Source organism: Methanoregula sp., from assembly GCF_049690535.1.
Lineage (GTDB): Archaea > Halobacteriota > Methanomicrobia > Methanomicrobiales > Methanospirillaceae > Methanoregula.
This window is the reverse complement of sequence record NZ_JBAVMX010000031.1, coordinates 1-55,369: the sequence shown is the minus strand read 5'-3', so window position 1 is coordinate 55,369 and position 55,369 is coordinate 1. Positions and strand designations below refer to the sequence as shown.

The 55,369-nt window shown below is 53.1% G+C and carries 62 protein-coding genes and 1 tRNA gene (1 of these 63 cut by a window edge); 35 read left to right on the top strand and 28 right to left on the bottom strand.

What is annotated here, in order from left to right:
- On the bottom strand, nt 1-100 hold the 5' end (the start) of the coding sequence (locus tag WCE46_RS02535) for a hypothetical protein (protein WP_424732129.1). It extends 254 nt beyond the left edge of the window; the window shows 100 of its 354 coding nt (coding positions 1-100); its start codon is at nt 98-100; its stop codon lies off the left edge, out of view.
- A gap of 46 nt (nt 101-146) precedes the next feature.
- Complete coding sequence (locus WCE46_RS02530; protein WP_424732178.1) at nt 147-290, bottom strand: DUF2080 family transposase-associated protein; 144 nt, start codon at nt 288-290, stop codon at nt 147-149.
- Nucleotides 291-366: 76 nt separating this feature from the next.
- On the opposite strand from WCE46_RS02530, the gene WCE46_RS02525 reads away from it, so the two are divergent.
- The 7 genes from WCE46_RS02525 to WCE46_RS02495 all read left to right on the top strand — a co-directional run bounded on the left by WCE46_RS02525 (nt 367) and on the right by WCE46_RS02495 (nt 3,467).
- Nucleotides 367-900, top strand: coding sequence for a hypothetical protein (locus WCE46_RS02525; protein WP_424732128.1), 534 nt, complete (start codon nt 367-369; stop codon nt 898-900).
- A gap of 2 nt (nt 901-902) precedes the next feature.
- Nucleotides 903-1,133, top strand: coding sequence for a hypothetical protein (locus tag WCE46_RS02520; protein ID WP_424732127.1), 231 nt, complete (start codon nt 903-905; stop codon nt 1,131-1,133).
- Nucleotides 1,134-1,216: 83 nt separating this feature from the next.
- A complete protein-coding gene (locus tag WCE46_RS02515) occupies nt 1,217-1,441 on the top strand; it encodes a hypothetical protein (RefSeq protein WP_424732126.1) in 225 nt (74 codons plus the stop codon).
- 2 nt (nt 1,442-1,443) lie between these two features.
- Nucleotides 1,444-1,719: a hypothetical protein gene (locus tag WCE46_RS02510; RefSeq protein ID WP_424732125.1), complete on the top strand. Its 276-nt coding sequence runs from the start codon at nt 1,444-1,446 to the stop codon at nt 1,717-1,719.
- Nucleotide 1,720: 1 nt separating this feature from the next.
- The gene (locus tag WCE46_RS02505; protein ID WP_424732124.1) at nt 1,721-2,218 is read left to right on the top strand and encodes a hypothetical protein; all 498 of its coding nucleotides are present in this window, start codon (nt 1,721-1,723) and stop codon (nt 2,216-2,218) included.
- A 204-nt stretch (nt 2,219-2,422) separates the two neighbouring features.
- The gene (locus WCE46_RS02500) at nt 2,423-2,797 is read left to right on the top strand and encodes an ArsR family transcriptional regulator (protein ID WP_424732123.1); all 375 of its coding nucleotides are present in this window, start codon (nt 2,423-2,425) and stop codon (nt 2,795-2,797) included.
- Between the two features lie 277 nt (nt 2,798-3,074).
- The gene (locus WCE46_RS02495; protein WP_424732122.1) at nt 3,075-3,467 is read left to right on the top strand and encodes a hypothetical protein; all 393 of its coding nucleotides are present in this window, start codon (nt 3,075-3,077) and stop codon (nt 3,465-3,467) included.
- 157 nt (nt 3,468-3,624) lie between these two features.
- Here the strand turns inward: WCE46_RS02495 and WCE46_RS02490 are convergent, their stop codons facing one another.
- Nucleotides 3,625-3,960 (bottom strand): hypothetical protein, encoded by a 336-nt coding sequence (locus WCE46_RS02490; protein ID WP_424732121.1) that lies wholly within the window; start codon nt 3,958-3,960, stop codon nt 3,625-3,627.
- 169 nt (nt 3,961-4,129) lie between these two features.
- Between WCE46_RS02490 and WCE46_RS02485 the strand changes: the two genes are divergently transcribed.
- Together WCE46_RS02485 and WCE46_RS02480 are read left to right on the top strand one after the other, a co-directional pair.
- Nucleotides 4,130-4,294, top strand: a complete 165-nt coding sequence (locus tag WCE46_RS02485; protein WP_424732120.1) for a hypothetical protein — start codon at nt 4,130-4,132, stop codon at nt 4,292-4,294.
- Between the two features lie 178 nt (nt 4,295-4,472).
- Nucleotides 4,473-4,793, top strand: a complete 321-nt coding sequence (locus tag WCE46_RS02480) for a hypothetical protein (RefSeq protein WP_424732119.1) — start codon at nt 4,473-4,475, stop codon at nt 4,791-4,793.
- Nucleotides 4,794-4,831: 38 nt separating this feature from the next.
- Here the strand turns inward: WCE46_RS02480 and WCE46_RS02475 are convergent.
- From WCE46_RS02475 to WCE46_RS02465, 3 genes are all read right to left on the bottom strand, one after another.
- A tRNA-Leu gene (locus tag WCE46_RS02475) sits at nt 4,832-4,916 on the bottom strand.
- Between the two features lie 153 nt (nt 4,917-5,069).
- Nucleotides 5,070-6,884 carry a KUP/HAK/KT family potassium transporter gene (locus WCE46_RS02470; protein ID WP_424732118.1) on the bottom strand — a complete coding sequence of 605 codons (1,815 nt, stop codon included), beginning with the start codon at nt 6,882-6,884 and terminating at the stop codon, nt 5,070-5,072.
- A 98-nt stretch (nt 6,885-6,982) separates the two neighbouring features.
- Entirely contained in the window at nt 6,983-8,032 is a 1,050-nt protein-coding gene (locus WCE46_RS02465; RefSeq protein ID WP_424732117.1) for an AI-2E family transporter, read from the bottom strand.
- Between the two features lie 119 nt (nt 8,033-8,151).
- Between WCE46_RS02465 and WCE46_RS02460 the strand changes: the two genes are divergently transcribed.
- Complete coding sequence (locus WCE46_RS02460; RefSeq protein WP_424732116.1) at nt 8,152-9,678, top strand: TrkH family potassium uptake protein; 1,527 nt, start codon at nt 8,152-8,154, stop codon at nt 9,676-9,678.
- Between the two features lie 139 nt (nt 9,679-9,817).
- On the opposite strand, the gene WCE46_RS02455 is transcribed toward WCE46_RS02460, so the two are convergent.
- The 8 genes from WCE46_RS02455 to WCE46_RS02420 all read right to left on the bottom strand — a co-directional run bounded on the left by WCE46_RS02455 (nt 9,818) and on the right by WCE46_RS02420 (nt 20,448).
- Nucleotides 9,818-11,668, bottom strand: a complete 1,851-nt coding sequence (locus WCE46_RS02455) for an ASKHA domain-containing protein (RefSeq protein WP_424732115.1) — start codon at nt 11,666-11,668, stop codon at nt 9,818-9,820.
- An 80-nt stretch (nt 11,669-11,748) separates the two neighbouring features.
- Entirely contained in the window at nt 11,749-13,182 is a 1,434-nt protein-coding gene (acsC, locus tag WCE46_RS02450; RefSeq protein ID WP_424732114.1) for an acetyl-CoA decarbonylase/synthase complex subunit gamma, read from the bottom strand.
- A 15-nt stretch (nt 13,183-13,197) separates the two neighbouring features.
- Nucleotides 13,198-14,436 carry a CO dehydrogenase/acetyl-CoA synthase subunit delta gene (gene cdhD, locus WCE46_RS02445; RefSeq protein WP_424732113.1) on the bottom strand — a complete coding sequence of 413 codons (1,239 nt, stop codon included), beginning with the start codon at nt 14,434-14,436 and terminating at the stop codon, nt 13,198-13,200.
- Complete coding sequence (gene cdhC / locus WCE46_RS02440; protein ID WP_424732112.1) at nt 14,433-15,821, bottom strand: CO dehydrogenase/CO-methylating acetyl-CoA synthase complex subunit beta; 1,389 nt, start codon at nt 15,819-15,821, stop codon at nt 14,433-14,435. The genes cdhD and cdhC overlap by 4 nt, the downstream gene beginning before the upstream one ends.
- Nucleotides 15,814-16,371 (bottom strand): CO dehydrogenase/acetyl-CoA synthase complex subunit epsilon, encoded by a 558-nt coding sequence (gene cdhB / locus WCE46_RS02435; RefSeq protein WP_424732111.1) that lies wholly within the window; start codon nt 16,369-16,371, stop codon nt 15,814-15,816. The genes cdhC and cdhB overlap by 8 nt, the downstream gene beginning before the upstream one ends.
- A gap of 6 nt (nt 16,372-16,377) precedes the next feature.
- The gene (cdhA, locus tag WCE46_RS02430; protein WP_424732110.1) at nt 16,378-18,696 is read right to left on the bottom strand and encodes a CO dehydrogenase/acetyl-CoA synthase complex subunit alpha; all 2,319 of its coding nucleotides are present in this window, start codon (nt 18,694-18,696) and stop codon (nt 16,378-16,380) included.
- Nucleotides 18,697-18,859: 163 nt separating this feature from the next.
- Complete coding sequence (locus WCE46_RS02425; protein WP_424732109.1) at nt 18,860-19,633, bottom strand: AAA family ATPase; 774 nt, start codon at nt 19,631-19,633, stop codon at nt 18,860-18,862.
- Nucleotides 19,630-20,448: an ArsA-related P-loop ATPase gene (locus tag WCE46_RS02420; RefSeq protein WP_424732108.1), complete on the bottom strand. Its 819-nt coding sequence runs from the start codon at nt 20,446-20,448 to the stop codon at nt 19,630-19,632. Before WCE46_RS02420 ends, WCE46_RS02425 begins: the two co-directional genes overlap by 4 nt.
- A 740-nt stretch (nt 20,449-21,188) precedes the next feature.
- On the opposite strand from WCE46_RS02420, the gene WCE46_RS02415 reads away from it, so the two are divergent.
- Nucleotides 21,189-22,394 carry a TraB/GumN family protein gene (locus WCE46_RS02415; protein WP_424732107.1) on the top strand — a complete coding sequence of 402 codons (1,206 nt, stop codon included), beginning with the start codon at nt 21,189-21,191 and terminating at the stop codon, nt 22,392-22,394.
- A gap of 115 nt (nt 22,395-22,509) precedes the next feature.
- Here the strand turns inward: WCE46_RS02415 and WCE46_RS02410 are convergent, their stop codons facing one another.
- Nucleotides 22,510-22,773 (bottom strand): hypothetical protein, encoded by a 264-nt coding sequence (locus WCE46_RS02410; protein WP_424732106.1) that lies wholly within the window; start codon nt 22,771-22,773, stop codon nt 22,510-22,512.
- A gap of 367 nt (nt 22,774-23,140) precedes the next feature.
- Here WCE46_RS02410 and WCE46_RS02405 point away from each other — a divergent pair, with 367 nt between their 5' ends.
- Nucleotides 23,141-23,851 (top strand): hypothetical protein, encoded by a 711-nt coding sequence (locus WCE46_RS02405; protein WP_424732105.1) that lies wholly within the window; start codon nt 23,141-23,143, stop codon nt 23,849-23,851.
- A gap of 66 nt (nt 23,852-23,917) precedes the next feature.
- On the opposite strand, the gene WCE46_RS02400 is transcribed toward WCE46_RS02405, so the two are convergent.
- Complete coding sequence (locus WCE46_RS02400; protein WP_424732104.1) at nt 23,918-25,162, bottom strand: NAD(P)/FAD-dependent oxidoreductase; 1,245 nt, start codon at nt 25,160-25,162, stop codon at nt 23,918-23,920.
- 970 nt (nt 25,163-26,132) lie between these two features.
- Nucleotides 26,133-26,402 (bottom strand): DUF1922 domain-containing protein, encoded by a 270-nt coding sequence (locus tag WCE46_RS02395; RefSeq protein ID WP_424732103.1) that lies wholly within the window; start codon nt 26,400-26,402, stop codon nt 26,133-26,135.
- 118 nt (nt 26,403-26,520) lie between these two features.
- Here WCE46_RS02395 and WCE46_RS02390 point away from each other — a divergent pair, with 118 nt between their 5' ends.
- Entirely contained in the window at nt 26,521-27,273 is a 753-nt protein-coding gene (locus tag WCE46_RS02390; protein WP_424732102.1) for a coenzyme F420-0:L-glutamate ligase, read from the top strand.
- Nucleotides 27,274-27,313: 40 nt separating this feature from the next.
- Here the strand turns inward: WCE46_RS02390 and WCE46_RS02385 are convergent, their stop codons facing one another.
- Nucleotides 27,314-27,484, bottom strand: coding sequence for a preprotein translocase subunit Sec61beta (locus WCE46_RS02385; RefSeq protein ID WP_424732101.1), 171 nt, complete (start codon nt 27,482-27,484; stop codon nt 27,314-27,316).
- Nucleotides 27,485-27,532: 48 nt separating this feature from the next.
- Between WCE46_RS02385 and WCE46_RS02380 the strand changes: the two genes are divergently transcribed.
- The 7 genes from WCE46_RS02380 (at nt 27,533) to WCE46_RS02350 (ending at nt 34,775) form a co-directional block, all read left to right on the top strand.
- Nucleotides 27,533-28,570, top strand: a complete 1,038-nt coding sequence (locus WCE46_RS02380) for an amidohydrolase family protein (RefSeq protein WP_424732100.1) — start codon at nt 27,533-27,535, stop codon at nt 28,568-28,570.
- Nucleotides 28,571-28,608: 38 nt separating this feature from the next.
- Nucleotides 28,609-29,037 (top strand): universal stress protein, encoded by a 429-nt coding sequence (locus WCE46_RS02375; protein WP_424732177.1) that lies wholly within the window; start codon nt 28,609-28,611, stop codon nt 29,035-29,037.
- Between the two features lie 5 nt (nt 29,038-29,042).
- Entirely contained in the window at nt 29,043-29,891 is an 849-nt protein-coding gene (locus WCE46_RS02370) for a CBS domain-containing protein (RefSeq protein ID WP_424732099.1), read from the top strand.
- Nucleotides 29,892-30,023: 132 nt separating this feature from the next.
- Nucleotides 30,024-30,665 carry an archaeal proteasome endopeptidase complex subunit beta gene (gene psmB, locus WCE46_RS02365; RefSeq protein WP_424732098.1) on the top strand — a complete coding sequence of 214 codons (642 nt, stop codon included), beginning with the start codon at nt 30,024-30,026 and terminating at the stop codon, nt 30,663-30,665.
- Between the two features lie 24 nt (nt 30,666-30,689).
- Nucleotides 30,690-32,609: a beta-CASP ribonuclease aCPSF1 gene (locus tag WCE46_RS02360; RefSeq protein ID WP_424732097.1), complete on the top strand. Its 1,920-nt coding sequence runs from the start codon at nt 30,690-30,692 to the stop codon at nt 32,607-32,609.
- 4 nt (nt 32,610-32,613) lie between these two features.
- Nucleotides 32,614-33,711 (top strand): MFS transporter, encoded by a 1,098-nt coding sequence (locus WCE46_RS02355; RefSeq protein WP_424732096.1) that lies wholly within the window; start codon nt 32,614-32,616, stop codon nt 33,709-33,711.
- A gap of 68 nt (nt 33,712-33,779) precedes the next feature.
- The gene (locus WCE46_RS02350) at nt 33,780-34,775 is read left to right on the top strand and encodes a tetratricopeptide repeat protein (RefSeq protein WP_424732095.1); all 996 of its coding nucleotides are present in this window, start codon (nt 33,780-33,782) and stop codon (nt 34,773-34,775) included.
- A 96-nt stretch (nt 34,776-34,871) separates the two neighbouring features.
- Here WCE46_RS02350 and WCE46_RS02345 read toward each other — a convergent pair whose 3' ends face one another.
- The 4 genes from WCE46_RS02345 to WCE46_RS02330 form a co-directional block, all read right to left on the bottom strand.
- On the bottom strand, nt 34,872-36,056 hold the full coding sequence (locus WCE46_RS02345) for a M20/M25/M40 family metallo-hydrolase (protein WP_424732094.1): 1,185 nt from the start codon (nt 36,054-36,056) through the stop codon (nt 34,872-34,874).
- 6 nt (nt 36,057-36,062) lie between these two features.
- Nucleotides 36,063-36,572, bottom strand: coding sequence for a hypothetical protein (locus WCE46_RS02340; protein WP_424732093.1), 510 nt, complete (start codon nt 36,570-36,572; stop codon nt 36,063-36,065).
- Nucleotides 36,573-36,663: 91 nt separating this feature from the next.
- Entirely contained in the window at nt 36,664-37,548 is an 885-nt protein-coding gene (gene moaA / locus WCE46_RS02335) for a GTP 3',8-cyclase MoaA (RefSeq protein ID WP_424732092.1), read from the bottom strand.
- 9 nt (nt 37,549-37,557) lie between these two features.
- Nucleotides 37,558-38,139 (bottom strand): RlmE family RNA methyltransferase, encoded by a 582-nt coding sequence (locus WCE46_RS02330; RefSeq protein ID WP_424732091.1) that lies wholly within the window; start codon nt 38,137-38,139, stop codon nt 37,558-37,560.
- Between the two features lie 97 nt (nt 38,140-38,236).
- Here WCE46_RS02330 and WCE46_RS02325 point away from each other — a divergent pair, with 97 nt between their 5' ends.
- Nucleotides 38,237-38,980 (top strand): DNA polymerase sliding clamp, encoded by a 744-nt coding sequence (locus WCE46_RS02325; protein WP_424732090.1) that lies wholly within the window; start codon nt 38,237-38,239, stop codon nt 38,978-38,980.
- The gene (priL, locus tag WCE46_RS02320) at nt 38,981-40,066 is read left to right on the top strand and encodes a DNA primase regulatory subunit PriL (RefSeq protein WP_424732089.1); all 1,086 of its coding nucleotides are present in this window, start codon (nt 38,981-38,983) and stop codon (nt 40,064-40,066) included.
- Nucleotides 40,067-40,386: 320 nt separating this feature from the next.
- Here priL and WCE46_RS02315 read toward each other — a convergent pair whose 3' ends face one another.
- Nucleotides 40,387-40,572 (bottom strand): hypothetical protein, encoded by a 186-nt coding sequence (locus WCE46_RS02315; RefSeq protein ID WP_424732088.1) that lies wholly within the window; start codon nt 40,570-40,572, stop codon nt 40,387-40,389.
- 79 nt (nt 40,573-40,651) lie between these two features.
- On the opposite strand from WCE46_RS02315, the gene WCE46_RS02310 reads away from it, so the two are divergent.
- The 9 genes from WCE46_RS02310 (at nt 40,652) to WCE46_RS02270 (ending at nt 46,233) form a co-directional block, all read left to right on the top strand.
- The gene (locus WCE46_RS02310; RefSeq protein WP_424732087.1) at nt 40,652-41,203 is read left to right on the top strand and encodes an HDIG domain-containing metalloprotein; all 552 of its coding nucleotides are present in this window, start codon (nt 40,652-40,654) and stop codon (nt 41,201-41,203) included.
- A gap of 59 nt (nt 41,204-41,262) precedes the next feature.
- Nucleotides 41,263-41,820 carry a thiamine-phosphate synthase family protein gene (locus WCE46_RS02305; RefSeq protein ID WP_424732086.1) on the top strand — a complete coding sequence of 186 codons (558 nt, stop codon included), beginning with the start codon at nt 41,263-41,265 and terminating at the stop codon, nt 41,818-41,820.
- A gap of 10 nt (nt 41,821-41,830) precedes the next feature.
- Nucleotides 41,831-42,022, top strand: coding sequence for a 30S ribosomal protein S17e (locus tag WCE46_RS02300; protein WP_424732085.1), 192 nt, complete (start codon nt 41,831-41,833; stop codon nt 42,020-42,022).
- A gap of 8 nt (nt 42,023-42,030) precedes the next feature.
- Nucleotides 42,031-42,978 carry a 4-hydroxy-tetrahydrodipicolinate synthase gene (gene dapA, locus WCE46_RS02295; RefSeq protein WP_424732084.1) on the top strand — a complete coding sequence of 316 codons (948 nt, stop codon included), beginning with the start codon at nt 42,031-42,033 and terminating at the stop codon, nt 42,976-42,978.
- Between the two features lie 7 nt (nt 42,979-42,985).
- Nucleotides 42,986-43,753: a 4-hydroxy-tetrahydrodipicolinate reductase gene (gene dapB, locus WCE46_RS02290; RefSeq protein ID WP_424732083.1), complete on the top strand. Its 768-nt coding sequence runs from the start codon at nt 42,986-42,988 to the stop codon at nt 43,751-43,753.
- Nucleotides 43,754-43,833: 80 nt separating this feature from the next.
- Nucleotides 43,834-44,007 (top strand): 4Fe-4S binding protein, encoded by a 174-nt coding sequence (locus WCE46_RS02285; protein ID WP_424732176.1) that lies wholly within the window; start codon nt 43,834-43,836, stop codon nt 44,005-44,007.
- Between the two features lie 261 nt (nt 44,008-44,268).
- Entirely contained in the window at nt 44,269-45,285 is a 1,017-nt protein-coding gene (asd, locus tag WCE46_RS02280; protein ID WP_424732082.1) for an aspartate-semialdehyde dehydrogenase, read from the top strand.
- Between the two features lie 5 nt (nt 45,286-45,290).
- Nucleotides 45,291-45,596, top strand: coding sequence for a DNA-binding protein Alba (albA, locus tag WCE46_RS02275; RefSeq protein ID WP_424732175.1), 306 nt, complete (start codon nt 45,291-45,293; stop codon nt 45,594-45,596).
- Between the two features lie 112 nt (nt 45,597-45,708).
- Entirely contained in the window at nt 45,709-46,233 is a 525-nt protein-coding gene (locus tag WCE46_RS02270) for a hypothetical protein (RefSeq protein ID WP_424732081.1), read from the top strand.
- Between the two features lie 326 nt (nt 46,234-46,559).
- Here WCE46_RS02270 and WCE46_RS02265 read toward each other — a convergent pair whose 3' ends face one another.
- The 4 genes from WCE46_RS02265 to WCE46_RS02250 all read right to left on the bottom strand — a co-directional run bounded on the left by WCE46_RS02265 (nt 46,560) and on the right by WCE46_RS02250 (nt 50,472).
- Complete coding sequence (locus tag WCE46_RS02265; RefSeq protein WP_424732080.1) at nt 46,560-47,693, bottom strand: DUF373 family protein; 1,134 nt, start codon at nt 47,691-47,693, stop codon at nt 46,560-46,562.
- 68 nt (nt 47,694-47,761) lie between these two features.
- Nucleotides 47,762-48,622, bottom strand: coding sequence for a coiled-coil protein (locus WCE46_RS02260; protein ID WP_424732079.1), 861 nt, complete (start codon nt 48,620-48,622; stop codon nt 47,762-47,764).
- Between the two features lie 493 nt (nt 48,623-49,115).
- Nucleotides 49,116-50,282 (bottom strand): cell division protein FtsZ, encoded by a 1,167-nt coding sequence (gene ftsZ, locus WCE46_RS02255; RefSeq protein ID WP_424732078.1) that lies wholly within the window; start codon nt 50,280-50,282, stop codon nt 49,116-49,118.
- A 10-nt stretch (nt 50,283-50,292) separates the two neighbouring features.
- Nucleotides 50,293-50,472 carry a ribbon-helix-helix domain-containing protein gene (locus WCE46_RS02250; RefSeq protein WP_424732077.1) on the bottom strand — a complete coding sequence of 60 codons (180 nt, stop codon included), beginning with the start codon at nt 50,470-50,472 and terminating at the stop codon, nt 50,293-50,295.
- 195 nt (nt 50,473-50,667) lie between these two features.
- Between WCE46_RS02250 and WCE46_RS02245 the strand changes: the two genes are divergently transcribed.
- The 3 genes from WCE46_RS02245 (at nt 50,668) to WCE46_RS02235 (ending at nt 53,646) form a co-directional block, all read left to right on the top strand.
- Nucleotides 50,668-51,666, top strand: a complete 999-nt coding sequence (locus WCE46_RS02245) for a pyridoxal phosphate-dependent aminotransferase (protein WP_424732076.1) — start codon at nt 50,668-50,670, stop codon at nt 51,664-51,666.
- On the top strand, nt 51,654-52,265 hold the full coding sequence (locus WCE46_RS02240; protein WP_424732075.1) for an NTP transferase domain-containing protein: 612 nt from the start codon (nt 51,654-51,656) through the stop codon (nt 52,263-52,265). The genes WCE46_RS02245 and WCE46_RS02240 overlap by 13 nt, the downstream gene beginning before the upstream one ends.
- Nucleotides 52,266-52,410: 145 nt before the next feature.
- Nucleotides 52,411-53,646: a TIGR00300 family protein gene (locus WCE46_RS02235; protein ID WP_424732074.1), complete on the top strand. Its 1,236-nt coding sequence runs from the start codon at nt 52,411-52,413 to the stop codon at nt 53,644-53,646.
- Between the two features lie 31 nt (nt 53,647-53,677).
- Here the strand turns inward: WCE46_RS02235 and WCE46_RS02230 are convergent, their stop codons facing one another.
- A complete protein-coding gene (locus WCE46_RS02230; RefSeq protein WP_424732073.1) occupies nt 53,678-54,664 on the bottom strand; it encodes an archaeosine biosynthesis radical SAM protein RaSEA in 987 nt (328 codons plus the stop codon).
- A gap of 80 nt (nt 54,665-54,744) precedes the next feature.
- On the opposite strand from WCE46_RS02230, the gene WCE46_RS02225 reads away from it, so the two are divergent.
- A partial coding sequence (locus tag WCE46_RS02225) for a site-specific integrase (RefSeq protein WP_424732072.1) occupies nt 54,745-55,369 on the top strand: 625 nt, incomplete at its 3' end.

Below are 55,369 nucleotides of genomic sequence, written 5' to 3'. Positions count from 1 at the left end.
ATTTGAAATGTTGGAGTGTTTTTTTAACCGGGGCTCTTTTAGATGAGGTGGATTTACTGACCTTCGTTCCTTTACTAGAACCAGTGATATTTTTCATCATAGCAGATGGATCAAACACGCAGTAAAAAAGGGTTGTGTAAAAAAAATTATTCTTTTTCGTCTTCGGGTTCGAGGAGGATCGCAAGCACTTTTTTATTTCTCCAGGTGTTGGGGAGGTAAATGCTTGTGCTATTTCCGCTTTTCATGGCGGTCTTATTGGCAGTCGCATATCCTTCCGTCTCGATCTTCATCTTTGCCACGCACATACATTGTATTGACAAAGTATATATAGTCACACCATATACATTGTATATGGTGAAAAGAACCATGAACACGATGGAAACATCAGAACAGAATGGCAGCCCCCTCCCGCGCCTGGAAGCAAAGGGAACAGGAACTGCCACTCAAGTATCGCGTTCGGACCTCAAAATATCAACGGGATCGCCGTTTATGCACTGCGGGAAGATCGAGATGCTGCAGCAGGACCTGCGGATCTCCTACGACTCGTTCGGGGCATCTCATGAGGTATTCATTTCAAGTGAAGACCTCGGTCCCCTGGTCCGGGACCGGTTCGCCCCTCCCGCACGGGTGATGGAGATCCGCAGCGCTGCAGGGGGTGCCCAGGAGCGCATCAAGATTGGGTACGCTGCACGATCCGTAAGTGGGAAGGCCCTGAAGATCTCCACGACCACGAGCGGCGGGGAGCTGATGGCTCCCTGGTCCAGTTTCCTGAAAGTCGTCAACAGGAAAGCGCGTTCCGTGCCGGTCTCGCGCATTGCTGCAGGAGCACCTCAGGTACAGGTCCCGCAGCGCCCCGGACCATCTCACGATATCCGGGAAGGCCTCACAGGGGGGTTCTGATTATGGAGCAGGACGCACGCACAAAAGACGATCTCGTCTTGGTATCGCAGGTCGAGTGCATCGATCAGCCGGACTGCAAACTATGCCCGGACTTTATCCGGTGCACAACCGAGTTCCAGAACGATATCAACCGAGATCTGAACAACGCGGTTTTCGGGGGATATGTAACATATCACCAGGAAGACTTCATTGGTCATGAGGACTTCCTGCCAGGATTGGTTCCGATGCAGTAACGAATGTGTGGATATTATCGGCGATGATCTACATGGTCAAATTGTCCATACAGGGAACTAAAACCCCATGGAGTGATAAAAACATGTCAGAAAAGGAAATATCGGGCAAAACAAGAATGGTAAAGATCGAAGTCGAACTCCCGGAAAAATGGGTTAAAATGATCACAGCCAACTTGGAGTGGGAAGGCAAGGTGCCGGTCGATCTGTCTGGGTATGTCCGAGATGCCGTGCGGAGTTGGCTCCAATGCGATCTCGAAAATATGAGCGGCGAACCGCTCGAAGAGGGTAAAGAACCCGTGGAGGCCTGATTATGTCACGAGAGAAAATGGCAGAACTGAAAATCAAGGTGCCGGAACGCTGGACGAACTTCATTGATGAGTATTACGAGGTCACCGGCATTAACCGAGAGATGGATATGATGAGCTCGATGGAGTCAATCATTACGGGGCTCATGATCGAGGGCGGCCAGATCTCTCTCAACGATCGTGTCCGTCTCGTGGATAAATACAAACTCGCGGATATATACAAGATCGATCCGTGGGTCCGGGACACGGTCGCGGAACAGACTGTGGCAGCAGGTGAGTGAGATGATGGATATCGACATCACCATAAAAGGCGGCGAAGAACTCTATGAGCTCCACCCCAAGAAGTACGATAAAATTGAGGACAAGATCAGTGAAATGATCCTGGATAGTTTCCCGGAAGTGGGTGGTACATCCATCGCTAAGGAAAGGTTGGGGGTGACCCCGGCCCGGCAAAAGGATCTGCGGAAAGAAATCACCGATGTAAAAATCATTGTTGAAGGCGGGGATCATCTTCTTGACGTCGATATGAACGCATATTACGAAATGGTGGATAAAATAAAAGCCTTGGTTAAGGCCACGTTCCCTAAGGTGCGATATTGCGATGTTGGGGCGTGGGGTCCGGGGTACTACGGCGGCGACCAGATCAGAAAGGCAGTTGCCGATGTTCTCAAGGAGAAAAAATTCATAGATGAACTAGCGTCAGCAGTCCGCGATATTCCTGTGGGGGCCGTGGGGCAGGTAGCAGATCCCATCGTCACGGAGGGATCGGTCCATGTCTGAAATCGAAATCCCGGTGTTATGGCCCGGGGATCTCATTGAGGCGAATCGGCACCAGGACCCGGTGTTCTGCGAGTTCCTGGAAGAGACCGGTCGTTTGGTCGTTGTCACGCGCCAAACTCAATAAATCCTCTTTTTTTCTCATTTTTACAATCCAAAATGATCTCTTGTAAATATCATTTGTAAAATAAATAGAGATGAGAATGCATGCGAACTGAAGAGGTTATGTATTTCACCGAGAAGGAAGAAGAATTTTCAAACCTTCTCATAGAGATTGGAATAAAGAAGAACGTGGCAAAAGTCCTGGTGTTTTTAGGAAATATTCCCGAAGCGACCTCGCGTGCGATCGAACGGGGAACCGACCTGCGCCAGCCCGAAGTGAGTATCGCCATGAGCTACTTAATGGACCAGGGCTGGATATCCAGCCGCGAGAGCAAGGCCGAGAGTAAAGGACGCCCGGTCAAAATTTACGAACTTGTAAAGCCCATCAACGATATCATGGACAGCATCGAAAAAGAGAAGAAGAATGAGGCGACCAACCAGCTCGCCATGATACAGAAATTACGAGACTATATTGTCTGATGTCAGTACCGTACACTTTTTTCTAATTCCGATGCCCTGTTTGCTCCTTTCATTTCAAATGTAAGGGTAGAAGGTGACAATGTGTCCTTGTGGCTTCGGATGAGGTTGGACCACCATTGCCGAGTGTATCCGATCATTTCTGCAATATCGTTGACCGGTACGACCGGCCCGATCGGGAAATTCCGGGAGGCCCTTCAAAATCACATGTGTGTCTCGGCATATCCACGGACTGCCGGCAGGATCATAATAATATTCAATGGTTCGATAATGGCTGTTCATGGCGAAAAGAGCGAAGGCTACACCGAAGATCCTACCGGCAACCATGTCTCCCCTCGGAGTAACACAAGAACAGATCGCGTGGGTCCGCTCGTTCGGGCTTACCGGTACTGATGAGGCCCTGGAATCACTCGAGGCGCGTGATGAGATCGTAATCGTCGACAAAAAAGATAAGCCCCCGGTCCCGTTCACGCGGGAAGAGATCGAGAGGGAGGGGGAAACGTTCGCCCGTCTCGTCAACATGTGGGTGGCAGCAGGCATTGCAGTAATCGTCGATAAAATAGGTGACCAACTGGTCCGACAAGATCCGGTCTGCCAGCGATGTAAAAGGACCATCCCCTGGGATGCGAACTACTGCCCATATTGTGCGCATCCTGTGAATATGAATGGGTAATTTTCCGACTTTTCCGACGCTATAAAAAAGGGAGTTTTCGGACTTTCTGGATGCTTAAAAAAAGGAGTATCGTGGGTTTTGTGGGGTCACAAAAAAGGACCGGGATGCTGCGATATCCCGGCGATCAAAAGGCAATAAATAACGTGTCAGAATATAATCAGAATGATACCATGAGGAAAATTACTCTTTTCTCTCTCCTGATCGTTGGTATCGCGATTATGTTGGTAGCCGGGTGCACCAGCACATCCAGTAATGCTGCTACGTCGACAAACCCGGCAACGACACCGGCCCAACAGCCTGCAGCAACAATGACAGCTACATCAACAACCGCCGCGCCGGTAACTGCTACTCCTGCTGCCGTTGTGACCGCTACGCCTGCGAACGCCACCACCGCAACGACCGCGACCGCTTCAACAGCCGACCCGATCCTGCACCGGTGGATCCGACAGTACATGCAGCCATCAACCGGGTCTATGATCGGATATGAGTTCAAGTTTTACCCGGACGGGACTGTGGATTATCGAGAGGGATACACCCAAGAAATTTCTGGTAATATCGCCATCAAAACCGTTACTTATGAGGCGTCGGGATCGTGGTCTTCGCTCGGGAATATGGTATACCAGGCAAAGATATTACCAGTCGGTACTGCGGGTGGTGCTCCGATGATCCGGGATTACACCATCGTACCGGCGCATGAAAACAAGGATTATCCTGGTGTTGTAATCGCCACGCATATCGAGAGCTCTTACGAGCTCAACGAATTAACAGCCGGTCAAGTGCTGAGCTCGGATGTCATGTACTTCCCCGAGCAGGCAAAGATCGATTAATCCCCTTTTTTACTTTCGCCATCCCGGACTCATCCAACGTAGACGACAGAGCCTCACCATCGCGTTCTGTGGCAATCTCCCGTGCCCGTTGGGTGAATGTGTAGGTCAAATACGTATAAGGTATTGACTTGAGGGCGCCCCTGGAAAGGTATATCGCCCGGGCTGGATAGTGAAGATCATGAAAACCGCGAAAAAAGTTAAAACGGTTCGCATAAAGCCGAGCGAACGCGGAGAACATCAGATAGAAAAAGTTGATAAATATTTGGCGGCGGGGTATCCGGTTGATGTCGTCTATACTGATGAAGATGGAAATGAGACGGAGAGGTCTCATTTTAACCCCGGTCCGTCATCTAAAATTATTATCATCGATCTGGATCAGGACGGTAATGAGATGGAGCAAACTCCTCTGGATTTGGTACCACAGTTCGGGAAATTGACAATTATTCAAAAAGATCTAAACGGTAAAGAAATATTTCGATTTGAGCGAAAAGTTGGATGAAAAGAAGGCCGTCTTAAGAGAGACAAACTTTTGAAAAGTGCGAGGAGCCGGATTCGAACCGGCGAACCCCTGCGGGAATGGACCCTAAATCCATCGCCTTTGACCTAGCTCGGCGATCCTCGCTCGTTGTATCTGTTGTAGCATCAGGTGCCTAAACCTTGTCCCAGACCCTAAATCCGGCGCCTTTGACCTGGCTTGACTACCCTCGCTTACAGTCTTTATTTGTCCGGCAGAATTAAGAGTATATCGTCAAAAATGAGATTTAAGTTAAATCCCCTATAACTCCACCCGGGTCACGACGCCGTGGATCTTGTCTGACGGCAGCCGGTAGAACTGAACGACCGAAGGAGTAAGGTGTTTGATCGCGCCGAAGATCTTCCATGCTACATGGTTAGTGACGATATCCTCCATCCCGTAAAAGATGGTCTTCTCTTCTATGTCCGCTTCTTTAAGGATGGTTGAGATATCGACAATCTCCATGTACCCCAAATAGATCTCAAAGATAGAGAGCCCCTTTGTCAGTTCCCGGGTTACGCCCCATGTCACTCCGAATGGCTGCTCTGTACGAATGATTGAGATAATGATGTTCTCCTCGTACACAATGTTGTTTGTGAACATTGTGCGGGGGATATACTGTGGGATCTGCCGGAAGTCCCTGGCAAAGTACAGCGCGGAACCTGAGATCTTGTTCACCGATTTGTAGAGATCGTTAAATTTTGGGAGAAATTCATCGAGGGGTACCGGTTTTAAGGAAGTCGCGAGGCGCTTCTGGCCGTTTACATAGATAAGGATAATCCCCAAAGGAATGGCCGCTATCAGGAGAGACCAGTAGCCCCCCTGTGGGATCTTGTGAAGATTCGAGATAAGGAAACTCCCGGTCACGATAAAAACAAATCCTGCGATCAGGCTCTTGAGGACTTCGCCACGAAGAACCAGGATCCAGATAATCAGGATGCTCGTGATAGTCATCGTCCCGCAGACCGCAAGCCCGTATGCGTGGGTCAGGCTGTTGGAGCTTTTAAACACAAGAATAATCAGCAGGACGGCAAAGAGCAGCATCCAGTTCACGCTGTCAATATAGATCTGGGAACGGAGGTGGGGAGAAGTATATTCAATCCGCAACAGTGGCAGAACACGGGTCGTAATGCCCTGGTACACAATGGAAAATATACCGGAGATCATTGCCTGTGAGGCAATCACCGTTGCAGCGATGCTCAGTATGAGGAAGGGGATATAGAGAAGTTGTGCCTCGGAGTTGATCATCTGGAAGAGTACGTTCTGGGCGTCCGGATGGGTGATCAGGAACGCACCCTGCCCGAAATAGTTGATCGCAAGGGCGATAAAAACGAGATACCATGCCTGAACTATCGGTTTTCGTCCGAGGTGCCCCATATCAGCATAGAGTGCTTCTCCTCCTGTGGCGCACAGGATCACGGAAGAGAGGATCAAAAATCCTGCAAGGCCGTTATGTAAAAGATAGTTGATCGCGTACATCGGATTTATTGCAAATAGTACCTGAGGCGCACCGCTGAGGGCAATAACACCGGATATCGCAAGAACGGCAAACCAGATTACCATCACCGGGCCAAATGCCCATGCCACCTTTTCTGTGCCCCGTGCCTGGAATGCAAAAAGACAGATGGCGATAACAGAAGCTGCGAGCATCAGGAGAACCTGTGCGGTGTTCTCAAAACCCGGAACCAGGAGCACTCCTTCTACTGCAGAGAGGATACTGATTGCAGGTGTAATAACACCATCGCCGATAAACAGCGAGATGCCGATAATGGAGATAAGTGAAACAAATGCAATCTGGTTGCTGGATTTCAGCATCGGGAGAAGGATCTCCTTGAGCACGATCGTCCCGCCTTCACCTTTTTTACCCAGGTGCATGGCGAGGAACGTGTACTGGACGGTTACAAGGATCGTGAGCGTCCAGAAAATAAGGGACAGGATCCCCATCACATTCTGCGGGGTGGGGGGAATTAAAAAGAAGATGGCAGTGAACGTATAGATGGGGCTGGTCCCGATATCACCGAACACAAGACCCATCGACTTGACGATCGCGGGCATTACAAAATAATCCCTGAACATTTCTGCTTTAACGGTGGGAACATAAAGGGTATATTGCTTTCTCTTCAGTGCTTCCTGCCCGGATTACTCTGGAAGGGAGGGTGGTAAAGAAATTCCGGTTACGGGCCGGTTTCCCATGCATCATCATTCCCTGCGGTTCCCCGACTTCCCTTACGATCATCGGTCCAGATCCGGTAACTCTTCATGAGGAGCACAATGATCAGCGGTCCAATCACAAAACCGGCAATTCCCATCGTAAGAATACCCCCGATAATACCGACAAACATAATCAGGGGGTGGATTTTGACCCGCCTGCCTACGAGCACCGGGCGCACGAAGATCTCTGGTAATGCAGAGACGACAATGTATCCCAGGATGAACAGGATAAGGACCCCGCGCAAGTCTCCCAGCGCGAGAGCGTAAGCACCGATGATGATAAATGCGACCGAGGACCCCAGAATGGGTATGGCCTCGCAGAGAGCAGCCAGAAATGAATAAAAAAGAATATTCCCGTACCCGAGCAGGTAAAAGACCGGGATAGCAATAAAAAACGTTAAAACTGCGATGGCTATCTGAACGATATAGATGACATAGAGTGTATCGATAGTGACCGGTGCGAGCTGGTCCCAATACCGTTTTACCGGCTGCGGCAGGTGCCGGTATATCCGGTCCCTGAGCGCCGTTCCTTTGAGAAGCAGCAGAAAGAACGCGGTAAAAAAGACGAATCCTTTAAAAACGTTCAGAAGGAGATTATTGGCAATCATTGTCCAGTAATCGACAAAGAGTGCATTTCCTTTATCAAGCCACAGATTAAGCGTATCCTTGCTGATCGAAACCCCGAATGCACCCGGATGCGTTGCAGGGTTTTCTAGCCACAGACGGATCGTTCCAAATATCTGGTTTGAAAGGAGCCCGACATTGGCCTCGAGAATCATTACAGTAACATACACAGCTCCGGCTAGGAGAATCATAAGGCAGACGGTAATAATAACCGAGGAGAGGGCCGGCCGGGTGTACCGTAAAAGCCGGTGGTGGAGCGGCAGCAGTATCACTGCAAGCGATGCAGCAATAATGACCATATCGAGGACCGACCAGAACAGGACAAGGGCCACGATTGAAAGGAACAGTACGATGAAGAACGGATAGAGATCCTTGTCCATGCGGGTCATATCTGATCAGATGATTTGCGGGGATTAAAGTAAATAGGTACCGTGAGGCGGAACGTCCGGCCCCTGTGTGACAGCACAACCCATAACAACCCGGGAACGCCAAATATCTGCACGATCAGATGAAGCGGCTCGACCATCTCGCAATGATTGTACACGACGTGGGACGGATCTGCCGGTTCCTCGGATTTGTGTCGCTTGTCCCATTTGTGGTACTGGTGATCTTCCAGGAATGGGACATGGTGCTGCCCATGGCAAGCGCCCCTCTGGCATTTCTCGTTTTAGGGTACCTTTTCACAAGGGTACCGGCCCGTGACTTTGATCCCCCCGTTTCTATAGCACTTGTCGCGGTTGCAGTCGCGTGGTTTTTGATTGCCCTTATCGGGGCGCTTCCCTTTGTCCTTGGTCTTGGAATGTCATACACCGACAGCGTATTCGAAGCAATGTCGGGCTGGACGAGCACCGGCTTTACCATGATCCCAGCGCTTGACCTGACCCCAAAGACACTCCTTTTCTGGCGTTCGTTCATGCAGTGGATCGGCGGTATCGGTATTATCGCGTTTGGGATCTCGATGCGCAGGAAAACCCAGATCTCGCTCTTCCAGATCTTCCGGTCCGAAGGAAAACCCGGGGATCTCATGCCAAATCTCGTATCGACAGGCTGGAGAATGTGGAAGATTTACATCTTTCTGACGTGTCTTTTTACCGGTCTTGTGATGCTCGCCGGTATTCCTCTCTGGGATGCGCTCAACCTGGTCATGGTCGCTATCGCGACCGGGGGATTTACCCTTCATTCTGCAGGCCTTGCTTATTACAACAATCCACTGCTTGAAGTTCTCCTTATACCCGTGATGCTTGCCGGGGCGATACCATTCAAACTATACTTCTTTATGTACCGGGGGAAGATGGATGCACTGTTCCGCGACAAGACCATCCGGCTTCTCCTTTTGATTGCGCTTGTCGGTTCGGCCCTTATTTCGCTTGAACTGTATATCTTCAACGGCCTCGCCCCGCTTACTGCTCTGCGGGAAGGTGTTTTTGTCTCCGTATCCGGTCTCTGCACCTGCGGTCTCCAGAATGCGGACCCTCATCTTTGGGCAGCCATCCCACTTGCCATGCTCTCGCTTCTGGTATTTATCGGTGGTGCGATGGGGAGCATGGCCGGAGGGATAAAGGTCAACCGGATTGCGCTTGCGTACGAAGGGGTGAAATGGTGGTTCCGGCGGTTCTTTGTGAGCAGCCGGGTGATCGTGCCATTCCGCTACGAAGGGCGGATGCTTTCCCGTGAGATGTCGGAGATGGAGATATCAAAAAACATGATGGTGATCGCGCTCTATGTCTTTACGATATTTACTGCGACCATCCTTTGCCTCCATTTGTATATCACTACGTTCCGTCTTGACGAAGTGCTGTTCGAGTGCATTTCAGCACTCTCCAATTCCGGAATAACGGTCGGGTTTATCACAGCGACAAGTCCCGTTGCCATCAAATGGATCTTCATTGTCCTGATGTGGCTGGGGAGGCTTGAGATCGTTCCGGTGATCATCATGGTCATGGGCATCGCAAAGGGTATGCGGGATGAGTTGTTCACAGAGCCCCCGGTTCAGGCTGTACCCTCCTATTTGCTGGACCACGATGAACCTGCGTGAACCGGACCGGGATGGCATTTTCTTTTGGAGGAAGATTGTTTCCCGACGCACTTTTTACCGTGGGTAGTGTTTGCAACCCGGGCCTGAAACCACGTTAGCGCCGTGTACGTTTACCGGAAATATCCGATCTGATTTGCTGTCAGGCCCGCGGGGGGAAGAGGTCCTGTTTTCCCGGGATGTAAAGGGCTGCCGCATATTCTTCGGCAAATGCAGTGTCCACCAAGAGGTCGATGTAGACCATGTGCCGGGCCATCTCCTCGGCAGCAGCCCGGTATTTCGTGGAGACAAGCGTTGCGTATGCCCCCGAGAGCGAGCCGTTACCAATGGTGTGGACCGCGGCAGTCGTAAACCCGGGGATAATGCCGAAACGGACGGCATTGCTGATATCGGTATAGGCGCCAAACGCGCCGGCAAGGTACAGGTGTCGGATATCCGAAACCCTGCATTTGTATCTTGTTAAGAGCACTGATATCGCCCCGCAGGCAGCGGCTTTGGAGTCCATGAGATAATCGATATCCCGCTGGGTGATCACGATATCCCGTCCGGTCCAGGTCTCCGGGGCCTCAACAAGTACGTACTCTAACCCTTCCGGTCCCGTACGGACTTTGGGGTGGAGGGAATTGAGTTTCCCGGCAAAATCGAGCGCGCCGGTATGCACCATCGCCACAGCCAGATCGATGATCCCGGAGCCGCAGATGCCCCGGGCCGGGGCAGAACCGATGGTGCTCCAGCGGATCTCACCGGTTGACAAATCGACATGCACATGGTCGATCGCGCCTTTCATCGCCCGCATCCCGGCCATGATGCCGGCACCTTCGAAAGCGGGACCAGAAGCACAGGACACAGAGGCGGTCCAGTGCCGGGTGCCAAGGACGATCTCACCATTTGTCCCGAGATCGATCATGAGGGAGACTTCATCGGATGAATGTATCCCTGCCGCGATCAGGTCGCCGATCGCATCCCCTCCGACAAACCTGCTGACATTGGGAAGGCAGTACACCCCAGCGCCGGGGTGCACGGCAAGCCCGATCTCCTGAGCGGTCTTCTGAATCGGTACCCGGGAGACCGGGGCATTTGCAAGGTCCAGGTACCGGGGATCGATGCCGCAGATCAGGTGGTTCATCACCGTGTTTCCTGCGATGCAGACATCAAAGATGTCCGTGCTGCTGATCCCTGCGGTCCGGACAAGGGAGTCGATCACCTCGTTTGCGCTTGCGACAGCCGCTTTCTGGAGCGTGGCAAGTCCCCCTGGTGATCCGGCATACCCGATCCGGGTGAGCAGTTCCTCGCCGTACGTGATCTGGCGGTTCAGCGCGGAGCCGGTGGCAAGGATCGCACCGGTATCGAGGCGGGCAAGGCATCCGACAACCGTCGTGGTGCCGAGATCGATGGCGACACCGTACAGCGGACATGCACCTGTTGCCGGGGTGATGGCAAGTACCTCCGGGGGGGATCGGACGGTCGAAAGTATGGCAGCCTGAGGGGTTTCTGCGGCAAGCAGTTCGTGGTACTGTTCGTCCGTCATGCGGGGCCGGAGGCCGGAATACCCCGAAAACTTGATCGACTGTGAGGCAAACGGCAGGCCGTCAGAGGGGGAGACCTCTGCGAGATAACGCACGACCGCAGGTCCGATCTCTTCAGGTGCCACCGGCTGTGTGATCAGGATCTGGGGAGAGTCGATCCGGCTCTCCACCGGGATCGTAAACACGGCATCCGCGGAGAGCGTTACCTGGCAGGCAAGGTAATATCCATCATTCCACTCCTTCTGCGTGAGCCGGCAGCTCGTCCCGGTCTCCAGGGACACCGTGCAGGTTCCCGAGGTTAAGATTACCCGGCATTTCCCGCAGGTACCTTTACCTCCGCAGATCCCCTCGATTGCAACCCCGGCCATGCGCAGAGCAGTAAAGAGCAATGTACCGGCAGGCACGGTGAGTACACGGTTCATCGGCTGGAAGATAACCCGAACCTCACTCGTGTCTGGTTGCTGCATTGACATGTGTCCCCTTATTAATTCGGCACAACCGGTTGAAGGTTGATGCGGCATACGTTTCGGGCCTTAAAAGGAAGAAGTCACCGGTTCTTTGGGGGCCAGTGTGCCTTAAGAAAGGCCGGGATACCGGACGAATCCTTCGGGCCGACCAGCACGTGCCAGCCGCTTGCTTCTTCGGTCTCACCGCTCAGGCGGGCGGCGAGTCCCGGGATGATAAGGTACCGGTGATCGACCAGGTCGGTAATTTTGTTCTCTTTGAGGGCCGCCGCCATGGACTCCGCGTTCAGGTACCGGCCGGCGACCGCGCTCTCCACGCTGTTTCCCCCGGTGTCCACGACAATTAAAAAGCAGTCGATACCCGCCGACTTGATATCGCTCTCAACCGTGAAATAGGTGAGCGCGTAGTTTGTTGTAATAAGTACCGGTGCGTCTTTTTTGGGCGATCCGAATGTCCTGACGCCGGTATCGACAGATACCGGTTTTCTCGGGTCGGTGTAGATGTTGAAACGCCAGATCAGCTGGGGCAGGAGCACCCATCCTTCGAGGCTGTGGAGGATCAGGAAGTCTGCATACCGGGAGAGCAGCATCGAGGCGGCACAGGCCTCCTTCCATTGGATCAGCTCGTGCGAGATCTCGGGCGAAAGCCACGCGGTGATCGGGGCGCCGAGCAGCGGGTAGCCAAGGAGTTCGTCGTGACCGGTAAAGACCGCCCGGCGGATCTGCGAGAAGGTATGGATCGTGCCGGAAAGACCGGGTTCGACTGCCGTTCCCGGGTCGAGCACGAGATCGACAACCCCGTACTCCATGAGGGTTTTTACAAGCGACCGCAGGAGCGCGATGTCGTGGGGGGCAGAAACCACAAGCGGGCATCCGTAGCGGAGGGCAAGTTCTGCCATCTCCTTCCAGTTATCCTTTGTCGCCGCGTAGAGAAGCGGGCGGCGCTCCCGGATATGGGCGAGGCCGGCAGCCATGATGGCGGCATCGTAGGTACAGAGAACGAGCGGCAGATTGGTCAGGGTAGCAACAGCAGTGACCGCAGATGCGAATGCAGCCGGGTCGTGCCGGGTCGAGCGGATCGCAATTGCGTCAAGCCGTAATTCGCGCCCGATGTAGTTGTAGGTAAAATCCGCAATAGCCCTGACCCGTGCGGTGAGCTCGTCTTCGGGCAGATCATCTGAAACATCGATGGCGATGGGTGTGGGATTGTTGTAAGTGAACTCGTGCCGGTACAGGACATACTTCCCGCCCAGTTTCATGGCCCGGTCGCCCGTCCCGACCTGGACCGACCTGACCGGGGGCGCCATGAGGTCTTCGAGTTTTGAAAAATTAACCCGGTACTCCTCTTTTGTGACTGGCGGGCAGTTGTCAACGGCCAGTTCACCGTTAACAACCCTCGTCGCAAATGCCATGCAGTTGGCCTCTCCGCACTCCTTGCAGTTGGTCTTGGGGAGAAGTTTGTACACGTCGATGGGGCTGATCTCTTTTATGGTCTTTTTGGGTTCGCGCTCTGACATTCTCATACCCCGTATCTAGATCTTCATCGTCGCCCAGTGGGCAACACCGTCCGGCACCGGCGCATCTTTTTCCGCAAACATCCGGATCGAGTCCTTGCAGGTCCGGATGGCGGCCGGGTGCATCATCATGAAAATATCAACCCCGGCGAGGAGGAGCGTGAGTGCATTGATCGTCTCCCAGAGCGGGCCGCGAAGCCCCCGCGAGCCGTATTTTTTGTCCATCTTCATCCATGCCTCACGTGCAGCCCAGGCATTCGTGGACGCGGATATTGTCGGCTGCTGGAGTTCGGTATCCCCCATCAGCGCGGCGTGCCGGGCCCGCTCGTGGATGGTAAACGAGTACTCAAGCCCGTACCCGAGTGCGACCGTCGTTAAGTCCATCACAATATCTTCCGGCGGAAGATACTCGTAGAGCCGACGGTTGAGCTCTTTTGCCTTGTTAAGTTCGAGGCCGGTAAAGCCGAGCACCGCGTGGCCGTGCTCCTTTGCCGCCCGTGCGACTACGTCGAGCGTCTTTGTCTCGGTCATGCCAAGCGTGACCGAGTTTAAGAGCACCCGCTCGCCATCGGCAACCTCTGCGACCTTACTAAAGACTGCCGCGTCCTTGCGCGGATCCCCGCAGCCGCCGATGATCAGCGGGACATCAACTGCCTGCAGCACCTCTTCGACTGTCCGGGCTGCTGCGGCAGGTGTGGCATCGCTGATGAGCGGATCGGTGGACATGAGGTGGACGGTGATCATATCGGCGCCGTACTTTTTCACGTTCATCCGTGCCCATTCGGCCGGATCGTTCATCACGTCTTTGACATTTTCCATGAGCACTTTTGAGAGCGGTACCGCCATGTCAAAAACGTCGAGCGCAAAGACCGGCGGGTGGGCGGCAGGATGGTCGGCGCTGACAAACGGCGGGTACGTGGAGCCCCCGATCACAAGGGACCTGCTCCGGCTGCCGCCCTCGCTTTTTGTCGCGCCAAGGCGGACTTCATGGATGCGGCCCACGAACTCTTCGCTTTGCGGGACAAATGTCTCGGTAAAGAGGGTCGTGGGTTTTATGCGTACCTGGGCTGGTGATCCCACCGGGGCGGCGCCGGTCCCGGTGGGGATCCAGAGTTCGAGGTCGCCGATCTCCATCGAAAAATTTTCAAGTTCTACCCGCTTTTTGCCGGACAACAGCGCAAGGAGTCCCGGGATGGCATCCTGCACCTGCGCAGTTCTTACAGACTTTTTCTCATCGTGTGGATCAGGATCGGTCATTTTTTATCCGCTCCCGTTTTTTTTGGCTGAATCGGCTCGATTACCACCCGGTCTGCGGTGATCCGGGCGTTCTTGAAGATGATCTTGAAACCACCCGAGGTGATCGGGAAGTCCCCTCCGGAGAAGACCTGCACGGCAGCGTTTGTCCCGTTCACCGGTACGTCCTCTTCTGCCTTCCACCGCTCTGTTACCGGGTGCGCATGAGAAGAGAGGAAGTCCCTGAGTTCGCTCACGGTACTGACTTCTTTTTCCGTGGCAATCGCAGAAAAGAGTGCTGCCGGGATGAACTCCTGCATCTGCTCCTTTAAGTCAGACGGCATCCACACGACCCGGGCATAGCCCCCGTCTGCCGCAAGGAACCGGGGAGACCGCATGTACTCAAGCGAGATCCCGTGGAACCCGTCCACCTGGCGGCCACCGGCGGTCGAATCCGCCATCGTGGAGAACGGCAGGCCGTTTACTGTCACATCATTGTATCCCCGCATCACGATCCCGAAGCCTTCCACCTCGGGAATGTAGAACGCGATCCCCTCGAAGCATCCGCAGGAGGTGTGCGGGCAGGTAAATGCGCTGTACAGGAAAACCCGGTGCACGGTACCGAGCGATCGTTTCTTTGCGCTCTCGTTTATCCCGGTATACTCTCCTTTCACCGGATCGAGGCACTCTCCTTTTTCTATGGGAAAGATCGGGCCCTTGGGATCGATCCGGGCAGCCGCCCTCCCGTCAAACCAGCTGATCGCTCCGCAGTTTGCGTACCGCTGGGGTGTGATAACACAGACATGGCTGGGCGCAAACGACTGGCAGAGGGCGCACCCGTAGAAGACATCGACATCATCGTCAGTCAGGCCCCTGGCGCGGGCGTCCCGTGCCTCATATATCGCTTTTGCCTCAGTGTACCGGGCCAGGATCTTCTCTTTGTCCGTAAAGAAGGTGACCTGCATCTTTTCAATAAGGGGCAGTTCATTTTTCAGAAGCGAGAAAATGACCTTTCCCACGTAGGCAAGTGTCGTAAAGCCATGGGAGTAGGCTTTTTTTGAGACCCTCACCCAGATGTCGTAGCGCTGGTTGAGGTGCATGAACCCTTCGATGTAATTGGAATACTCGTGGATACGGCGTTCAATCACGCCCTCGATATCCTCTTCCAGTTCGGGTCCGGCAATTTCTATGAGAATACCCAGCGGGTACTTCTTTCCCTCTTCCATTTCCGGGAGATCCGGGCCGATGACCGTTATCGCCCCGTCGTGAACCTCTTCGGGTTTCCTGACCCGGACAAGTTCAAACTTTTCCTCTATTGACGGGCCGCCCAGCTCCACGTACATGTCGTTTTTCCGGATCCGCTCACCGACATGGACGAGCCCGACATCCACCGGGATATCCTCAAACATCTGTCTCTCCCCCCGATTTGGAATCTGCCGTGATGGCTTCGAGAGTATCCTGCCATTCTTTGACGGAAATGTTTGCAAACGACCAGTTAGCGTTGGGCTGGAAGGTGTTGTCGAGCACGATCGTCGTTGTATGGGGGGCAAAGTGCTTGAGCCCGGAGAGGAGCGTCCATGCCATGGGATAGGGCAGGCCGGCAATGATCGCGAGATCACAGGGCCCCTTCCCGTCCGGCCCGTTCCATGAGGGATCGGCAATACGGTGGCCGGCCTCGACAGCAGGCATAATGGAGGCGCTGGTGTACCCCCGGGCCTTCAAAGCACGGTTGGCATGACCCGTGGCAATCACCGGGATTGCCTTTACCCGGGCCAGGTCGATCAGGTAGTCGATCAGTTTCCTCCCACCGATATCGATCGTGACGGCGTTATGCCCGATAAGGAGCACCGGGTGCTGCGCCCGGCTGATGACCGCGAGAACCATTGCAGGCTTTGTAATGACGGATGCCTTTTTCGGACCGGCAATTTCTGCGGTCTGCCAAGGGTCTGTGGCAGTCATGGGGTATCAGCGCTCCTTTCGTGGGGATGGCTTATCCCGGGTGAGCAACGTGGGATCCGGGATCGGGCGCTCTTTCCAGTCAGACTGTGCGAGGATCCGGGTGATCTCCCCTTTTAAGGTGACGGGGATATCCGCGGTCGTGCGGACATAATGGGGAATGTCGTCAGGGATCGTCCCGAGGTTGCGCTGGGAAAGGTCGATATAATGCGTCAGTTTCATCGCCCGGCCCCGGGTCGTATCGTTGGGCCGCATACAGAGTTTTGCGACGAGCACCATCGCCTCTTCCTTGGTCTCTGCCGCGACAAAGAGATGCTCCGGTGCCGGGCCTGCGTATACGTCCTCGCCCGTCCGTTGGTCGTGCACGTACCAGTCCGCATCATGATCGGCCCGACCAAGAAGCATCCGCCGGTACTTGGTCCCGTGCGGGCCGACAACCACCGGTATCCCGAGGCGCCAGAACCCTGCGGCAATTGCCGCCGCCTTCTGGGACATCGCGCCCCACGAAACGCCGACCGCACCGACACGGTTGTGGACATAGTCCGCAATCTCGGCATAGTTCCCGCGAAGGTTGCGACGCGCAAAGATGCTTGCGATCTTGATGGTCGCCCCGGCGATATGGGCGTTTGAGACGCAGGAGCCGACGTTCACGATCCCGCCGGCAGCAAAATCTCCCGGGAACTGCTCGTACGGGGTCTTGCCCTCCTCGTCCCGGTACATCCCGATCGACATCGCGGCGCAGCCCGAAGTGCAGACGATATACCGGCGTTTTGCAAATTCCACGCTCATCTCCGCGACTTCTTTTCCCCCGTTTGCGAAATTGGCGCAGCCGACAAACCCGACAACACCCGGGATCTCGCCGAGCACGATCGGTCCCCCGACATTGCGGATCTCGATATCCTGAATCGCACCTCTGCCGGTGCGGATCGTAAATTTTTCGTTTTTTATTCTTTCAGCTGAGGCTGCGACAATCAGCGAATGCACCGGGATCTCCTTTGTGCAGGCCTGTTCGCACCTGGCGCAACCTACGCAGGCCTCGTACAGGCCGGCAAGCAGTGACATATCTCCTGCACCGGCCGCTTTCATTCCCTGCGGGATTTTGAGATCATTCGGGCATGCCCTCTGGCAGAGACGGCACTGTGTGCAGGCCGATGCCTGTTCGCGGATCGTTGCCGGGTCAGTTTGGATACGTGCATTTTTCCGGGCCGGGGCAACGGTCCGGGCGACCCGGACTGCCACCTCGCCGGCTTTCTCCGGATCAAGGATCAGGACACCAGCCAGCCTGCCGCTCGACAGATCTGCGACAATTGCATCTGCCGGGTCACACGTCCGGTCGGACAGGCCCAGGCAGTTCTTCTCCGAAGTTGCGATAAACGGCGCATGGATTGCTCTTGCTTCTGCAAGTGCATCAGTACGGATGCACTGCTCATCGACGACAATCACGTCCGGTATCCCGCTCCTGATGTATCGGAGCTGCCAGGACATGGGGCCGATGATCTTTGCCCGGGGTGAATACCGGGTCGCGTCGATCGAGGTGCAACAGATGCCAGTCACCTCTACCTGATCCGACAGGTGTTCTTTATGCAGGTAATCGATGATGGCGACCGACGGCGGCACGTTGTGGCCGATAACAAGAATGACCGGCTTTGTTGTGTCGACGGTGCCCATGCCGAGTGCGGCAAGCGGGGCATCCGGGTCGGCTTTCGGGTACCCGAGGGCCGATATCTGTGCTAAGTCGGCGACCTCCATGCCCACCTGGTCGATCATGCCGGCATGGAGCACCTTGCTCTCGAAGTCGAGAGGATTGCCTTCCTGGCCGGTATGTGTCACTGCGAGGAGAGCAGTGATCTGGCTCTCGCAGTAGTCAAGGACCGTCTCAAGGTCCGCAAGAATTTCCGGTTTTTCACCGCAGACAAGCCGGATGACCGGGGCCTCAACCCCGATTGCGTTACCGCCGGGATTGATGGGGCAGTCACGCCCGGCTTTTTTTATCGCATAGGTAACGAGTTCGCGTGCATGGCTGGTGTGGGTGGCGGCACCGATGCATGCAGAAAGGAGGACGATGCGGGACTGCTGGGCCGGCATCGTGATCCCGCAGGCACCCTTTTTTGTACCGGTCAGATCGCACTTTCCATACGTGCACAGGCAGCAGAGATCGCAGAACGGCATATAGAACGGCTGGTACCGGGAAAGGAGTGTCCGGTCCCAGGAACGGAGTGCGGTAAGCGAAGGATAGGGGGTGGGGCCCTCCGGCTCGGCCCAGTCTGCTGCCGACAGTTTCCCGATGGAGATGGAGAGATCCTTGATACGGCCGAGACCGGACTCCATTTCCTTTATCGTAAGCGATATCTTTTTTTCTGTCAATGGCAGCACAACCGGGGATTTCTATCCTCTGGAATACAGGAATGCAGGTTTATATTTATCTTACCGGTTTTTAACCGAATCGCATTGACTGTCGGGGCACCGGCAGAAGGATGCGCTTCCTGCATGATCAGCGCGCCTCCCCGTTTCCGGCATTTTCCATAAGTGCACAGACGGAACGGTACGCCGGGGAACTCTTCGGGATGTCGAGTAGAGATCGGCCGGCAATCACCGATTCCTGCACAAGCGGGTCAAAGACGATCTTTCCCAGGTACTGCTGCCCGGTCTCTTTTCGCGCAGTCTCTTCAAGATCGGCAGGAAACAGGCAACCCCCGACAACAAAGAAACGATCAAAACCGATCCCGACCTCCCGGGTGATCCGGTCTGCCCGTTTTACATGCTCAAATGACTTGTGGGAAGGGCCCATGACATCGAAAATATCGCTGACACGTGCGGTGATCTTGCGGTTGAGGTGTTCGAGGCCCGCCGGGGAATCGATCAGCACGTACCGGTAATTTTTCGTGAGCGATTCGAGCGCACCTTTGAGTGCCGCATCAGGCATGCAATAGCAGCCTTCGATCCACTTCGTCCCGACGGCAATAAGATCGAAGTTACTCCCTTCATAGAGACCATCCTCAAGGACCCGGGTCTCGATCCGTTCTTTCGGGGCGATCCCTGTCATGGTCCCGCCCTTTTTTATAAAGGTGTCAGTAACCAGTTCGGCGATGGTCTTTACGCCTTCACGTTCGAGATCGACCCCCACCATCTCTGCAAGGTTCTGGTCGGGATCGACATCGACAAGAAGAAGAGGAGTATCATTTTGCTCAATAAAAAATTTCGTCTGCAGCGCAACAAAACTCGTCTTGCCGGTCCCGCCCCGGCCCATCGTTACCAGCGTTTTCATGAGTGTATCTCCGTTTCAGCCCGGGCCTCTGGTCTTTTTGGTATCCCCGGATCGATCCGGGAAAGGATATTACCGATGGCGCAGAGAGCAACCGAACCTTCAAGCGCGGAAATTGCATCTCCGGCAATGCCGGCACGGGCCACGGCAGGATCGAATGGGATCATGCCCATCACAGCCAGATCATGTGCTCTCGCAAAATCCACGATTACCCGTTCCTGTCCTGCATCCACGATCCTGTTTCCTACCAGCGCGACCCGGGGAATACCTGCGTCCTGTGCCATCCGTGCGATCGTTCCCGCAATCGTGAGTGACTGCCTGTTTGTGTCGCTGACGACGAGCATCATGTCGACGCTCTCCGCAGTCCCCCGTCCGATATGTTCGACCCCCGCCTCCATGTCAAGTACCACTGCCTCGTTTCGATCGATGATAAGGTGGTGAAGCAGGGCGCGGATAACGCTGTTTGCCGGGCAGGTACAGCCTGCACCCATTGACACTACCGTGCCCATGACCAGCAGGTGCACCCCGACCGGGGTTGTGATCGCATACTTTAAAACAACGTCATCCACGTGAAAATTCAGGGTATACACTCCGGGATATCCGGTACCGGTCTTTGCGGTAATGAGCGCCTCGTTCTTTGAAACAGGAACAATCGTGTCTGCATCACGAGAGGAAAGCCCGAGAAGGGAACCGAGGTTGGGCGCAGAATCGGCATCGATGGCAATGGTCGTATATCCGGCCCGGGCCAGAAGGAATGCAAGACCCCCGGCTACCAGCGTTTTACCGGCCCCCCCCTTCCCGGCTACTGCGATCTTCATGCAGCCCCCATTATCCCGGGTATATACGTGAATCCGGCATAATAAACCGGCCACCGTAACAATGCTGGCGGGGTTGTACCCTGTCTCCCCGGTGCGTACCTATTTGTGGGGGTTGGCGCTAATCCTATGTCTAGAGATGATAGTGCAATGAAGATACTATGTCCCATGTTTCTCCTTCTGGCCATGGCTGTTGTTGCAATCCTCGTTACAGGCTGTACTTCAAACAATCAGCCGGTTGCGGTGGTGACCACCGAACCTACGGTCACCGCTACACCGACAGAAGTGCCGACTGTGCTCGCATGCGGAATTCAGACCTGCAACGGACTCGCTGTCACGTGCGGCCCAAATGTGGTCACAGCCTGTCCAAATACACTTAACCCTAGCAACCAGTGCCTTCAGTATGCCACTTGCCAGGTTGTAAGCGGTTCATGTCAGCTCACCACTGAGTCGAGATATGGCAAGTGTGTTAACTGTGTTGAGGCGTGCCAGACCTCGTTCCCCAATAACCCCAACCAGGTTCTGGACTGCTCGCAGAGTTGCTGACCATAGCGTTTGTTGAGGGATTCCGGACCGGGCGGGGACCCGGGTCTTTTGGGACTCTCTTATTTTGCCCTATTTTCGTTTTATTGCAGCATTATTGCAGCAGATTGTTATCGTAGTGACCGGTGCATCCCCGACATTTCTTTACCCAACCCATTAATGAGGATAAAAGACCAATAATCTAAGAATTACGGTGACTGATGGCGGACTTAAAGATCGTCGGGACGGCACATGTCTCCCAGAAAAGTGTAGATGAAGTTCGGGCAGCAATTGATGAATTTAAGCCTGATGTGGTGGCCATCGAACTTGATCCCGCCCGGTTCTCGGCCTTAAAAAAACAGGCCCGTGATCCAACCGTCGACGATGTCCTTGAAGTAAAGAATTTTAATTCACTTCTTGTCCAGTGGCTGCTCTCCTACCTCCAGCGTAAGATCGGTGTCGATGTTGGTGTCGAGCCGGGTGCTGAGATGAAAGCTGCCATTGAGGAAGCTGAGAACCGGGGCATCCCCATCGCGCTCGTGGATCGCGATATTCGTCTTACCCTCCTGCGGTTTTGGAAGTCTATGGGGATCATTGAAAAGATCAAGATGGTCTTTGCTCTGATTTACTCAGTTGCAGAAGTGGACAACGGTGAAGAACTCGATATCGAATCTCTCAAAGAGCAGGATGTCATCGATGCGGTCATGGAGGAATTCCGCAAATTTTCGCCCAACGGTGCTCATGCCCTGATTGACGAGCGGGATGCATATATCGCCCACCAGCTCGTCCTTTTAAAGGTACAGCGGCCTGAGGGTCGCATTCTTGCCATTGTTGGAGCAGGTCACCGACAGGGCATCACGAACTACGTCGAAAACCCGCAAACGCTCCCGCCGTTTGATTCTCTCGTTAAAGAACCAAGATCGTTCCCCTGGGCAAAAATATTCGGGTTCGCGGTCACGGGACTTTTTGCATTCCTGCTCGCGGCTATTGCATTCTCCGGAGTCGGATGGATGGTGCTCTTATATGCGCTCCTCTTCTGGGTGATCATCCACGGAGTGCTTGCTGCAGTGTTTACCCTTATCGCCGGAGGCCACCCGTATTCTGCCCTTGCCTGTTTTGGTGTGGCATGGATGACCTCCTTAAACCCGTTGCTCCATGCCGGGTGGTTTGCCGCTTATGTTGAGGCAAAGGTACGAAGACCGCCGGTTTCGGATTTCCGGAAAATTTACGAGGCAGAATCGATCCGTGAGATGACGCACATCCCTCTTTTCAAGGTTGTGCTGGTAGCCGCGCTTGCAAATCTCGGAAGCCTACTTGGGACGATCCTGTATTTCATCTTTGTATTCCCGCTGCTCCACATCGACCCGGCTGTGGTGATCTCGACCGGTGTCCATAACATGTGGACATGGGCAACCGGGTTGATCTGATTCCCCGGTTTTACCAGGTTTCCCATGCGATGGAACCCGGCCGCGATTTTATCTGGTATCCTGTTTTACGAAAAATGCTCTGGCAGGCAAATCCTGAAAGGATCTTGAATAGGGACTACTCCTTCTGTTGACTAGAGTCCCCGCATTCCCTGATTTCCTGATCGATCCAGTCCTGCACGATCAGTTTCATCTGCTGTTGCGTCATTCCCGAACGGCACCGGACCCTGATCTCGACTTCAAGCAGATCGAGAAGCGGCTGGACTGTTTTAAAATATGCATCAGGCCCGGCAAATCCGCCGGATTTTTCGATATGCATCATTACCAGATCGTTTAGGTGAATAAATTCCCCGGTTATGTCAATGATCTGTTCGAGAGTCATTCCGGTGAAAACTTCCGGGGAACATTCCATTCCGGATTTTTCCGGCTGATTATTATGTAAAGTGCATGACGGTTCTTTTGATCCTGCGTTTCCTGTGTCTGTTGGTGTTGGGATCCCGGAATTGCCGTCCATAATACGTCCCCTGTTGTGCGCCTGCACCTGTACCAGAGAGCCTCGTTTCTGCCGCAATAAAAAGGTTGTCCTCTATACCTCAATCTTTTTACATCATCCTCTTTCCGGATGGTATCTCTCTTCCTTTGACAAGACTTGATGTGCTTCAAGAAACATACACCGGATATCGTATTTTCGCGAGGGGAAATGGTATGAAACAATTGAGGAAATTACAAATGAACGTGGAGTATGACCCATGAGCAGTACGGCACTCCTGGTGATCGAAGGGCTCTGGTGGACGCCGGAGCAGAAGCCCAAACGTCCCTCAGTGTTGGCCTTTCTGGAAGGTCTTGAGAGTTATCGTGGGGATTTTAACCTTTACTACTCGAATTTCTACGAAAAAATTGGTTTTAAACGGGCGCTTTCGGATGACCTCACCAATACCCGTGAAGACCGGCTCTTTCTGTACGTGGCGGCGCACGGGACCGGCAAACGGATTGGCGGGCTCAAGGCCAAGACCGGCATGAAGATCCCGGCGATGTTCAAGGCCGTCAGGAACGCGGCGAACTACTCCAATATTGAGGGAGTCGTTATCGGTTCGTGCAGCGTGGGTAACAACATCGATGATTTTTTATCCACAACAAAAAACTCGCGTATCGCTTGGATCTTCGGGTATACCTGCGAGATCGGCTGGATGGCCTCAACGCTCATCGATCTCTCTCTCTTTGAGCACCTTATGAAACTTAAAAAAAGCGATCTTGCGGACCGGGAGAAGATTGTAAACGCATTTGTCAAGGCTTTGAGCCGGTTCAACGGTGACTTTGTTCTCTGCAAGGGCAAAGGTGAAAGAGCCGGTATTGCGCTCAAAAATTCGTTGACGATTGTGATTCAGCCGCGCAGGCCGGGCGGTAAGGCGCAGGATGAGACCCGGTACGTGCTGGAAAAACTGGGGTGGGTCAAAGAATAATCGGGGCGCCAGGGGTTAGGGATCCAATGGATTTCACATCGGGATTTTGGGATCTGTTCCGGATCCTTATACCTCCGGTTTTTTTACAGTCCGTTCACGAATCCCCTGCGCGGCAAGAAAACCCGTGGAGATCGCTGCCTGGAGGTTGAAACCCCCGGTGTCCCCATCGATATCGAGCACCTCCCCGGCAAAGAAAAGTCCGGGCACCAGTTTTGATTCCATTGTCTTTGCATTCACCTCCTCAAGTGCGACGCCACCCCGGGTCGCCATCGCGACAGAGAGATCCCCAAGAGCAGAAACTTCCAGCGGACATTCTGTTAAAAGGCTGATCAGCCGGGTGCGCCCGCTGGCGGTAAGGTGAGATCCAGTACTCTCCGCAGGAATTTCGGCAAGCACCGGGAGCAGGCGGGCCAGCCGCTCGGGAACCCCGAGGCCGGAGATAATGGTTTTTATCGATTTCTTCGAGGCTTTAGAGAGCGAGTCCATAAATTCCCGCGCAAACGTTTCGCGTTGTACCGGCCCGGCAAACGAGAGCCGGATCTCATCACCGGTCCGGATCTCGCGGGAACGGTCGAGGATCCCGGGCCCGGAGAGGCCGGTATGTGTCAAGAGCACGTCTCCCTGCCTGTCAACGATCTTTCGCTTCTCCCGCCAGACCGAGAACGGCAGCCCGGCAAACGACATGCCGGCAAGGTCAGCGAACGGGAAATTTTTGATCTGGAGCGGTGTGAGTGCCGGCCCGATCTCCTGTATCGTGTGCCCAAGGGACGCGGCAAGCCGGCAGCCATCACCAGTCGATCCGGTCTTCGGATAGGATGCCCCGCCTGCAGCTATAACCAGGTTTTTTGCAACACATGTATGAGCGGCCGTCTGCAGGACAAAACCTGAATCTGTGTTTTTCACCTGTAATACCGGCTCCCCGCACCGCAGGAGAACGCCCCGGTCCCGGCATTCCCGGGTAAGAACATCGCAGACATCCATGGCGTTACGGCTCACCGGGAAGACCTTACCACCATCCGTTACCTCCATTTTGATGCGACGCTCCTCAAAAAACCGGATGAGCGCGACGTTTGTAAACGATAAAAGTGCGGGTTTGAGGAACTGCCCGTGTGCGCCGTACCGGGAGAAAAAAGTACGGATCTCCCCATCATGAGTGATGTTGCACTGGCCTGTGCCCGAGAGCTGAAGTTTTATTCCGGGCTGCGGGTTTTTCTCCATCAGGAGAACACGGATACCCGGCCCTGTTGCATGGATCGCACAGAAAAGACCGGCCGGGCCGGCGCCAATGACTGCAATGTCATACTGTTCCACGGGTCACCTTTTCCGGAGTATCTCTTTTGATCGCACATGAACATTACAGTCCGGTGCTTGGATTACGATCACACCATCCGGACTCAATAAAAAAGTCAGGGACTATCAGTGACACTTTTTTTGGAATCCTCAATCGGGGACCCAAACTTTTCCGGGAATATCCGGCCGGGCCTGCTCATCCGGATTCTGTGATGGGGGCTGATGCCCCCAAACCCCCACGGACGAGGAGTTCCGCCGCCCCTTCAGGGACGCCCCCGCGGCGGATCGAGTGAATACATTCCCGTGAAATACCGCTCCACCGCAAATCCCATTCAACCGTCAGGGGGCATCATCGCAACCGGGGGATTCCCGTGAGGCGGGGGCGTGAGCCCCCGAGAGCACGTTCTGCCAGAAAAATTATGACAGCGACGGCAAAAATCGCCAAAACCCCTGCATCCTTCCTTATGATACCTTTCCGGGCCTGACAGGAGCACAGGGGGGCAGATCCCCGACGTTTTCCCGAAAAAACCTGATCGCGTTTCCCCATTCAGGAACCCCCTTTATTTTTCAGCCATATTGTCATTCCAGTTCATTCCAGCGTTCCGTATGACCATTTTATCCTCCCCCTTTTCACGGTCAAAGGAACGCGGCTAAATTGCACGTTTTTTTTCTGATAAAAACGTCCCGTTTCCAAAAATACCTGTTTAAAGAGAAAATCATGCAGAGGATTGGCACCATTTCCACTGGAGCCTTCCGGCATCAGATCCGGCCCGGAAACTCTCCGTCGGAGAATGGATCATGGGAGGGGGCATGTCCGGCCCCCGCCTCCCTTTATAAAGGGGATTCTGCCCGAAGAGTGGCATAGCAAACTACCAGGTGTACGGGTTCGTATAATCATCCGCCCGGACTTTAAACAATCCTGCCAATTCCGATTCCACCGGACCCGTTATTCATGAATAGCACAACCTTATGAACCGGTAAAAGCGTCATTTTAGTGACATTTTTTCCCGAACCACTCAGCGTAATGCCGTCGTAGTTCCTCGGATTCCTCAGGAGTAAAATCCTTTTTTTTATGGGTGTGCAGGTGTTTTTCCATCTGCCGTATGATGTGCTCGGCATCATGGTAATCCTCCACTTCAAGGTACGCAGGAACTTTTGCCACTTCATAAGCATGGCCGCAGACCGGACAGAGTTTCCATTTCTGGAACCGGTCAACATAGGTAAATGTTCTGCACCCCGGACAACGGAGGATATGGTACATAATTATGTGGTGATTCGTGCATCCCTCATAAAAATATATCGGTGTCCGAATCTTTACTCTACAATAAAAAGCCAAACGAAATCCCTATATCGTGCGATCACCTCATAGAACTGGTACTATGGAAAATATTGTCGTCACTGGCGTACAGGGACTTCCCCTTATCAGGGCCGGTGATAATATTGCCGCGATGATCTGCGAACGGGTTGCGGTGGAGAATGGCGACATCGTTTCCCTTGCGTCGACCGTGTACTCGAAATCAAAGGGATATACAAAACCTCTCACGGAAATTACCCCTTCAGAGCGTGCATTGCGGCTCGCAAAACTAAATGGTGAGGACCCCCGTTTTGTACAGGCTGTACTTGACGCCTCGCAGGACATTATCATGGAGCACCCGTTCATTCTCTCGGAACTCCCGTTCGGCCATATCGGAGTACGGGCAGGTGTTGACCAGAGCAATATCGATGACGGCATGGTGATATTCCTGCCTCCCGATCCGATGAAAGCAGCAGCGGATGTCAGGAACGAAATCAAAACGATCACCGGGAAAAATGTAGGTGTGATCATTACCGATACCTGCGGACGATCCTTCCGGCGCGGGCAGACCGGGAATGCCATCGGCTGGAGCGGGTTTACCGCGATCCGTGATTTCCGGGGCGACACCGATCTCTTTGGTCATGAGCTCAAGATCACGGAAGAAGCGGTTGTCGATGAGATTGCAGGGTTTGCAAACTTCGTTATGGGCGAGAGTAACAATGGAGTCCCGGCAGTCCTCTTCCGTAACTGCCCGTCATGGACCGGTCACGACAGCCTGTATTTCACAAAAGACGAGGATATTACCCGCCGGCTCCTCAAAAAGACCTGCCCTTCATGAGCGAAAAAAGGTTATTCCGGTCAGGAATAACTGGCCGGATTTATGCATGTGTTGAATAGAGAAGATTGAAGACCATGACGATGATACCGATGACCGCGGCAACAACCATGACCGTTATAGGACTTATATGAACTGCCCGCCGATCCTCGCTCTCGTAATAGTTGACGAGACCTGCCGATGAAAGTAACCTTCCGCCTTGTTTCTTTGCCATGCGAATATATTTCATTTTTCGATATATAAAGGAGAGTCACGACATACCATGAAAACCCCGCATATTGTGTCCGGTCAGGCATTAATTGGTGAGGAACTCGAGGTTCGCCCGGTAGATATCGTGATCGATCAGGGACGGATCACCGCGATCGAGGAAAATCCCTTGGCCCCCCAACTCTGGATCTGCCCGGCGTTCTTTGATGCCCATACCCACCTCGCGGATACGGTGGCAATGGACTGTGGGAGTACCGGGGATCTGGTCAGTATGGTAACACCTCCGGACGGGCTTAAGCACCGGCTCCTCGCTGCCGCGTCCCGCCAGGATTTGGTTGCCGCGATGCGGGCTGCAATTACCGATATGATGGGTTCTGGAACGTACGGGTGTGCAGATTTTCGGGAGGGTGGCAGGCCCGGCGTTCGTGCTTTTAGAGACGCGGTGGCCGGTCTTGATTTTTTACCTGTCATATTCGGCCGGGACGACGGCGAATCTGAAGCAGATGGTCTTGGAATCAGCAGTTGCCGTGACGTAGCCGGGGTGGAACAGAAAGTCAGTGCGGCACGAAAGGCAGGTAAACTGATCGCGTTTCATGCAGGTGAGCAGGATAAGGAAGATGTGGATGCCGCGCTCGCGTTTGAACCGGATCTCCTCATCCACATGACGCATGCGACAAAAAAACAGATCCGTGAATGTGCAGACAGGGAAATTCCAATAGTGGTCTGCCCCCGCTCCAACTGGGTGCTGGGCGTAACAACATCTGCCCGGTATCCTCCCGTTCATATGATGCTCGATCTCGGGTGTACAGTGTTTCTCGGCACGGACAATGCAATGTTTGTCCCGCCGGATATGTTTTCAGAGATGGCGTTTGCCGAAATGGTATACCGGCTCGATCCAAAAACTGTCCTCCGTTCAGCGATTGGGGGATCACGGTTCGCCGGTTCCCCGTTCTTTATCCGGGAAGGGGCACGCGCAGCCTTTTTTACGCTGGATCCATCCCATTCTGCGCTTGCTTTCAGCCGCGATCCCGCAGCTTCCATTGTAAAACGTGCTCAACTGGGCTCAATCGGGAATAACGTTTTTAATTTGTAAACTCAATAAAAATGGCATGTTTGTTTTGGGTGATGCCAGTGTTTACTAACATACTCGTTGCAATCGATGGTTCAGAAGCAAGTGATCGTGCGATCGAACGGGCTGTCGATGAGGCAAAGGTATGGAATGCCCGGCTTCATGCTGTCTATGTGGTAGAGACCGGCCTCTTTACGTCTCTTCCATCAGATAACACCGTAGAGATCATGTACCGCGTCCTTGAGAACGAAGGAAATGCGGTTCTTGAGAAGGCCAAAAAAACCGCGGCAAAAAGCGGGGTCTCCCTTGTCACCCATATGAAACAGGGCCATGCGGGGACTGAAATCATAACGCTTGCAGAGCACGAGAAGGTGGACCTCATTGTTTCGGGTTCCCACGGAAAAAGCCAGACCGATCGTCTCCTTATCGGGAGTGTAAGCGCCTATATTATCGCACACAGCACGGTCACGACCATGGTGGTGAGATCATAACGGAAATGCTCGTAAAAGACTACATGACCGCGGATGTCGTCCACGTGGACATCCCCGGCAATCGTGACGATGTCCTTAAAATTCTCAAAAGGACCGGTATTTCCGGTGTACCTGTTCTCAAAAACAAGAAACTTGTCGGGATAATCACCCGTAAGGATCTGCTGCGCAAACCAGAAGAGACCCAGCTTGGGCTCCTCATGGCTTCAAAGCCGATAACGATCGGGCCCGATGAAGATATCCACAAGGCAGCCCGGCTGCTCGTTTCGCACAGGATACGGAGACTGCCGGTAGTTGAGGATAATACTCTGATCGGCCTGCTTTCGGTCGCTGATCTGATCCATGCGATTGCCCAGATGAAAATAAAAGAGGAGATCCAGGATTCATACACGAGCACGACATTCGCACTCTGGGAAGAGACGCCGCTTCCTCTTGTGGGGCGTGTCATGGAGATCTCGGGTGTGGATGCGATCCCTATCCTGAATGCAGACAGCATACTGCAGGGCATCATCTCGGAACGTGATCTCATCCGGAGCTCAAGCATTGAGGATTCGGTTGGCGTGAGCGACTTCTCCAACGGTACTGATGATGACGAGTGGACCTGGGAGAGCATACGGGATAACCATACGATCAGTTTTGGGATATCCCGGGTACAGCTGCCAAACCGGCCGGTAAAACTTGCCATGGTCAAAAATGTCGTGGCCGTGCCCAAGAATGCCGAGGTCAGCGAATGCGCATTAAAAATGCGCAGATCAAGGGTCGACCAGCTGCCGGTGGTCAATGGAGACAAACGCCTGGTAGCCATGCTCTATGACCGCGATCTTATCAGTGTTCTCTGTAAAGAGGACTCAGAATAACATCCTTTTTGGGCAGCAGGTGTTTATTTTGCGTCAGAGCGCCGATAGCAACCTTTAAATTTCCTGATGTCGTCTAATACCATAAAACGCTTTTAATTAATTTTTGGCGTTCATTTGTTTTTGAGGTGTAATATGCCTGAACAGCATCCGGAATCTATGACGGGAACTACCACGGTCGGTCTGGTATTTGACGGAGGGGTAATCCTCGCGACGGAGAAACGTGCAACCATGGGATACATGATTGCAAGCAAACGTGCAAAGAAAGTCTACCAGATCGCGGACCGGATTGGCATGACGATTGCCGGCGGCGTGGGTGATGCCCAGCAGCTGGCACGGATTATCACGGTTGAGTGCAACCTGTACCAGATACGAAGGTCGCGGGCAATCACTGTCGGGGCTGCCTCGACCCTTCTCTCCAATTATTTAAATCAGAACCGGTATTTCCCGTATTATGTCCAGCTGCTGGTTGGCGGTGTGGATGAACACGGCCCCAGCGTCTATTCGGTGGACGCGATGGGCGGGGCAACAAAAGAAGAGGATATTGTCTCGACCGGTTCTGGATCTCCCATGGCCTACGGTGTGCTGGAAGACCGGTACCGCCCGAAGCTGAACGAGGATGAGGCAATTGAACTCGCGGTCCGGGCACTCAAGTCTGCGATGAAACGCGATGCCGGGTCCGGTGAAGGTATCCATGTGGTTGTCATCGCCAAAGACAAGTACCAGGAACTTGGTGAGGATGCTCTCAAAAAATATCTTGTCAAAAATTCTGCATAATCTTTTTTTAGGACGTTTCGTATTATGTTGATCGAAGAACGGCTCAAAGAGCTCAAAGACAAAATCAACGAGAAGGTGCCTGCCGGCATCACGGTAAAAGAGGTCGAATTCGAAGGCCCGGAACTGGTTATCTACACCGATGACCCCAAACGGTTTGCCGATGAGGCTGACCTGATCCGGATCCTTGCCCGGGACCTGAGGAAACGGATCGTAGTCCGCCCGACCATTCTTGAAGATCCTGAGAAAGCGGCTGCCGAGATCCGGGCAGTCGTCCCGGAATCCTCCGGTATCACCGATATCTTTTTTGATCCCGATACCGGGGAAGTCCTGATCGAAGCTGAGAAACCTGGCGTTGTGATCGGGAAGAACGGGATCACGCTCCGTGATATTACCCGGCATATCGGCTGGACGCCAAAAGTCGTCCGGACTCCCCCCATAGAGAGCAGCACCGTAAAGCAGGTCCGCCAGTACCTGCGCTCGGTAAACGAGGAGCGCAAGCAGTTCCTCCGCACGATAGGAAGACGGATCCACCGCGATATCCCGGGCCGCGACGAGGCAAACAAGGATGCAACCAAGAAAGATCAATGGGTTCGTGTCACGACCCTTGGCTGTTGTCGCGAAGTCGGCCGGGCCGCATTTTTGCTGACTACTCCGGACAGCCGCGTGCTGATCGATTGCGGTGAGAAACCCGATAACTCAAACGGGACTCCCTATCTCTATGTTCCCGAAATCCACCCCCTGGCGCAGCTCGATGCGGTTGTCCTCACTCATGCACACCTTGATCACTGTGCACTCGTCCCTCTCCTCTACAAGTACGGGTACGAAGGGCCGGTCTATTCGACCCCCCCGACCCGGGATCTCTCCGCGATGCTCCAACTGGATTACCTTGATGTCATCAACAAGGAAGGCCGGAAGATCCCGTACAGCTCAAACGAGGTCAAGACCTATATCCGCCATTCCATCACGCTGAATTACGGTAGCGTAACCGACATTGCGCCGGATATCAAGCTCACCTTCCACAATGCCGGCCATATCCTTGGATCCGCGATAGCCCACTTCCATCTCGGCGACGGCCTGTACAACATTGCCTTTACCGGCGATTTCAACTACAGCAAGAGCCGGCTTTTTAACCCGGCGGTCAACCAGTTCCCCCGGCTTGAGACCCTGTTCATGGAAAGCACGTACGGCGGCTCGAATGATTTCCAGCCTGCACGTTCGGATGCAGAACTCAAACTGTACGAGACCATCAACAAGGTGCTTTCGCGGGGCGGCAAGGTGATCATCCCCGCATTCGCGGTCGGCAGGTCGCAGGAAGTCATGCTCGCCCTTGAAGAGGGGATGCGCCTTGGCAAGATCCCGCAGGTGAAGATCTATCTGGACGGCATGATCCGCGAGGCGACCGCGATCCACACGACCTATCCGGAGTATCTCAACAACGATCTCCGGAACCTGATCTTCCGGGAAGGGATGAACCCCTTCCTTGCCGAATGTTTCCAGCAGGTGGACTCTTCCGATCTCCGGGAGAAAGTGATCAACGGCGATCCCTGCGTGATCATCACCACAAGCGGTATGCTCAACGGGGGGCCGGTCATGGAGTATCTCCTCAATCTTGCAGAGGATGAGAAAAATGCGCTCGTCTTTGTCGGGTACCAGGCCGACGGTACGCAAGGGAGACGCATCCAGAAAGGATGGCGCGAAGTGCCGATGGGCCGGAAAGGCACGATTACCATCAACCTTGAGATCGATACCATCGATGGATTCTCAGGGCATTCCGACCGGCGGCAGCTGATGAACTATATCGGCCAGATCCAGCCGCGACCCGAAAAAATATTCTGTATCCACGGTGATGAGAACAATACCATCGATCTTGCCAGTTCCATCTACAAGCGGTACCATATCCAGACCCATTCCCCCATGAACCTTGAAACATACCGCATGATCTGATCGCATGGAGGCATCAAAGGCATACCTGGCTATTGTCTGCCTTGGCATCTTTGCCGTCATGGCGCTCTCGAATGCGATCGTCCCGGTGCTGCCGGCATTTGCCGGACCGTCTGCATGGCAGGGTGCTATCTATGCCGCATATTTTTTCGGAGCCTTCCTCTCAACCCTGCCGGGAGGAATTCTTGCCGATCGTCATGGTTCTGTACCGGTTATCCGTGTCGGCCTCCTTATGACGGTTGCGGCCGGTATCCTGCTTTTCTTTACCACCACCCCGGTAGTGGTGGTCATCATGCGTGGTTGTGAAGGGATCGGGGCCGGGCTCTTTGTTGCAGCGGCACTCTCGTATGTCAACTCACGGGCCGATCATACCCGTATGAGTGGGTATTACATGGCGATGCTCAACCTCGGGCTTGTCCTGGGTCTGATCGTTGCCGGCCTGCTTGCAGTACGTTTTGCACAACCAGCTCTTGGGATCGGTGTCTTTACCCTTATTTCCCTTGTTGTGCTGGGAGGAAGTGCTGTTACCGGCAACCGTCAAATCTTACCGTCAAAGAGTGGAGGTACTGCAAACATATCAGCGTTCATCCGCGACAATGTCTGGTTGTGGTATTCGGCCGTGATTCTTGTAGGAATAACCGGTGTTGTCTCTTCGCTGTACCCGAAATTTTCCCATGATGCACCTGATACTCTCGGCCTATGGATTGCAGGAATGAGCATTGCCACCATTGTCACTGTTCTTGCGGTGACCCGAATACCATTTCCTCCGGTGCCGGTCATCCGCTGGTCCGCGCTCTTCATGGCGGCCGGTGTTCTTATTACCTATGTAACCCCGCTTGGCTTCATCATTCTTGGCTCCCTTGCCGGTGTCGTGATGATCGCCCAGATGGCGTATCTTTCCGGTGTATCGGATCATCAGGGCCTTCTCATGGGATTGTTCTCGACGGCAAGCTATCTGGGGATGGCGATCCTCCCGTTCCTTGCCGGTGTCATCGCGGATACGGGAGGATTTCTGGCAGCATTTGTCGTCACCGCGATTCTCGGTGGGACCGTCGTTGTCACAACAGGGTGGTACGGGTGCCGCCCTTACTGCCCTGCAGAATGATTCCTCCGATGAGATCTCAATAAAACAATACATTCATCTGCGATAAAAGAGAATTTTCGGATATGAAAATGAGTGCAAAGGCAGGTATACTGTTTCTGATTATTCTTATTCTGGTTCCTGCTGTGGCAGCAGAAGATGCCCTTGACTGGTATACAAAAGGTCAGAACGCTGCGACAGCGGGGGACTACTCTGGTGCGCTCACGTATTACAACAATGCACTCTCGCTGGATCCCTCCTATGTGCTTGCCCTGACAGGAAAAGCGGTGGCCCTCAATGCACTGGGACAATACTCTGCTGCTCTGGATGCAGCAAATCAGGCCCTCACGATACGAACAAGCACTGATGCGCAAAATGCACAGGCTTACTCCCTTTTCAAACTTGGGAGATACAATGAAGCAATTGCCGCATATGTGAATCTCACGGCCACGATCACCAACCATGCGGATGCATACTGCAACCTTGCCTATTCGTATGTCCAGACTGGAAATTCGGATGCCGCGCTCAAAGCGTATGCCCAGTGCACGAACCTCGATCCCAATAATCCGGATACCTGGAACCAGATTGGGCTTGTGTACATGTCACAGGACGATTACACCGACGCACTCGATGCATTCAATCATGCAACCCAGATAACCACGACAAATGCTGAGGTCTGGAACAACAAGGGTATGGCACTCGCAGCGCTGGGACGCTACCAGGATGCTCTGGGGTGCTTTAACACAGCGCTTGCGCTCAGTCCCGCGTATACTGATGCGATAAATAACCGGCAAGCTGTGCTGGGGAAAGGTCAGGTCACCCAGATAACCGGTTCACCAACACCGACAATCGCTCCGTGGATCCTTGGCGGTGTAACTGCCACCATCCCTGTGACCACCCCCACCGAAGCAGTGGTGCAGAATATAACTGTGGCTGAATCGTTACCTGCCGGCACCATTGCTGTGACCGCGACGGAAACTCCGGTTCCCTCAAAGACCACCTATTCCCCCCTCTCATCACTCTGTGTACTGGTAGCACTTGCAGTGGCCGGACTTCTGCTGTCTGGTGTAAAACTCCAGAAAAACTGATTATTTTTTAATGGATGACCTACACTGGTCCGTGTCTGGTAAAAATGAGCCGGAACTGTCGTCCGGTGACAGACGGAATTTCCGGGAATCGTAACTTTACGACAATTCGCTTGTCTTGTCATATGCGTTCAGGACGCCCCGGTAAATGTTTACGGCCTTCTCAAGCGAAACAATGGAGATCCGCTCGTTTGTCCCATGGAGGGTTGAAAGCTCTCCCGGGCCGTACTCGATCACCCGGAATCCCGAACCCCGGAGATGACGCGCGTCGCTTGCCGCCCACTGTAAGATGGGAAAGACATCTCCCCCCCACACCCTCTCTACTTCACGACACACAATCCTGACAAAATCGCAGTCAGGATCCGTGAATGAAGGAAGGTGTGTGGTCTCGTTGAAGATTGTCCCGTGTCGGGCATGCGCACGTATGTCCCTGACAAGATCCGGGATGCTGCACCCCCAGGGAATTCGTAGTTCCAGGTCGAGTGTGCAGTGCTGGGCGACAATGTTGACCTTCTCTCCTCCTGCAATAACTCCCGGGTTATAGGTCACCCGTTCGAGGATATCGCTGCCCTCATAAATCCGGAACTCTTCAGAAAAGACGTCAGATGAGTGCCGGATAATCTCACGGAGTTTTTCATCGATCGGAAATTCCCGGTCATGGAGGCTTTTGACATATGCAAGCATCTCCATTGCTTCCATGATCGCGCTTACGCCGATCGTCGGGTACAGGGATCCGTGGCCGGGTGTCCCGGTAAATTTCAGGTCAAGGCGGCAGAGCCCTTTCTGGCCTACACAGGGATGGCGGGCCGGTGAAGGTTCTGCGATCAGGCAGTCACAGGGGCTGATCATGTGATGTGCGAGCAGGTACCGGATCCCCCATTCGCCCCCCGTCTCTTCATCACAGACAAATGCCAGAGTCGCGGGTAGCTCGCGACTCTCCTGCACAAACATATCACAGGCCGTGAGGATCGCCGCACATCCACCTTTCATATCGGTTGCACCCCGGCCCCAGACATATCCGTCTTCTCTGGTACCAGAGTATGGCGGGTGAGTCCACCCGTCTTCAAGAGCCGGTACGACATCCACATGCCCACAAAGCAGGAGCGGTTTTTTTGACCCCCGGGTAACCAGGTTGCACCGTCCGCTTCCGGTATCCGTGACTGTGGCTACGATGCCACGGGCATCAAGGAAATTCCTGATATACTCGATAACCTCAGAGGTATCCCCCGGGGGGTTCTCGCTTTTTATCGCCACGAGCTCTGCACAGATTCGGCTTACGTCCATACCGGATCAGGTCTTTTGTTCTGCGATAAATGCCTTAAAGAGTGTAGAGAGGGATGCATCCTCATACAGGCTTTTTAAGAAATCCTGCTCAAAAAATTCGTCAATGACTGCCATAAAGAAATCCGATGGAATGGCCTGGCGGCTGTCCGGGTCAAGAACAATCCGGAAACTCCGGTAACCGGCGGGATCCTCCGGGTCGTAGAGCATCTGCCAGAGGGAGGGAAGGACCGCAAATTTCTGCGGGTGGGTGGTTTTGAGCCATGCAATAAACGCCGGGAACTGTGTCCGCTCCCCTTTTTTCTCTTCATCGATACGCCAGCGCAGGTACTCTGCGCCCATAATATTTTTCGGCGACTGGTAATTGAATGAATAAAGACTGCAGGTATAATCGATGTGCGCAATGGAGTCGATAAGGTAGAAGTAGAGGGTCTTGTTAAAGAGCGAGGTGTCGTGTAGGATCAGGGATTTTTCATAGAGGTGGGTGAGGACATTGAGATATTCATTGTCAGCAGTCATACGATTCTAGTGTACGCCGGAATTGTAAATATATTCCCGCACACCAGTGTCCAGCTCACCGGTAAGAATGCTCGTTGTTTGCGGGAAGAATCTATTTGAAAAACGGTTCCCGTCTTGCAGCCGCTTCCTGGAAGAGTGCTTCAAGTTCGGCGCCTTTTTTGCCCCGGATGGTGACATGGTTGTCCGTCCGCAGCAGGCAGGGTTTGAGTTTTCCGTCTGAAGTTACCCTGAGCCGGTTGCAGAATGCACAGAACTCGGTGTTGTGTAGCGGGCGCACGACCTCGACCTCGGCACCATCCAGGCAGTATTTTTTCCGGTGATGCATCCGGCGCGTGAGGATCTGTTCCGATCGTGCGGCAAGGTTATTCTCGACGCTGTTCAAGTCGCCGTGGTACTCGCAGTTGTTGAAATGCATCAGTTCGATGAGCTGGAGGACGAGATTGCGGTTGTTCCTCACATACGCAAGGAAATCATCAATCTCGTTATCGTTGATGCCATGAAGGACGACCATGTTGAATTTGACCGGAGTGAGTCCGACCCGAAGTGCCGCATCAATGCCGGCAAGAACCTCGCTGAGCCGGTCGCTTCCGGTGATCCGTTTGTAGGTGTCCGGGTTCAGGCTGTCGAGGCTGACATTAACCCTGCGGAGCCCGGCGGCTTTTAACTCCGCCGCCATATCTGCAAGCAGGATGCCGTTTGTGGTAATAGAGCATTCAATGCCTTTCGGAACTGCCCGGATGATCTTCAGGATATCCGGCCGGATGAGGGGTTCCCCGCCGGTGAATTTTATGCTTTTGATCCCGAACTTTGCCGCGATCTCCATGATATCGATGATCTCTTCCGCGCTCATCTCGGACTCGGGATTCTTCTCGCCTTCGGCATGGCAGTAGATACAGGAAAGGTTGCACCGCGAGGTGAGACTGATACGGAGATTGGTCACCGGTCGTCCGTAGGAATCCCTGAGCGCTTGTGTCATGGGGCGTATTCAACCCTTGAAGTTTTTCCCAACGATATACAGTTCCGTACTTCCTTTCCGGGTGGCCATGGTTGAGTAGGTCTTTACCACAAAAAAGTGCTCTTTGATCTGGTTTAACAATTCGGGGAAATCCGTGCCCTGGAACGATTTTATCACAAAATTGCCACCGGGCTTTAATACGTGGCAGGCAAAGACCAGGGCTTCTTCGCCAAGGGCGATGGCCCGTACCTGGTCGTAACTCCTGTGGCCGGAAAGTTTTGGGGCTGCATCGCAGACCACCACACTGACAGTACCGAGCAGTGCCTGTGCCTGTGCCTGAATGGCCGGGTCGGTAAGGTCGCCTTCAATGGTCTCGATCCCATCGAGGGCCGCAATCGGGTTTAAATCTATCCCAAGGACTCTCCCGTCCGTGAGCGTGCGCAGCACCTGAAGCCAGCTCCCGGGGGCGGCACCCAGATCGATAATGTTGTCGTCCCTGCGGATGATGGCAAATTTTTTCTGTATCTCGATGAGTTTGTACGATGCCCGGGATCGAAAGCCCTCCTGTTTTGCCCGAAGATACACTTTATCCCGTGACCATTGTGATCCCATATTCATTCATCCCCAAAAAATAAAGCGAATCGAACCCAAAACGCTATAATTAAAGTATGACGATATACTGTATAAGACAGTTGTTAAGGGGAAAGCGATGTTAAAAGCAACCATTGACGCAGAGATATTCCGGGAGGCCATTGACGCGATCTCAGCACTCGTTCCCGAGTGCCGGCTGCACACGGCAGAAGACAGCATCTCCACCCGTGCGGTGGACACTGCAAATGTCGCCATGATTGCATTCACGCTCAATAAAGAGGCGTTTGATACATTCAAGGCAACGCAGAGCGAAATTGGCGTTGATATCAACAAGATGAAGAATATCTTCAATATGGGTGGGAAAGGCGACCTCATCAGCCTCGAACTGGGGGATAATGCCCAGAAAATGGCAGTCAGTGTCCATGGTTACCACTACTCGATTACCCTTCTGGATACGAATACCATCAGAAAAGATCCCAACTCCCCGACTATCAACCTCCCGGGTAAGATTGTGATCTCCGGTGAAGATCTCAACAACGCAATCAAGGCGGCTGCGGTGATATCGGACAAGATTGCCATGGGGATCAACCCCAAAGACCAGACTTTTTACATGGTGGCAGAAGGCGATACCGATCATATCCAGCGCGAGTTCGGAAAAGACGAGCTCAAATCGCTGACCCCGGTCGAGGCACGTTCGCTCTTTTCCCTTGACTATCTCAGGGATATGGGCAAAGTAATGTCACATGCTTCTGAAGTCGAGGTCTGCCTTGGCGTGGATCACCCGGTCCGGTTCTCTTTTGATATTGCGGGCGGCAACGGGCACGTTGAGTACCTGCTTGCGCCCCGGATTGAGGCTGACTGAATGGAATTTGAGCCTTCCGGCAAGGAACTTTCCCATTTTCCGTTTTTAAAAAAAGCCCAGGATCCTATCAGGGCCCGTTTTGTATCGCTTGGTACGCTTCTTGGCACTTCCAAAGGCGAGGCCCTGGTCTCGCTTGCGGTTTCCCGGATCCAGGACGCAGTAACCCCAAAAAAGACCCGAGTCCCCGAAGTGAGCGACACCCCAGAGGATGAGATCGCCGCGTATGTACTGGCCCGGATCATTGCCTCCTGCGTCAATGATAAACAACTCATAGACCGGCTGACCCGGTACGAGGCAGACCGTGCCTATTATTTTCTCGTGAATGAAGAGGAGTGGAACAGCAGTTACGTGCAGGAGGATGGTGAGTATTCACGTTTGTGGACTACAATTGCCGACGAATTGGGAATCAGGATCGCGCAGGACCGGATGCCGGTCCCCGATTATGTGGAGCTTGTCGCACCCCTGCATGATGACCGGTACCGTCTCGTTAACCGAAATGTGGTACGGGGTTTTGTTACAATCAACAAAAACGAACGGTACGAACTCCTGAGGGAACGCATCCGCGTGCTCCTGCGCCGCGACCTCCCGCACCGGGTGCCAAAGGATATCTGCGAACTGCTTGCTCCGAGAGCAGCGGAGATCAAGAAGGCATACCAGGAACAGATGCTGCGGCAGTTCGGGAAAGTTGAAGAAGGTGCATTCCCACCCTGCATGCAGGCGCTTGTTTCCGCACTTGCAGCAGGCATTAACCTCACGCACGCCGGCAGGTTCTCGCTGACTGCATTTCTCCATAATATCGGCATGGACACGACCGGGATTGCGGAACTCTATGCCCGGTCCCCGGACTTCGATATCGAGAAGACGATGTACCAGGTCGAGCATATCACGGGACGCGGGGGGTCCAGCACCGAGTACACGACACCAGCGTGTGCCGCGATGCAGACAACCGGTCTCTGCGTCCATCGCGATCCGCTCTGTGAAAAGATTAGTCACCCGCTCAGTTACTACAAGGCAAAAAAATCAAGACCCTTTAAACCTGCACCTACAAAACCGCAGGTTCCTGATAAAAATCTGAAAAATTCCTGAATAAAGATTACGGAGAAAACCCGGTTCCTCTCAATAAACGGAATGTATTTTTCGAGCGCATTAAAAAATCCGGATCTGCGCAGTACTTAACCTTACCGCTGAGTTGTAACTTTACCGTTCAGCTGTAAAATTACAAACTGCTGCACGTCAGGGCGAGGGTGAAAAAAGAGCAAAATCGCGATTGTGCCACCGCACGTAACCGTGGAGAGCCGGATCGTTCCGCTAACAGATTTTTTTCCGCGATCGTTTCCTGAAACCTTAACGGGTGGTGAGTGTTCTGTGGATCTTCACCAGAGCCTAAAAAAACGATTTCGTGTATTTCAGGTGATCTTTTCGTTGACCCGGTATCCTGCAAAGGAGAGGAACAGGATAAATATGACGATCGCGATAATATAGGCCGGCCCGGCGCTGATGACCAGCGGGAGCACCGCGAGAAGAATGACCAGAACCACAAAACCGGTCACACCAATTAGGACATCTAGCAGTCGTGCATCCATCCAGTCCATTTTGGTGTTTATTCGTTATATGCATATCCGTGAGGGCGGACCGTTATGCTGATGTTCCCGGCTGGCATAAATGTCGTCCATGGAACGTTCCGCTGCGATTGCCCTGCTGTGCCTGTATGTCCATGAAGACGGGCTTAAAAAACACTGCCTTGCGACGGGTGCCGTGATGAGAGCGCTTGCCGCGCGTCTCGGTGAGGATGAAGACCTCTGGGAAACGATCGGTATCCTGCACGATATCGATTTCGAACTTATCCACGGGGATATGCAGCTGCACGGAGCGAAGGGTGCGGAGATTCTCACGGAGCATGGGATAGATCCCGATCTGGCCGGAATTGTTTGGCGGCACAACCACTTCCTCTTTTTGGGAACCTATGACCTGCCGATCGAGGTTGCGCTGCAGGCAGCAGACAGTGCCTCGGGTCTTGTCACCGCATGTGCGCTCGTGAAAGGTGGCAGGCTCTCGGACGTGACCGTAAAGACGGTGACAAAAAAAGCAAAAGAAAAGTCTTTTGCCGCCGGGTGCGACCGGTCCCGCATCGCGCTCATTGCGCCGATCCTTGCGCTGCCGGAGTTCTATGCTGTTGCAATTGACGGACTGATGAGAATACGCGGAGAACTTGGTCTGATCTGACTCCAGGTAACCCGGGAAGAACATAAAAGTATCCCGGATCAACAGAATGTGAGGATACTATGATCAGCCCGGACCAGCAGAGAAACGATGTGCTTACCCGGCTCTCGCGTTCCGTCGTCCTCTTGGAAGAATCGATGGACTCCCGGCTGGTTGCCGGTGCCGGGACAAATATAGGGTATGCGATCACCGGAGCCCGCGATCATGCGGGTATCGCTGCTGTCGCGGGCGGTCTCGTGGTGCGGGACAACGGTGTCCGGGCCGCGGGGGCTTGTGGGTTTGGCGCCGATGCAGGGATTGCAAAAATTATTCTTACTGCCTCAAAATTCGATCCGGAAATGCGTTGTGCGGCAACGATCCGGTATTCAGATGCGGTCCGCTGCGTGCTTGAGGAGATGTTCCTTGAGTGTTGCACCATGGACATCCGGGGACAGCCCCCCGGTGTCAGCACGATGGACTGGGGTGTGGCGTCTTGCTGCAGGGAAGGTGTTCCTGAGGTTATCGTGGCTCCGGGCAAAACCCCCCAGACCGCAGTTATCCACCTTTTTGGCGAGAACCCCTCTATTGTCGCGGGGAATATTATTATGTTGTCGAACCGCATTATACATATAGAACTTTGAGGAATACTCCATGGGAATAAAGCCATCGTATATTAAGACCCTCGGTACCGCACTTCTGGCCAAGCAGAGGGAGAACTTTTCGAACAGTTTCGATGCGAACAAGCAGCAGCTATCAGCATCGGCATCGATCGACAGCAAACGCGTCAGGAACCGGGTGGCCGGATACATAACAAGAAAAATTAATACAAAAAGACACGCATAACTCTCGTTATGTTCGAAGGTGTCCTTCCCGCAATAATTACCCCTTTTAAACGTAATTCCGCGACGGACCTTGACGTACAGGGTCTTGAACGAAACATTCTGTATCTTCTCTCCTGTGGTATCCACGGGATCGTGCCCTGCGGCTCGACCGGTGAGTCGGCCACGCTCTCCTTTAAGGAGCATGAAAAAGTCGTCAGTGTCACGATTGATACAGTCAACGGCAAGGTGCCTGTCCTTGCAGGAACAGGTTCGAACAACACGGCGGAAGCAGTCATCCTTACTAAGGCGGCAAAGGACACCGGCGCGGATGGCGTGCTCGTCATCAGCCCGTATTATAATAAACCCAACCGCGCGGGGCTTGTCAAACATTACACGAAACTTGCAGACCTTGACATTCCTGTGGTTATCTATAACGTTCCAGGCCGTACAGGCCAGAACCTTGAACCCGATCTTATCGCAGAGCTTGCAAAGCACCCGAACATTGTCGGGATCAAAGAAGCCAGCGGGAACGTCGGCCAGATCTCGCGGATCATCGAGCTGACGCAGGATGAGGACTTTGCCGTGATCTCCGGTGACGACAGCCTGACCCTCCCGATTATGGCGCTCGGTGGTACCGGTGTTATATCGGTCGCGGCAAATGTGGATCCGGCACGTATGGTTGCCATGTGCGAGGCGGCAGACAAAGGCGACTGGAAGAAAGCGCTGGCCCTGCACTATGCACTCTCGCCGCTCTTCCGGTCGATGTTTATCGACACAAATCCAATACCGGTAAAAAAAGCTGTGGAACTTATGGGAATGGCAGGGGGCCCGGTCCGGCTGCCGCTCGACAATCTCGATGAGAATAAAACTGCAGCCCTCAAAAAAATTCTCGCGACCATACCAGCCGCAAAGAAAACTGCGGGGGCAGGATCAGCGGGAAAAAAGAAGAAACTGCCCGTGAAGAAAACCCGGCGGTGAACCGGACATGATCAAAGTTGCCGTCTGTGGTGCATCCGGCCGTATGGGCCAGACCATCGGGAGAATGGTCAAAGAATCGCAGGATCTGGAACTTGTCGGAGGAGTCGATCTACGGCCCGGTACCTTTTTCGGAGTCGATATTGTTGCGACACAGGATATCGAGACGCTCCTTAAGAACAAGAAACCTGATGTGCTGATCGATTTTACCATAGCGCAGGCCGCTGTAGGGAATGTGAAAGCGGCGGCAAAAAATAACGTTGCGCTCATTGTCGGGACAACCGGTTTTACCCCGGAACAGAGAAAAGAGATGGCAGCAGCTATAGAATGTCACGTGCCTGCCGTGATCTCAAGCAACTTCTCGGTCGGGGTCAATATATTCTGGCAGCTCGTAAGGGAGGCCGGAAAAATGCTCGGGGATTACGATATCGAGGTGATCGAGGCGCACCACCGGAACAAGAAGGATGCCCCGAGCGGCACGGCAAAAACGATCCTGCAGATCCTTGATGAGGAGGTCGGGTCGCGCAAAAAACTCTACGGTCGGGAAGGTATGATGGAACGCGGAAACGAGATTGGCGTCCATGTGATCCGTGGCGGGGATATTGTGGGCGATCATTCGGTGATGTTTTCGAAGAACTTCGAGACAATAGAACTTTCCCACCGGGCCTATGACCGGTCGGTCTTTGCAAGCGGTGCCCTGCGGGCGGCCCGGTGGGTTGCCGGTAAAAAGCCGGGAATCTATGGCATGAACGATGTCCTTGGCCTGCAAAAAAAATAATCATTTTTCTCTTTTGACACCTGTACAAATCGAAACCTATTTTTTATCTTTGGCCGCATAATAACGATGGAGTGAACAGTTTGGTAGCTGTTGTTGATATAACAAAATGTACTGGTTGTGAAACCTGCGTGAGTGAATGCCCGGCGTCTGCGATCTCGATGGAGAACGAGAAGGCGAAGGTTGACAAGGACATGTGTGTGGACTGCGAGACCTGCGTGGATGCGTGTCCTTCAGAAGCTATCCACATGGAATAAAATTTTATTTATTGATTGCTCTTTTTAACTGCCGCACCAGACATTGTGCCGGATGACAGAATCTCATCCTGTGATGGGGTTCATTTTTGTTCAACCCTTAACCTTCCCCGGACCTCTGATAAAAAAATTTCCGGCTTTTTATTGTGTTTATCTGTATAAACTCTAAAAAACAATGTTTTTATTATCGCAGGTGAAATGGGATTTTACAACCCGCCATCATCTCAAACGGGAAATACAAAATACACACAGGACCTGTCACCTATGATCAATGTTGGAGTGCTCGGAGCTACGGGCGCGGTTGGTCAGCGATTTGTCGAACTTCTGGCGGATCATCCATGGTTCAATCTGACAACACTCGCGGCCTCGGAACGCAGTGCGGGAAAGCAGTACGGAAAAGTGGTAAACTGGCGCCTTGAAACGCCGTTCCCGGAAAATATCGCCAAACTCAAAGTTGTAAATATTGATCCTTTGGCGATGAAGGATGTGGATCTGGTCTTTTCAGCACTTCCTGCGGAAATTGCGCTGGATGTCGAGAACAAATTTGCCGATGCGGGGATCGCGGTCTGCAGTAACGCCAGTTCGCACCGGATGGAACCGACCATTCCTCTTGTGGTGCCAGAGGTCAACCCTGATCATCTCGGTCTGATCGATGTCCAGCGGGATGCCGGCAGGAATGGTTTTATCGTGACCAACCCTAATTGCTCGACCATCATGCTGGTCACCGCTCTTGCGCCGTTGCGAAAATTCAAGTTTGCCGACATCCGGGTTGCCACGATGCAGGCAATCTCGGGAGCCGGATTTGCGGGCGTTGCGGCAATGGCTATCTATGATAACGTTATTCCCTATATCGGCAATGAAGAGGAGAAGATGGAATCTGAGACCCTCAAGATCATGGGTACCTTAAAAGGCAAAAAGGTGGCCGATGCACCGTTTAAAGTGAGTGCCAGCTGCCACCGGGTACCGGTGATTGACGGACACACCATGGCGGTCTGGGTGGATATCAAAGAACCAGTTGAAAAGGTAAAAAAAGCCTATGCCGATTATAAGCCGCCTATCAAGGGCCTGCCGACCCAGCCGGCGGAATCCGTTCATCTGTTCTCTGAAGATGACCGCCCCCAGCCACGGCTCGACCGCATGCGGGGCCATGGCATGACCGTATCGGTCGGCCGGCTGAGGGAGGGTCTCCGGTTTGTGGCTATGGGACACAACACCATTCGCGGGGCAGCGGGAGCAAGCGTGCTGAATGCAGAACTGATAACCAAAAAGAAGTACCTGTGATCTCTATGGAAACCACCATGCAGCCTACCCTGCAACCGATGAAGGAAAACACCGTGTTTGTAGGAAATAAGCCGGTCATGAACTATGTGCTTGCAGTCGTAACACAATTTAACAACGGGGCTGGCGAGGTTGCCATCAAAGCCCGTGGCAAGGCGATCTCGCGGGCTGTCGATACGGCGGAGATCTCCTTAAACCGGTTCCTTGAGGGTGTAACAAAAAAGGATATTATCATCTCGACCGAAGTCATTGACACCGATTCCGGTAAGACCAATGTTTCGAGTATCGAAATCGTTCTTGCGGCAAACAAATAACTTTTTTAGTGGCTCCTGAAGCTTGGTCGGGAGCGGTTTAACCTGTGATGTCAATATTATCCACGCATACAACCGTAAACCATTTAACTGGCTCATTCGAATTTATAGTGCTATGAGTGTACGTGCTGCCGCACTTCTCTGTATCATCTGCATCGGTCTCATTATTGCGCCAGCGGTAGCGGCAAATGATGAACGGTACGGGTATATCACCGTCGATTCCGTGCAGATCCAGCTGCAGAATGATACGGCACTCGTCAATGTTCATTATTCTGTCGATGAGGGTACACGACTCATTTTCTTCTTGCTCGGAAAACAGGATTTAAAAAACAAATTATTAAAAATCCTCAATTATGACGACGCCCAGATGCAGCACATCGATCTCTCCGATGCCCAGTTCGTGGTGGACGGAGTTGCATACTCGTACGGAAATGGGATCTACTGGTATCCTTCCCACCAGTTCAACGTCATCATCCCGAAACTGACTGTTGCATCCCCCCAGGTCGTGCGGAATTATACCAATACCAATCTGTTCCCTGACGGGATGGGATATTTTTCGACCATCCCTGTGAACAGTACCGGATCGCAGGTGCCGTTGCCTGTATCTCCGTCTGACACTGTCTCTCCCCCGCCTGAATAACGTGCATTTTACGTTTGAATGCGTTTTTTAGAGGTTTCCAAACGTGAGATAGTGCCCGGGTTTGCATGCAGGAGATGATTGTCCTGCATGGTCGGCATTCCGGGATTTATGTGCCCTTTATGAAAATAAACTTGTCCACATAACAGGAATGGCCGGAAGTAGTCCGGGATTTTTTCATAATTACCTGTAAATGGGGATAACCCCGTTTAAGTTTATCCTCAAAAAAACAAGATATGCCCTGATTATTATCTCTTTTCTAAAACACGGTGGGATTTTCCCGCAACAAAAAAATGTCCCGATAAAAACTGTAACAAATCGGACCCGGCTCACATGGTTTCTATGATGGCTTCTTTTTGCTCTTCGGACAGTCGTTTCGCGACAAAATACTGGATGACCGCACCGACAATCGCACATGCGAGCCCGAAGAATGTGGAGTACATGATATACATTCCGGCTGCTGCAGATTTTATGGGGAAGTCAGGAACGCTGTTGACTGCGAGAATATAGGCGCTGCCACCGTACAGGATGAGTCCGATTGCCGTAACAAAGAATGGGAAGACAATGACTTTTGCCAAGTTTTCCCGTTCATTGAAATACACATCGATAATAACACCGACCGATGTGATCAGGCCGGCAACGATCAGCCACAGGATTGCCCCGTAAATGAAACTCATGACGTACAGGAGAATCCCCATACTGTCATCTGATGAATAATAATTCAGGACTGTGAAAATGCCGATGGTAAAGCCGATAAGCACGAGTACGATAGTAGTCGAGTACGTGACAAAGGAAAATTTGCCCCGGGACATGGACGCCCGGAGTGCATTTATAATTCCGTGAATAAATTCGTCCAAGCCAAATCCCTTATAGAGTAGGTACATCCCGATCACGCCGATAACAATAATGGTTGCCGTTCCCGGGTACCCGAGAATAAATGCAGTTGCGTACAACAGCATGGCAAGGCCCAAGGGAACGAATACCACTCTGGAGATCTTGGGATCGTCAAGGAGTTTTTTTAAGATGTAGTATGTCCCCTCTAGGTTGGGCATCTGGTTGACAATCACGCGCCGGATGCTTGCAACCGGCAGCCGGGACTGGATGATCGGTATAACATATTCATCTTCTGCGCCATCAGAGACAAGGATGCAGTTTGTCGGTTTTGTGTCCTTTATCACATCATCAAGGGTTGCTGCGATCTTACGGTCTCCTTCGATCATGTGCAGGTGGTTACCGGCAATTACTGCGACGACGGCTTCTTCACCTTTTGCGATCAGTTCATCGTAGATTTTTACCGCGGAAAAGATCGCATTGACATCAGAATCTTCCGGGTCTGCGAGAGCAAGCGTATCAGCAGCCTTCAGGCACTCCTGCCTGCCGACGACCGGGCTTTCGATCTTCGCCTTCCATCCGATATCATCGTCCCGGTCTACGCTCAGGACGAGAGTCCGACCCTCTGTCATTGGTATAATAAAATCACCGTAAATCTATTAAATTATTGCTTAAGAAAAAAAAGCGGGATAATATGGAATCAGATGAGTTTTGAACGCTGGAGCAGCAGGATGTCGTCGGTGGTAAGTTTTTCGCCGGCCCGGAAGTTCTTGAACAGGTGCTCGGCTTCCTGACGGACTGCTTTCTGCTCTTTTGTTACTTTGACCTTTTTGGTCTTCTTGCGCAGGCCTGAGATGACCTTGTCATAATCGCGCAGTTCTTTCTGGCAGGCAATAAAGGACTTGTGTTCGGCATCGGCTGATTCCTGGGCCTCGACAAAGCTCTTGTGGGCTGCGTCCGCTGCCTCGCGCGACTTGTCTGCCTTCCGGTAGGATTCAACCATCAGGTCATGGTGTTTCTGGGCGAGTTCGGCAAGTTCGGTTACTTTTGCATGGAGGTCTGAGGCCATCTTGCGAAAATCCCGTGCAGAGGTGATCTTCGTGCGCATCTCTTTGTTCTGCTCGAGTTCGGCTTCCTGCTCCTTGACCTGGCCTTTCATCTGTTTGATTTTCTCGATGAGCTCGCGCTCTTTATCGGTAGTGAAGACCTCAGTCTGCTGCCGGTACTCCATATACTCAATCTGCTTCTGGAGTTCCTTGATCCCCCGGTTCTTGAGCGTCCCGTGCTCTTTTTTGAAGGCTTCGATATCTTCAAACAGCACATTTGCCTTGTCGTTTAAGTCGTTGCGCTGCGCTTTCTGGTCAAGGACATCCTGGTTGTACTTGTCACGGAGATCCTTGTTCTTCTGCGCTTCTTCCACAAACTCCCGGGTCTGGTTGTTGAGCGTGTTCCTCTCCCGCGCAGATTTGCTGGCGGTGGCATTGAGCTCGTTTCTGCTGTTCTTGTGCTGTTCAGACTCGGCGAGAATCTTCTTTCGCTTTTCCATTAGGTCATTCAACATGCGTTACCACTCCTCATCATATTTCCAGTAAAGGGAGGTGCAATCACAGTGTCAGAGGCAGTAACCGACAAGAGCATGCGCGGTAGTTCATGCGCATCTCTCTTGTAACCGCTCTGCATGCAGGATGCAGGGCGAAAAACATCAGAAAAGGATCGTTGCATTGAATGTTTGCAAGACTTCCATGAGAAGTCTTTGTTCGACACACGGTTCATGATGTTCAACTCCCGGTACACGGATGACACCCATGCACGGGATGTCGTCCTCCATTCTCCCTTCAGATGATCTGGTCGAATGTACTATATTTTAAAGGAGGGGACTCCTATTAAGCGTTTCGCCGGCCTTCGGATGAGAATACCGGTGACGCCCCCGGAAGTGAGGAAATGCTTGCAGGAAACGTAATCTAAAACTAGTGGGGGTGGTGGCATGGTGCCGCCACCTCCAAATCACGGATATTTGTTTTTTATTTGTTGTGCGTGGGGTACTTCACCGACACTTAACCGACCCATTCAAGAACGCCGCCACCGCTGGTCTGGTCCTTCGGAGCAGCACGTCTGCTCTGGGGCATCTCAACCTGTTTCGGGCTGGAACGTTTGGCGTCCATCTCCTGAACCATGGTCTTGTAGGACTGGCGTGTCCCAAGAATCTGGGCGCTCTTGACACCGGTCATGATGGCCAGCACACGGATTTTGCCTTCCATGTCGGGCCTGACGCGGGCCCCCCAGATCACATCTGCGTGCGGGTCGAGCTCGTACGTGAGTGAGGTTGCGACTTCTTCTGCATCCTGCAGGGTAAGATCGGTACCACCGGTGATATGGATCAGGCTGCCGGTTGCGCCGCGGTAATCGATATCGAGCATGGGGTTGCTCAGGCACTCGCGGACGACGCTCTCTGCCTTGTTCTGCTGCTTGCTCTCCCCGACAAGCATGGATGCGACGCCACCCTTGGACATGATCGCCCGGACATCTGCGTAATCGATGTTGATGAGTGAGGGTTCGGTAATGGTCTCGGAAATACCCTTGACGGTCTCACCGATCAGCTGGTCCATGACAGAGAATGCCTGACCGAGCGGGAGGTTGGGAACGAAGTTTTTCAGCCGGTTGTTATCAAGGACGATGACTGAGTCTGCTGATGCGGCAAGTGCTTCAAGTCCTTCTTCTGCACGGATCAACCGGGCCTTTTCTACCTGGAATGGGTAACTGACCATCCCGACAACGATTGCGCCCTGCTCCTTTGCAACCTGTGCAACGACCGGGGCTGAACCTGTACCGGTACCTCCTCCCATACCTGCTGTGATGAATACAAGGTCTGCCGATTCAAGCAGTGCCTCAAGAGTCGGGCGCGCCATCTCGGCTGCCCGCTTACCTACATCGGGGTAACCGCCAGCACCAAGGCCCCGGGTCAGGGATTTCCCGATGAGGACACGCTTGTCAGCCTGGATCATGTCCAGGTGCTGCTTGTCCGTGTTGATCGCAATCGTTTCCGCACCGGAGACTCCCATGTGGTGGATACGATTTACCGTGTTGTTTCCGCCACCACCGCAGCCGATAATCACAATTCTTGGCTGCCCGAGGAAATCGTCATCAGGTGCATTTGAACCGGACTTGCTTACCTCTTTTTCAAGTTCGGCATTTTTTAATGCGTCGTTAATAATGCTCTGCATTTCTACCCTCTCATACCTTGAATGAAACCTGGTCATTATCCTTTAAGACACGGCCTGCTCTTTTCTCAACAAGATCGCGTACGGCAGCCCGGACTGCTTCTGAAATGTTAGGATACTCACCTGCATCTACCAACTGCTGGAGCAGGTTGATCTGCTGTTCGGGTAACCGGAGCGTGATTCGTTGCATCATTGTATCTCCATTTCCGACATGTGTCTGTCATTTGTCATTCACATGTCTGACAAGGGGAACTCTTGTGTCTGACTTAACCAGATAAACCAAAATGATACACAATGGTATATATGTTTTCCGATTTGCTCCTGTTCCACACTCCAAACGCATTTATGACATCCCGGCCAAGTAATTTTCAAAAATACGGACTATTCAATGGCTGTTGATTTTCCCAGACCCGTGGTGCATGGTGGAACCGGAAAGCGGCAGCGGGAAAATACCGGGAAAAACCTGCTGGATTTCAGCGCGAGCCTCAACCCCCTGCCACCCCGGTTTGCTTGGCAGTGTGATCCAGCGTGCCTGTCATCGTATCCAGATAATGAATATGCCCGGATCAAGGAGTGTATCGCACAGACATTTCACCGGGATCCCGATGAGATCTGTGTCGGGAACGGCTCTATCGAACTGATCCGTGTCTTCTGTTCGGTTGCTCTTTTGGGAAAAAAGACCTATTTTACCGAATCTCCCACGTTTGGAGAATATGCGCTCTCCGCCCGACTTGCCGGTGCATCGGCAGCAGGTAATCCGGAAACCGCCGGGGTCTCTTTTGTCTGCAACCCAAATAATCCGACCGGGGAACTGCGCAGCCGTTCTGATCTGATGGCGCGTGTCAGGGACATGTCAATTCATGGCGGAACGCTCTTTGTCGATGAAGCATTCATTGAACTCGCAGATCCCCGCGAGAGCCTTGTGGATGTCCGCGAGCCGCCGCTCTTTCTCCTGCGATCGCTCACCAAGAGTTTTGCGGTTCCCGGTATCCGGTTCGGATACGGTTTTGGCGATCCTGACCTGATAGCAAAGATAGAGACTGCCCGCCCGCCATGGAGCGTAAATGCATATGCGGAGGCGTTTGCCCTCGAAGCATTCCTCCATATCGATGAACTGGAGAAGGCCCGGGACTATATCCGGAAAGAGCGTGACAGGCTTTCTTTGAAGATCGATGAACTCGGGCTGCGGTGTCATCCGTCATCCGTCAATTACCTGCTCGTGGACTGCACTCAACTCGTGGGGCCGTTGTGCGATCAGCTGGAAACTCACGGCATCATCGTCCGCGACTGTACGTCATTCGGGTTGCCTGCCTGCATCCGGGTAGCTGTGCGGACACGTATGGAGAATGACCTGCTTGTGGAGGCATTGTCTGAATGCGCGCGCTGATCATGGCCGGCGGCACGGGCAGCCGCCTTAACCTGGGGGAAAAACCCCTGATCCTTATCAACAACCGGCCAATGCTCGGGTATGTGGCGGATGCCTTTCTTTTGGCCGGGTGCAACGTGGTTGTTGCCACCTCTCCAAAAACTCCCATGACCCGCAACTGGTGCCGGGCAAACGGTATTGAATCGTACGATGCTGAAGGAGCAGATTATATCCTGGATATGGTTGAAACGGTCCGGGCGCTTGAAGAGACGCAACCGCTTTTTGTGAGTGTTTCTGATATTCCCTGCATCGATGCAGAGATCATCACGACCGTCCGTGATGCGTACAGAGAATCCGGGAAGGATGCCTGTTCAACATGGGTGCCGTCAATGCTCGTCCGATCCTGCCGGGGGGGTATGACCTATCGTGAAACGATCGGGGATATTGAAGCCTGCCCGACCGGGCTCAACATCCTTTTGGGAAACCGGATTGCCGAAGCGCAGGATGAGCTCCAGCTGGTGCTTGCCGACCCTAGACTTGCCATAAACGTCAATACCCGAGAAGATCGTGCGGCAGCAGAAGCATTCCTCAGGAATGTGCAGACAGATGGGAGCGTGTAACCTTTTTTGCCCGGATTTTGCCGGGATGCAGCACCGGGCTGCTTGTTAACTGGCCTCAATTCGCGTCGTTACGTCAAAAAAACGGCAGATGCTGGCGTATTTATACGAATGCATATTAAGGTGCGGGGTCAAATACTACTGCATTATGGTGGAGTCGCAGGAGATCGAGCTTCAGGGGCATATCATCGACTCAGGTATCATGACCCAGCTCTTCGATCGGATCATGGACATGGGGGGAAATTTCGAGATCCTTGTCTTTGACGTGGGCAAGAAAAAGACCGACCCCAGCTATGCCCGTCTCAGAATTGTGGCGCAGGATAAAGAGAAACTGCGTTCAATCCTGTCGGAACTCCACCGTCTTGGCGCCCATCTCCCCCAAGTAAACTCTGTCCATTATGTGCCGGCAGCCGGGGACCGGAACGCCCCAAAAGAATTCTACACGACTACAAACCACCCGACTCAGGTCAGGCTTGCAGACGAATGGGTTCCTGTCGCTGATATCGAGATGGACTTTTTAATCGTCGTCGACCCCAAAACGAAGCAGGCCCGTTGTACGCCTCTTGGGAAGATCAGGAAAGGCGATCTCGTTGTTGTCGGCGAAGAGGGGGTGCTCGTGAGCTATCCGGCCCGGCCCCGGACAAGCAGCACGTTCGAGTTCATGCACGGCACCGTCTCCTCAGAACGCCCCAGCGAAACCCTGATTGCACAGATAGCAAAGGAGATCATTGAGGTCCACAAAACCGGAGGTAAGATTATCCTTGTCGGGGGCCCCGCGATAATCCACACCGGTGCGGACAAAGCGGTAGCGGAACTGATCAGAAAAGGGTACATCAATGTCCTCTTTGCCGGTAACGCGCTTGCCACCCACGATGTTGAATACAACCTCTATGGTACATCACTCGGCATGGATTTACATACGGGAAAACCGGTGATGGGCGGGCACCGCCACCATATCTATGCCATCAGCGAGATCATGCGGGCCGGTTCTCTAAAGAAAGCGGTGGAGACCGGGGTTCTCACCGGTGGGATCATGTACGAATGCGTGAAGCATAACGTGCCTTACGTCCTTGCCGGGTCAATCCGTGATGACGGTCCCCTGCCGGACGTGATCCAGGATACCATGGTGGCGCAGGACGCGATGCGCCAGCACATCCCTGGCTGCAAGATGGTGCTGATGGTTGCGACCCTCCTGCACTCGATAGCGGTAGGTAACTGCCTGCCCTCGAATGTGAAAACGGTCTGCGTGGATATTAATCCCGCATCAGTGACAAAACTGATGGACCGTGGCACAACACAGGCAATAGGCATCGTCTCCGATGCCGGGACGTTCCTCCCTCTCCTTGCCGAGCAGATCGAGAAGCAGAGCAAAGGAAAAAAGTAAGAGGGCAGATCTTTTTTATTTACTTCAAATTTTACCGTGTCAACGGCATGCAGTACGGCTGCTCATGTATGAGTACGTATTCCCACTCGCTTTTGCAGGTACATTCCATATCCAGCAACTCACCGATAAGATCACGGTCTGCCGTGAGTGAATAGTCGCGGATGCCTTTCGTGATCTCATAATCGCATATCCCGCAGTTGTGCGGCCCTCTCTTCTGGCCGCCCCCAAGGGGGTCGCAGGTCACATGCATTGGTGCGTCTTTTAAAATCGAGAGCACGCTCCAGAGGTACGGCGGGCGATAAGCTCCCTGTTTCCAGTACAGTTCGAGTTCGGTCCGCTTCTGCACAGTGCAGGGATTCATCGAAACCATCTCCACGGTACCTGCAAGCTCGGCAAGCGATGACCGCATATCTATAACGGCCTCTGCTTCGGTCATGAAGAGTGGTTTGAAAAGGAGGTATGCTTTCACTCCTGCCCCGACAGTATGGGCGACAGCTGCGGCTTTTTTGAAATCTCCGTACGTAAATCCTTTATTGATGCATTTTTCCCGTATCGGATCGCTCGTGGTTTCAAGGCCCACGGCACAGTACAGCGGGGTTGTATGGGTGCCGTCGTTCAGTTCCGCAACAAATTCTCCAATGGTATCGGGTGTTATAAATTCCGGCCGACTTTCTGCGATCACAATTTTTCCCTTGAATACCTGTGCTACCTCTCTCTGGAACACCGGGGGCACTTCGGCGGGATCAAAAAAACTCCCTGATGTAAAGATCTTCACCATCGCAAAATCGTCAAGGGAAAACTGTGCCCTGACCCAGCCCAGCTGTGCGTGCAGGTGCCCGGCTAGTTCGTCACAGGACTGTGCCCGGTACCGCTCGTGGCGGTAACTGCACATCCGGCACCGCGACCATGAACACCCCCCGGACTCAAAAATAATCGTGAGGCAGTCGACTGCTTCACCATTATACCGTTCTTTTCCGCTCCAGTAGGCGAGTGGTTTTTTCAGGTTTTCAGAAATCATTAACAACCTCATTGTTGATCTTGTTTTTTATTCAGTCTACACATACGTTTATCTTGTTTCACGTCGAACAAGATATTATCATGTATAGTGTTAGCACGTACTTGGCCAAACGTGCCCCCGGAACTGTAAAATCCTATCATCGGGCACTCGTGTTGTTCGCGGCGTATGCAGGGACTGATATTGATCACCTTGAGGAATACATTACGACCGTACCACGGAAAACCCTTGTTGAACAAGTGGTTAGATTCACCGATGCAAAAATAATGGAGAGTCTGGGACAGAACACAAAGAGGAGTTATGTCTCTATCGTAATGGCATATCTTGAGTACAACGAGATCGTAATACCGAAAGCCCATCGACGACAGGCCATACCAAAACGTGCGGGTGTGTTCAGAGACAAGGCATTTACTCTTGATGAAGTCCGGTTCTTGTATGAATTCTTATCTCCCATCGGACGCGCTTCTGTCCTCCTGATGCTCTCAACAGGAATGAGATTGTCCGAAGTATGCGCATTCACAGAAAAAGACATCGACGGTCAGATCATCCATCTAAAGGGATCATATTGCAAAGGTGGGAAAGAACGCGATGTCGTGATGTCTGCCGAGTGCCAGAAGTACATAAAAGATGTGTGGTTACCCCTAAAACCGGAATACCTCAAGGCAGCGCAAAACCGTAACAAGGGATTAATGAAACCATCAGAAAAAC

Excerpts from the sequence above, each read along its gene's own strand:
- WCE46_RS02530 (WP_424732178.1), bottom strand. The coding sequence starts at position 290 with ATGAAGATCGAGACGGAAGGATATGCGACTGCCAATAAGACCGCCATG.
- WCE46_RS02525 (WP_424732128.1), top strand. The coding sequence starts at position 367 with ATGAACACGATGGAAACATCAGAACAGAATGGCAGCCCCCTCCCGCGC.
- WCE46_RS02520 (WP_424732127.1), top strand. The coding sequence starts at position 903 with ATGGAGCAGGACGCACGCACAAAAGACGATCTCGTCTTGGTATCGCAG.
- WCE46_RS02515 (WP_424732126.1), top strand. The coding sequence starts at position 1,217 with ATGTCAGAAAAGGAAATATCGGGCAAAACAAGAATGGTAAAGATCGAA.
- WCE46_RS02510 (WP_424732125.1), top strand. The coding sequence starts at position 1,444 with ATGTCACGAGAGAAAATGGCAGAACTGAAAATCAAGGTGCCGGAACGC.
- WCE46_RS02505 (WP_424732124.1), top strand. The coding sequence starts at position 1,721 with ATGATGGATATCGACATCACCATAAAAGGCGGCGAAGAACTCTATGAG.
- WCE46_RS02500 (WP_424732123.1), top strand. The coding sequence starts at position 2,423 with ATGCGAACTGAAGAGGTTATGTATTTCACCGAGAAGGAAGAAGAATTT.
- WCE46_RS02495 (WP_424732122.1), top strand. The coding sequence starts at position 3,075 with ATGGCGAAAAGAGCGAAGGCTACACCGAAGATCCTACCGGCAACCATG.
- WCE46_RS02485 (WP_424732120.1), top strand. The coding sequence starts at position 4,130 with ATGATCCGGGATTACACCATCGTACCGGCGCATGAAAACAAGGATTAT.
- WCE46_RS02480 (WP_424732119.1), top strand. The coding sequence starts at position 4,473 with ATGAAAACCGCGAAAAAAGTTAAAACGGTTCGCATAAAGCCGAGCGAA.
- WCE46_RS02470 (WP_424732118.1), bottom strand. The coding sequence starts at position 6,884 with ATGTTCAGGGATTATTTTGTAATGCCCGCGATCGTCAAGTCGATGGGT.
- WCE46_RS02465 (WP_424732117.1), bottom strand. The coding sequence starts at position 8,032 with ATGACCCGCATGGACAAGGATCTCTATCCGTTCTTCATCGTACTGTTC.
- WCE46_RS02460 (WP_424732116.1), top strand. The coding sequence starts at position 8,152 with ATGAAGCGGCTCGACCATCTCGCAATGATTGTACACGACGTGGGACGG.
- WCE46_RS02455 (WP_424732115.1), bottom strand. The coding sequence starts at position 11,668 with ATGCAGCAACCAGACACGAGTGAGGTTCGGGTTATCTTCCAGCCGATG.
- acsC (WP_424732114.1), bottom strand. The coding sequence starts at position 13,182 with ATGTCAGAGCGCGAACCCAAAAAGACCATAAAAGAGATCAGCCCCATC.
- cdhD (WP_424732113.1), bottom strand. The coding sequence starts at position 14,436 with ATGACCGATCCTGATCCACACGATGAGAAAAAGTCTGTAAGAACTGCG.
- cdhC (WP_424732112.1), bottom strand. The coding sequence starts at position 15,821 with ATGTTTGAGGATATCCCGGTGGATGTCGGGCTCGTCCATGTCGGTGAG.
- cdhB (WP_424732111.1), bottom strand. The coding sequence starts at position 16,371 with ATGACTGCCACAGACCCTTGGCAGACCGCAGAAATTGCCGGTCCGAAA.
- cdhA (WP_424732110.1), bottom strand. The coding sequence starts at position 18,696 with ATGGAGTCCGGTCTCGGCCGTATCAAGGATCTCTCCATCTCCATCGGG.
- WCE46_RS02425 (WP_424732109.1), bottom strand. The coding sequence starts at position 19,633 with ATGAAAACGCTGGTAACGATGGGCCGGGGCGGGACCGGCAAGACGAGT.
- WCE46_RS02420 (WP_424732108.1), bottom strand. The coding sequence starts at position 20,448 with ATGAAGATCGCAGTAGCCGGGAAGGGGGGGGCCGGTAAAACGCTGGTA.
- WCE46_RS02415 (WP_424732107.1), top strand. The coding sequence starts at position 21,189 with ATGGCGGACTTAAAGATCGTCGGGACGGCACATGTCTCCCAGAAAAGT.
- WCE46_RS02410 (WP_424732106.1), bottom strand. The coding sequence starts at position 22,773 with ATGACTCTCGAACAGATCATTGACATAACCGGGGAATTTATTCACCTA.
- WCE46_RS02405 (WP_424732105.1), top strand. The coding sequence starts at position 23,141 with ATGAGCAGTACGGCACTCCTGGTGATCGAAGGGCTCTGGTGGACGCCG.
- WCE46_RS02395 (WP_424732103.1), bottom strand. The coding sequence starts at position 26,402 with ATGTACCATATCCTCCGTTGTCCGGGGTGCAGAACATTTACCTATGTT.
- WCE46_RS02390 (WP_424732102.1), top strand. The coding sequence starts at position 26,521 with ATGGAAAATATTGTCGTCACTGGCGTACAGGGACTTCCCCTTATCAGG.
- WCE46_RS02385 (WP_424732101.1), bottom strand. The coding sequence starts at position 27,484 with ATGGCAAAGAAACAAGGCGGAAGGTTACTTTCATCGGCAGGTCTCGTC.
- WCE46_RS02380 (WP_424732100.1), top strand. The coding sequence starts at position 27,533 with ATGAAAACCCCGCATATTGTGTCCGGTCAGGCATTAATTGGTGAGGAA.
- WCE46_RS02370 (WP_424732099.1), top strand. The coding sequence starts at position 29,043 with ATGCTCGTAAAAGACTACATGACCGCGGATGTCGTCCACGTGGACATC.
- psmB (WP_424732098.1), top strand. The coding sequence starts at position 30,024 with ATGCCTGAACAGCATCCGGAATCTATGACGGGAACTACCACGGTCGGT.
- WCE46_RS02360 (WP_424732097.1), top strand. The coding sequence starts at position 30,690 with ATGTTGATCGAAGAACGGCTCAAAGAGCTCAAAGACAAAATCAACGAG.
- WCE46_RS02355 (WP_424732096.1), top strand. The coding sequence starts at position 32,614 with ATGGAGGCATCAAAGGCATACCTGGCTATTGTCTGCCTTGGCATCTTT.
- WCE46_RS02350 (WP_424732095.1), top strand. The coding sequence starts at position 33,780 with ATGAGTGCAAAGGCAGGTATACTGTTTCTGATTATTCTTATTCTGGTT.
- WCE46_RS02345 (WP_424732094.1), bottom strand. The coding sequence starts at position 36,056 with ATGGACGTAAGCCGAATCTGTGCAGAGCTCGTGGCGATAAAAAGCGAG.
- WCE46_RS02340 (WP_424732093.1), bottom strand. The coding sequence starts at position 36,572 with ATGACTGCTGACAATGAATATCTCAATGTCCTCACCCACCTCTATGAA.
- moaA (WP_424732092.1), bottom strand. The coding sequence starts at position 37,548 with ATGACACAAGCGCTCAGGGATTCCTACGGACGACCGGTGACCAATCTC.
- WCE46_RS02330 (WP_424732091.1), bottom strand. The coding sequence starts at position 38,139 with ATGGGATCACAATGGTCACGGGATAAAGTGTATCTTCGGGCAAAACAG.
- WCE46_RS02325 (WP_424732090.1), top strand. The coding sequence starts at position 38,237 with ATGTTAAAAGCAACCATTGACGCAGAGATATTCCGGGAGGCCATTGAC.
- priL (WP_424732089.1), top strand. The coding sequence starts at position 38,981 with ATGGAATTTGAGCCTTCCGGCAAGGAACTTTCCCATTTTCCGTTTTTA.
- WCE46_RS02315 (WP_424732088.1), bottom strand. The coding sequence starts at position 40,572 with ATGGACTGGATGGATGCACGACTGCTAGATGTCCTAATTGGTGTGACC.
- WCE46_RS02310 (WP_424732087.1), top strand. The coding sequence starts at position 40,652 with ATGGAACGTTCCGCTGCGATTGCCCTGCTGTGCCTGTATGTCCATGAA.
- WCE46_RS02305 (WP_424732086.1), top strand. The coding sequence starts at position 41,263 with ATGATCAGCCCGGACCAGCAGAGAAACGATGTGCTTACCCGGCTCTCG.
- WCE46_RS02300 (WP_424732085.1), top strand. The coding sequence starts at position 41,831 with ATGGGAATAAAGCCATCGTATATTAAGACCCTCGGTACCGCACTTCTG.
- dapA (WP_424732084.1), top strand. The coding sequence starts at position 42,031 with ATGTTCGAAGGTGTCCTTCCCGCAATAATTACCCCTTTTAAACGTAAT.
- dapB (WP_424732083.1), top strand. The coding sequence starts at position 42,986 with ATGATCAAAGTTGCCGTCTGTGGTGCATCCGGCCGTATGGGCCAGACC.
- asd (WP_424732082.1), top strand. The coding sequence starts at position 44,269 with ATGATCAATGTTGGAGTGCTCGGAGCTACGGGCGCGGTTGGTCAGCGA.
- albA (WP_424732175.1), top strand. The coding sequence starts at position 45,291 with ATGGAAACCACCATGCAGCCTACCCTGCAACCGATGAAGGAAAACACC.
- WCE46_RS02270 (WP_424732081.1), top strand. The coding sequence starts at position 45,709 with ATGAGTGTACGTGCTGCCGCACTTCTCTGTATCATCTGCATCGGTCTC.
- WCE46_RS02265 (WP_424732080.1), bottom strand. The coding sequence starts at position 47,693 with ATGACAGAGGGTCGGACTCTCGTCCTGAGCGTAGACCGGGACGATGAT.
- WCE46_RS02260 (WP_424732079.1), bottom strand. The coding sequence starts at position 48,622 with ATGTTGAATGACCTAATGGAAAAGCGAAAGAAGATTCTCGCCGAGTCT.
- ftsZ (WP_424732078.1), bottom strand. The coding sequence starts at position 50,282 with ATGCAGAGCATTATTAACGACGCATTAAAAAATGCCGAACTTGAAAAA.
- WCE46_RS02250 (WP_424732077.1), bottom strand. The coding sequence starts at position 50,472 with ATGATGCAACGAATCACGCTCCGGTTACCCGAACAGCAGATCAACCTG.
- WCE46_RS02245 (WP_424732076.1), top strand. The coding sequence starts at position 50,668 with ATGGCTGTTGATTTTCCCAGACCCGTGGTGCATGGTGGAACCGGAAAG.
- WCE46_RS02240 (WP_424732075.1), top strand. The coding sequence starts at position 51,654 with ATGCGCGCGCTGATCATGGCCGGCGGCACGGGCAGCCGCCTTAACCTG.
- WCE46_RS02235 (WP_424732074.1), top strand. The coding sequence starts at position 52,411 with ATGGTGGAGTCGCAGGAGATCGAGCTTCAGGGGCATATCATCGACTCA.
- WCE46_RS02230 (WP_424732073.1), bottom strand. The coding sequence starts at position 54,664 with ATGATTTCTGAAAACCTGAAAAAACCACTCGCCTACTGGAGCGGAAAA.